Here is a 56460-nt window from a genome sequence, read left to right on the forward strand (position 1 = left end):
GCGGACGACTGCGCCTGGGTCTTCTGGGACTCCTCGGCCAAAGGCGCCCGCCGCTGGTGCACCATGCGCGTCTGCGGGAACCGCGCCAAAGTCCGTGCCTACGCCCAACGAAACCAGGCCACCGCCCCCCAAGGGTGAGCGGTGGCCTGGCGGTTCAGAGCGTCAGAAAGGTTGCCGGGTGGGTTGGCAGACCACGCCCGGCCGGGGGGCCTTGAGGTTGATCAGGTAGTCGGTGGTGATCGTGTCGGCGCAGACCGACCCGCCGAGAATGGTGTGCCCGAAGGAGTCCACGCTCAGCAGCCGGGCGTTGCCCAGTTCCCGCGCCATCCGCTGGGAGAACTTGTACTGGGTGGCCGGGTCGAAGAAGTTGCCGATCACCAGCACCGGGTTGGCGGTCGAGCGGTCCCACGGTCCGCGGTACGGATCGGGGTGCCGCAGCGGCCAGCTCGCGCAGTCCAGGGTGTCCTGGAAAGCCTGGTACCGCCCGAATGTCGGCGATTCCCGCTCCCACGACGACGCGATGAACGGCACCAGCTGCGGGACCCTGGGGAACGGCTTGTCCGTGCAGTTCACGCCCAAGTACGAGTCGTCGGACGTGTACGGGGTGTCGGCCCGCGAATCGCGTGTGGCAACCTTGTTCGTTTGGCTGAACACCTTCAGGCTGTCTACGGTATTCGCGGTCAGCGCCGAAGTCGGATGCAGGATGTTGTATACACCCTGCAGGGCCGCGGCGAGCGGCGCCAGCTGCGACGGGCTGTACAACGTGCCGGCGACCGTGCTGGTGAACGAGTCCAGCGTGATCTGGCCGCCGCCGGGCACCGCGATCGGCCCCTGCCGCAGGCGGTCGCGGATCTCGTCGAACTTCGCACGGGGGTTGCCCGCGCTGAACGCGCACTTCGGGCCTTCCACGGCGCACCGCTTCAGGTAGGCGTCCAGCGAGATCTCGAAGCCCTGGGCCCGTTCCCGGTCGTACTCCACGCCGTTGTTGGTGCGCAGCCGCGGGTCGACGTTGCCGTCGATCACGATCGCCCTGGCCGAGCGGGCGAACATGTTGGCGTAGGTGGCGCCGATCAGTGTGCCGTAGGAGAATCCGACGTAGTTGAGCTTCCGGTCGCCGACCGCGCGGCGCAGCAGGTCGAGGTCACGGACCACGTCCGCGGTCGACATGTGCGCCAGCAGGTCGCCCGCGTTGCGCGCGCAGAAGCCGGAGTAGTCGATGCTCGCCTGGACCGTGTCGGAGATCTGTTGGCGGGTCACGGGAACGACCGTGATCCGGCTGAGGACCGCGTTCGCCTCCTCGTTGGTCTTGAAGCACCGCAACGGCGTACTGCGGGCGACGCCGCGCGGGTCGAATCCGATCAGGTCGAACCGGTCGAGCACGGCCGGCTGGAAGATGAAGCCGCCGACCGTCGGCAGGTCGAAGCCGGGACCGCCGGGACCGCCCGGGTTCAGGAACAGCGACCCGATCCGCTGGCCGGCCTTGTTCGCCGTCCGGCGCATCAGCGCGAGCGAGATCGTCTCGCGCCTGGGGTGCTGGTAGTCCAGCGGCACCGTGTACGTGGCACAGCTGAACTGGGGGAGTTCCGCGGGGGGAACACCGTCGAGTGAGCCGGGCGGGCACGCACCCCACTGCACGGGTGCGGCCGCGGCGTCGGTGTCCGCGAGCGGGTCCGCGTTCGCCGGCACCGCGAGCCCCATGCCCGCGACCAGAATCCCGGCAACGACCGCGAACCGTGCCTTGACTGATCTTCGTGTCACGCCACCCCTCCTTGTCGCTTTCTTGGCGACGAAAGCAAAGGCCCAGCCTCACACTCCGGACCAGGCCCGGGTACCGGCGTTCGGATGGAGTAGACGGTGTGACGTTCGCATGCGGTGTTATGGCGCCGAAAGGCAGGAACAGTCAGCCAACCGGCCTATCCCGCCGTAGCCGCCGCACCGCTGGTACGGCCAGGACGGCCGAGGTGGCGACGAGCTGCCACCCGACGCCGACCGTGAGGACCGCCGAAATACTGGTGGCGTCCGAGATCGGCCCGGCCAGGGCGAGACCCACCGGCCCGACCGAGTAGGCGCCGAACGCGATGTACGACATCACCCTGGACAACGCCTCAGGCGGAACCCGTTGCTGGACTGTGGTCAGGTACAACGTGTTGAAGATCGCGCTCCCACATCCGGCGACCAGCGCGGCGACGCAGACAACGGCCAGCGGGGCCCGCAGAGCCAACGTCGCCGACGGCATGGCCAGGGCGTAGGTCGCGACGACGGCGACGATGAGTGGCCGCCGCGGCCGTCGGCCCATGAGGAGCAGGGATCCGATTACCGAGCCGCCGCCGTAGAGCGCCACGACCAGGCCCCACGCGCTGGCGCCGCCGTAGTGCCGGTCCGCCGAGGCCGGGCCGAGGACCAGGTACGGACCCCAGACGAGCAGGTTGAACAAGGTGAACTGCAGGGTGATCGTCCACAGCCACGGATACGAGCAGAAGGTCCGCCACCCCGTGCGCAGGTCCTTCAGCACCGACGAGCCGGACGTGACCGTCGAATCGATGCGCAGGTACAGCAGGATGACGATGCTCGGCACGTAGCTGATCGCGTCGATGAGCAGGATCGCGGCGGGGGAGAGGAAGACCAACAGGACACCGGCGAGCGCCGGGCCGGCGACGTTGGTGGTCGAGTTGGCCAGCCCCAGCAACGCGTTGGCCTCGGGTAACTGCGCCGCTGGGACGAGCGACGGCGCGAGACCGTCGTACGACGGGCGGAACACCGCCTCGCCGAGTCCGCCGAACGCGGCCAGGGTCATCATCAGCCAGAGCGTCGGGGTGCCGGCCATGAAGGCGAGCGCAAGGCCGCCCTGACTCAACGCCCGGACGCTGTCCGCGCTGAGCATGACGATGCGACGGGGGAACCGGTCGCCGAGCACACCGCCGAACAGAAGGAACAGGACCATCGGGACGATCCGCGCCGCCAGCACGAAACTGAGGTCCCGCAACGAGCCGGTGCCGTGCAGGACGGCGAACGACAACGCGACCCCGGCCATGGCCGTGCCGAGCGCGGACGTGGTGTAGCCGACCAGGAAGGACCGGAAGTTCGCGGCACGGAGAACGGCAAACCGGGTCATGAACCTACTCGCCGGACCCAGTCGGGTGAACCGTCCGGGCGGTCACCGCACGGAGCTTGTCCGGGTTGGCGACGTTGTGGATCTCGGTGACCCGGCCGTTGTCGTCCAGGTCCAGGGTGAGGGTGGCGATGATCCGGCCGGCGCCGGTGAACAGGATGCCCGGGGTGCCGTTGATCTCGACCAGTTCGACGCCCATCTCGGCGGGCAGGACGCCCTGGTACGGCCGGGTGCCGACACCCGCGAACCACGCGGCGACCCGCTCCGCGCCGCTGACCGGGCGCATCGCCTGGCGCACCTTGCCGCCGCCGTCCGTCCACAGTGTCACGTCCGGGGCGAGCAGCTGCATCAGGGTGTTGATGTCGCCGCCACCGGCCGCCGTCAGGAACCGCTCGGTGACTTCCCGCTGGCGGCCGCGGTCGGCGTGGAACCGGGGCCGTCGGGCCTGGACGTGACTCTGGGCGCGGTGCGCGGCCTGGCGGACCGCCTCCTCGGAGCGTTCGACCGCGTCGGCGATCTCGGGGTAGCTGAAGCCGAACGCCTCCTTCAGCACGAACACCGCCCGCTCGATCGGGCTCAACGACTCCAGCACGACCAGCAGCGCCATCGACACGGAGTCCGCGGCGGCCACATCCTCGGCGGTGTCGGTGCTGGTCAGGATGGGTTCCGGCAGCCACGGCCCGACGTACGTCTCCCGGCGGTTGCGGGCCGAGCGCAGCCGGTCCATGGCCACGTTGGACACGATCCGCACCAGGTACGCCTTGGGGTCGGCCACCTGGGACCGGTCCGCGGCCGACCACTTCACCCAGGCGTCCTGCACCGCGTCCTCGGCGTCGGCCGCGCTGCCCAGGACGCGGTAGGCCACCGAGAACAGCAGGTTGCGGTGTTCCCCGAAGACATCGGTCATCGGGTGTACCGACCGCCGCGACGCCACGCGAACGAACCCGCGGCCGGGTGCTTGATCAGCCGGCGGAACGCCGGCCAAGGCGCTGAGCTCACTGTTTCCTTGTACCAGACAGCCCGGCGCCCGGTCAGGCACAGCCGCTTGGGGCTGTCGTCCGGATGGGTGAACTGGATCACCGCGTCGTTTCGGCCCAGGCTCACCGGGACGTGGATGTAGCCGAACCGGAACGGCTTGGGCTGCTTCCCGCTCATCTCCCGCACGACGGACACCGCGGCGTGCACGGCCGTCGGCATGCTGCTCTGGCAGGTGCCGTGAATGAGACCGTACGTCTGCTGGACCGCCGCCGCGTCGCCGATGGCGTACACCTCGGGGTGCGACACCGACCGCAGCGCCGAGTCAGTGACGATGCGCCCGCGCTCGTCGACCTGGAGACCCGCGGCGGCCGCCAACGGCGACACACGCACGCCACTGGTCCACAGCACCGCGTCGGCCGCGACGCTCTCGCCGCCCGCCAACTCAACGCCGTCCGGCAACACCTTGATGATCTCGACGCCGCTGCGCACCTGAACACCGAGCCGTTCCAACGACGCGTGCATGTACGCCTTGGCCCGCGGCCCCATCACCGCGCCGGGCTCCTCCCGCCCGATCAGCACGACCCGAAGCGCCGGGTGCTGTTCAGCGATCTCGGCCGCCGCCTCCACACCGGTCAGCCCGCTGCCGCACACGGCAACGGTCGCGTCGCCGAGGCCGTCCAGCCGGCGCGCCAGCGTCTCGGCGTTGTGCGCGCTGTCCAAGGTGTACGCGTGGTCGTCGACACCAGGAACCGCGCTTGTGTCGGACACACTGCCCAGCGCGTACACGAGCGTGTCGTATTCCAGCACCCGCTCGTCGTCGACACGCACGTTGCGTGCGGCAGCGTCGACGCCGGTGACCCAGCCACACACGAACTCCGCTCCGGTACCCGTCAGCAGTTCCGGGATCCGCAGGTCGGCCAGGTCCTCCCCGGCGGCCGTCTGGTGCAGCCGCAGGCGTTCGGTGAACCGCTCAGCCGCGTTGACCACCGTGATCCGTACGTCGTCGCGCCGCTTGGTCCGTGCCGCCAGGCTCACCGCCGCCGCCAGTCCCGCGTATCCCGCACCGAGAACCACGATCTTCCGCATTGCCTTGTCCCTTCTCGCGTCCAGTGACGACCACCCAGACGAGCAGGGACCCGACGACCGTGACCTTATGTGACCGGCGTCATAGTCGATCCGGACAGGCGAGTGGGTTCGCGGCCGAGCTCCGCGTCCAGGAAACGGCGCATGAGGTCGGCTTTCAGGTCGGCGAAGTCGGGATCCTGGAACCTGTTGCGGCGCTCGTCCGGGTCCTCGGCGAGATCGAACAGGTCGCCGGTGCCGCCGCGGTGGACGGTCATCTTGTACCGGTCCTCGACGTAACTGCGCAGGTGGACCGCTGCCAGCTGGTTGCGGTGCTCCACGATCACGTGGTCACGCACCCGGTCCCGTTCGCCGCGCCACACCGGTAGCTGGCTCTCGCCCTGCATCTGGCCGGGCACCGCGATCTCCAGCGCGTCGAGCAACGTGGGCGCCAGGTCGACGTGGGCGTGCAACGCGTCCGTCCGCCTGCCCACCGGCACCCGACCGGGCCACCGCACCACGAGCGGCACCCGAAGCAGGTCCTCGCCGTGGACCGGCCCGGCGTCGGAGCGGGCGTGGCCGTGGTCGGAGGTGAACACCACCAGGGTGTCGCCGGCCACGGCCAAGGTGTCCAGCCGGGACAGAATCCGGCCGATCTGCCGGTCCAGCAACGTGATCGAGCCGTACTGCGCCGCGATGTCCTCGCGCGGCAGGTCGGCCGCGTCGTACACCGCCGCGTACGGCTCCGGCACCAGGTACGGCGGCTTCGGGTCGTGGAAGCTGGCCCAGCAGAAGAACGGCCTGCCGGCCCGGACGGACGCGTCGATCGCGGCGATGGTCCGCTCGGCGGTCCAGGCACTGTGATGCAGTTCGACCGGCAGGTCCCAGGTGTGCCCCTGCGGCCCGGGCCGGAAGTACCGCCGCCAGTCCGGCACGCCGCGTTCCTCCAGCCACAGCGCGTAGTGCTGGCCGGCGTCCACCTCGCCGGCGTGGCCACGGGACAGCTCGACGTGGTCGAACCCGTAGTACGGACCGGTCCACCCCCGCCAGAAGTCCAGGTCCAACAAGGTCGGCAGGGCCTCGACCGAGGTCTGCCCGGCGGCCGGCGCCAGCGGGGCGAAATGCGCCCGGCCGACCAGGCTGGTCGCGTAGCCCAGGTGGCTGAGCAGGCCGGACACGGTCGGCACGTCCTCGGGGAGTTTCACGCCGGTCATCCAGCAGCCGTGCCACGCGGGATACCAGCCGGTGAGGATCGTCGCCCGGGACGGTGAGCACGTCGGGTTGGTGCAGTACGCCCGGTCGAACGCCAGCCCCTCGGCCGCCAACCGGTCCAGGTTCGGCGTCCGCAGCACCGGGGTTCGGGTGCCCAGCGCCAGGTGGTGCTGCTGTTCGCTGGTGATCAGCAGGATGTTCATCAGCGCTGGGCGACCCGGACCCGCGTGCCCTGCTCGTCCCGCGACGGCTGACGGGGACTGGGCGGCAGCCCACCCCACCAGTCGGCGGCCCGGTCGGCCGAACTGTCGGCTTCACCGAGCAGCCAGGCCAGCCAGAACGAGCCATGCCGCACGACCGCGGCCAGGTTGCCCCACTCCGCGTCCAACCAGCGGGCCGCCTGAGCCGGCCCGTCGAACAAGGCGCCGAACCGGGCGCCGTTCAACCAGGCGATCGCCGCGCGGGCATGCCGCAGGTACCACTGGACGAGCCGCAACACGGCCGAGGCCCGTTCGATGGCGTCGTCGGATCGCACGGCCCGCTCGGTGGCGTAGTGGCGGACCAGCCGGTGCAGCCGGAACCGGTTCGGTGCGTACTCCTCGATCAGGTGCGCGCCGACGAGCTGGTCGAGCGACAACTCCGCCGCGGTCGGGTCCATTCCGGCCAGCGCGGCGGCCGCGACGGAGGTGATGTCAGCGCCGGGCACCAGCCCCAACAGCCGGAACAACCGCCGTGCCCGCGCGGGCAGGCCACGGTAAGAGGGTTCGAGCGCCGCGAGCACCAGATCCGGAACACCGCTCCGCATTTCCGTCACCAGGTCGGCCACGCGCCTGCCGTCGGTGAGCCGGCTCGCGGCGGCGTGCAACGCCAACGGAAGGTGGCCGCACATCGTCGCCAGGCGGGTCGTCGCCCGCGGCTCGGCGCGTACCCGGTCCTCGCCGAGGAGGAGTTCGAGACACGTGTGCGCGTCCACGGGTTCGAGGACGTCCACCGTCATCCGACGGGCGCCTTCGCGCGCTGACAGGCCGCTGAGCCGCTGCCGGCTGGTGACCAGCACAACGGTCCCAGGCGAGCCCGGCAGCAGCGGGCGCACCTGCCCGATCGACCGTGCGTTGTCCACCACGACGAGCACCCGCCGGCCGGCCAGTGCCGAGCGGTACAGCGCCGCCGCCTGGCCGAGGTCCGCCGGGACCTGCTCGGCGGGGTGGCCCAGGGCGCCCAAGAGCAGGCCGAGCGCCTCGATCGGCGGCAGCGGGGTGTGGTCGTCACCCCGCAGGTCGACGTGCAGCTGCCCGTCCGGGAACCACCTGGCGACCTGGTGCGCCCAGTGCAGCGCCAGCGTGGACTTGCCCACCCCGGCCATCCCGTCGATCGCCGTGATCGAGCCCGTCCGGTCGCCGAGCGCCGAGTCCAGCAGCCGCAGCTCCTTGTCGCGTCCGGTGAACGGGACCGGCGCGGCCGGCAGTTCGTGCGGCACGGGCGGGTCGGGCCGGACCCAGTCGTCCGGTCCGAACGGGCTCAGCGGCTCGGCCCGTTCGTCGCGCAGGACGGCCTCATGTAATCGGGCCAGCGACGGGCTGGGTTCGATGCCGAGCTGCTCGGTGAACACCGTCCGCGTGTCCCGGTAGACCGCCAGCGCCTCGGCCTGCCTGCCGGACCGGGCCAGCGCGACCATCAGCAGGCCCCGCAGGTCCTCCTGGTACGGGTGGTCGCCCACCAGCCCGGTCAGCTCGCCGAGGAGTTCGGCGTGCCGGTCCAGGGCGAGTTCCAGGGTGATGCGCTGCTTCAGCGCCCGGATCCGGCGCTCCTCCAACTGGTGCGCGGCCGCCACGATGGGTGGCGTGGTCAGACCGGCCAACGCCGGCCCGTTCCATAACGCGAGCGCGGCGGTGAGTTCGCCGACGGCGTCAGTGATGTCGCCCGCGGCGCTGAGTTCTTCGGCTCGGGCCACCCGGCGGTCGAACAGATCGAGGTCGAGCACGCCGTCGCCGACCTGGAACACGTATCCCGACCCGACCGTGGTGATCAGCTCCGGGCTCAGTCCGGCGACCCGGAAAACGCGCCGCACCACCGAAATCCGGTTCTGCACGAGCACCCGGGCCCCGGCGGGCGGCGCGGTCGCCCAAGCGGCGCCGACCAACTGGTCGACGGAGGTCACCTTGCCCGCGTTCAGCATCAACGCGGCGAGCACACATTGGGCCCGCACACCGCCTAACGCGACCGTACCGGCGTCGTTTCGAACGCTCAGCGGACCGAGCAGCGTGAACCGTCCATGCGTGGCCCCCTTGGCCAACCCCCGCATTCAGTTACTCCGTTTTTTGTTTTGTCACCAAACGTGCTTGTGGGTCAACGGAAAGGTACAACGCTTTATACGGTCCGGTGGTTCGATACGTCGATGTTGTGGGCACTTTCGGCGCAACCCGGTGAATGTCCGTCACCAGCGAGGACGACCCGAGGGTGAGTTTTGATGATCGTCTGGTGATCACCTGAGATCGCGGGGGTCGGTCATTTGGCCGCTGGGCATACGGACGGTGACCGGGCAGGATCGTTCGGTGGCCGGACGAGCCGGTCGGCGCGCTGGGTGTCAGGGAAGGGTGACGGATGGAGTTCCAGCTCCTCGGACCCGTGGAGGCCCGGGGTGAGCGGGGTCCGGTGCCGCTGGGTGGCGCCCTGTCCCGGTCGATCCTGGCCGCGTTGCTGCTCCAACCCAACCGGGCGGTTCCGACGAAGCAGCTGGTCGACGCCGCGTGGGGGGAGAACCCGCCGGCCGGGGCGCGGACGCTGGTGCAGAACCGGGTGTCGATGCTGCGTCGTGCGCTGCGGGAGCCGCGGGCGGACGGCGGACTGATCGCCACGACCGGCTCGGGGTACCTGATCCACGTCGAGCCGGAACAACTCGACGTCGAGCAGTTCACCCACCGGGTCGCGCGGGCCGGGCACCTCGCCGAGTCCGGCGAACGCGCGGCCGCCGTGACCGAGCTCGTGGGCGCTCTCACACTCTGGCAGGGGACTGCGCTCGACGGCCTGACCACCCCGTATCTCAAAGCTGCGGCGCAGCGGCTGGAGGAGCAGCGGCTGCGGGCGTGGGAGCGGCGGATCCGGTTGGACATCTCACTCGGCCGGCACGCCGACCTGGTGGCCGAACTGACCGGGCTGGCCGACACCTACTCGTACCACGAGTCGTTCCACGCCCTGCTGATGCTGGTGCTGTACTGGACCGGCCGGCACGCCGACGCCCTCGCCGCGTACCGCAGGGCCCGCGCCACCCTCTCCGGCCAGCTCGGACTTGAGCCCAGCGCGCTGCTGCAACACATGCACGACGCGATCCTGCGCGCGGACACCTGGGTGGTACAGACCATCGCCGAGCAACTGGGATGCGCTCCCGCGTCGGCCGGCATGGCCGACCCGAGCCGGCGGATCACCCGACTGGAACTGGACTCCGGCGCCCCGGTGCCGCGCACCCTGCCCGCCGACGACGCCGCGTTCGCCGGCCGCGCCGAAGAGCTGGCGAAACTCGACGAGACCCTGACGAGTTCCACACCGGCCACCATCTGGACGATCACCGGCATGGCCGGGGTCGGCAAGTCCGCACTGGCCGTCCATTGGGCGCACCGGGTCGCCGACTGGTTCCCGGACGGCCAGCTCTATCTTGACCTCGGCGGCCACGCCGGCCGGCAACTGACCCCGGCCGAGGCACTGGACGCGTTGCTCGGGGCGCTCGGGTCACGGCCGGACCGACTCCCGGCCGCGGTGGAAGACCTGGCCACCCACTACCGTTCGGCCGTGGCCGGCCGACGCCTGCTGGTCCTGCTGGACAACGCTTGTTCGTGTGATCAAATCCGACAGTTGCTGCCGGGCGGCCCCGAGTGCGTCGTGCTGATCACCAGCCGCGACCGTCTCAGCCCACTCGTCGCCCGCGAGGGCGCGCACAGGTTGAGCCTTGAGCTGTTCCGGTCCGAGGAGGCGTACGCGTTGCTGGCGCGGATGCTCGGCGAAGAACGGGTACGCGCCGAGCCCGTCGCCGCCCACGACCTGGCGCGCGCCTGCGCTTATCTCCCGTTGGCCTTGCGGATCGCCGCGACTCAACTGGTGGATCGGCCGCATCGGCGGATCGCGGACCAGGTCGCGCGGTTGGCCAACGGCAACCGGCTCAACGCGCTCGCCATCGACGGTGACGGGGATGTAGCGGTGCGTTCCGCGTTCGACTTGTCCTACGGGTCTGTGCCGCCGGATGCCCAGCGGCTGTTCCGGCGGCTCGGTCAGGTGCCTGATCCTGACCTCACCGCTCCGGTGGCGGCGGAGATCGCCGGTGTGGCGGTTCCCGAGGCTGAGCGGCTGCTTGACCGGCTCGCCGCTGAGAACCTCATCTATGAACGCGATTCTGGGCGGTACCAGCTTCATGAGCTGGTTCGCAGCTATGCGCGGGAACGGGCTTTGGGGGAGCTGCCTTGATGTCTCCAGGTTGAAAGGAATGCCCTCGCCGGGCGGCTGATCGACCGGGAGACAGGGGAAGGGACTGCGTCCTGTCTCCCGCCCGACCTGCCCGAAGGGAACCATGGGCGTCAAGGGGTGCGTATGGCTCCCGCTCGACTCGCGCCGCGTAGGCGCACCCCTTGACCCCCATGGTTTGCAAAGCACAGGTCGGCCGGGAGACAGAACGAAGCATCGGTCTGGTGCGCGGGCACGCGCCAGAGGCGAGGAATGCCCTCCAGCGGGGCTGGGTGGCCGATGTCTGTCCACAAGGCCGCTAGAGTACTTGATTTCAGCGATCGCAGACTCCGCCCACCACTGCCTGCCCGGGCTTACCTTGCTTCGGTGGCACCGCCGCGTCCCCAGATCAGGACTCGCTTTTCGATGGTGACGAACAGCCAGTTCAGCAGGTTGCCGAGGATGCCGAGCAGGACTATCCAGGCCCAGGTGATGGTCAGGTCGAAGGAGTGGATGGCGACCTGGAACTGGTAGCCGATGCCGTCGGTGGCGCCGACCAGTTCCGAGATCACCATCAGGACCAGGGACAGTGCCAGGCTGATTCGCAGGCCGGAGAAGATCTTCGGCAGGGCGGCCGGCAGGACCACGCCGAAGATCCAGCGGGGCCGGGAGATCCGGAAGGCGCGGGCGGTGTCGACCTGGACCTGGTCGATGGACTGGGCGCCGTGGATCGTGTTCAGCAGGACCGGCCACACCACGCCGAAGGCGATCGTCGCGAGTTGGACGGGTGGGCCGAGTTTGAACAGCACCAGGAACAACGGCAGGAGGGCGGGGGCGGGCAGGGCGCGGCCGAAGGAGATCAGTGGCCCGACGTAGTCCATTCCCGTCCTGGAGCGGCCGAGGAACATGCCGAGCAGGATGCCGATCGCGCCGCCGGCCGCCCAGCCGGCCAGTAGGCGGCCGACGCTGGGCAGGATGTTGTGTACCGCGAGGTCGGTGAGGAAGAGGTGTTCGGCCGGGCCGGCGAACCAGAGGTGGTACATGGTCCGCACGATCGTCAGCGGGGTCGGGAAGTAGGTGTCCTTGGCGATGCTGGTGGCGACCTGCCAGATGATCACGCACAGGATGAACACGGTCCAGCGTTGCAGGAAGCCGGTGACCAGGCGGGCCGGCAACTGGTCCGCTGTGGACGCTCTGGGCATCAGGACTCTCCCGGTGACCACACGACGAAGTGTTTCTGCAGTGCGGCGAGCAGGCCGTTGCCGAGGTAGCCGAGCAGGCCGACGAGCACGGCGGTGGCGAGCACGATGTCCATCCGGCCGCTTTCCTCGCCGTAGCTGATCACGTACGTGCCCAACCCGGGGACGCCGCCGAAGACCAGTTCCGTGCTGACCGTGACCAGCAGCGCGAACGTCACCGAGATCCGGATCCCGGTCAGCGCGAAGGGAAGCATGTCCGGCAGTCGGACGAACAGGGCGATCCGCAGCCGGCTCAGCCCGAAGGAGCGGGCCGTTTCGACGAACTGCCGGTCGATCTCGCCGAGCGCGTAGATGATGTTGAACAGGATCGGCCACACCGAGGCGTAGACCGCCAGCGTGATCTTGGTCTGCGGGCCGCCGCCGAGGATCACGAACACCAGTGGCCACCAGGCGATGGCCGGGATGGGCCGGAGGAACTCGATGATCGCGCCGGCGGCCAGCCGCAGCAGCCGGACGTTGCCCAGGACCAGCCCGGCCGGGACGGCGACGGCCACCGATATCCCGACGCCGATGGCCCAGGCGAGCAGGGTGGCCACCAGGTGCCGGCCGAACTCCGGGTTCACCAGCAGCCGGGCCAGCGTGGCCAGGACCGTGGACGGCGGCGGGAAGTACTTCTGCGGCAACACGCCGGAGCGGCCGAAGACCTCCCACACCGAGAGGAAGCCGGCCACTCCGACGAGATTGCGGACGAGGGTGCGTGGCATCAGGTCAGGGCACAGGCGCCTGGTAGATCATCGGGCCCACGTCGAACTTCTCGGTGAGGATGCCGTAGGTCTGCATGAGGTCGGCGACCCGCTGCAGCCTGGTCCGGTCGATCGAGGTCGGGAAGAACCCGATCACCACCAGCTTGACGATGTTCTGGTCGACTCCGCCGTAGGACAGCAGGGTGCTCTCCAGCGTCTGGCGGTCCGCCACGTCACCCTGTCCTTTGGCCATCGCCCGCTGGAACGCCGCGACGGTCCGGGGATTGGCCTTGGCGAACTTGGCCGAGGTGGCGTAGCCGGCGATCGGGAAGTCGGCCACCGGCCCGGTGGCCCGGTCGGCCACCACGACCACGCCCAGGGTCTGCTTGGCCACGGTCAGGTTGGGCTCCTGCAGCGACATCACCGGGATCTGCTTGGTCTGCAACGCGTTCAGGGCGTTGCTCGTCGGGATGACCTTGAACTGCACCGAATTGGGGTCCACGTCGTTGGCCTGCAGCACCGCCCGGGTGGTCAGCTCCACGTTGCTCTTCAGCGCGTTGACCCCGATCGCCTTGCCGGCCAGGTCCTTCGGCGTCCTGATGCCGGAGTCCGGCAGTGCGCACAGCGCGGTCATGCCCTCCTTGGCCTGCTGGGCGTCGATCACCAGCACCAGATCGGCGGCCTTGTGCGCCTGTGCCTCGATGAACGTCGTCCAGTTGCCGAACGCGAAGTCCAGCTGGTCGCTCTTGAACTGCGGTACGGCGTCGGTCGCGCTCTTGATCGCCACCTCGTCGATCTCGAGCCCTTCGTTCTTGAAGTAGCCCGCGGACTTCGCCCGCTCGTAGCCGACGATGTCGATCAGCTGCGGGATGATGGCGACCTTCACCTTGGACTTCTCGACCTGGGCGTTTCCACCGCTGGAGCTGTCCGAGCCGCCGAGGGCGCTGCAGCCGGCCATGACGGTGACCGCCAGCGCGGCGGCCACCAGACGGCCGATCCGCACGGCACCGAGAGAACGTCTCATATTGAGGACTCCGTAACCTGGGATGAACGCCAGGAAGGCTATGAGCCGCCGACCTCAGTCGATCACCAGTTGATCACCGAAGCCAGCCGGTCCAGTGTAGACGGTTGGGTCCGGCCGGGCCGCCTCGGGCCCGATGATCGAACAGTGAGAGAACGCTGACGGAGGTCCCTACCATTCGCGCTTGGTGTCAAGGCGTCCCGCGCGCCTTGACGAACAACTCTCCACAGCCGTGGGGATCTCTGTCACCGGCCGCGGGGGAGCGTGCGCCAATGCCAGGGAAGCCGCCGAACTCAGCCGAGGCGCGATCCCGTCGGACACCCCTGGGCGCGGGGCGGCGAAACAGCCGGTACCGCCTGCGGAACTGGCCGTTGCGGTCGAAACAGCTCGTCGTGATCCTGGTGCCGACGTTGACCGCGCTGCTCCTCGGCTATCTGCGGATCAGCACCGAAGTGGACAAGGCGGACGAGTTCAGTCGGACGGTGAGCCAGGTCGACCTGAGCGCGACCGTCGCCGAGGTGGTCCACGAGCTGCAGGGTGAACGGGACCTGGTGGTCGGCCGGGTGGCGTCCGGCAAGGCCGACGACCGCAGCGCGGTGACCGCCCAGATCAACCGGGTGGACAGCGCGGTCACCGACCTGCGCGGCCAGGCCGGGTCGATCACCGACCTGGACCAGGCCGTCCGGACCCGGTACGACAAGGTCGTCGCCGGCCTGGACGCGCTGGTCGCGGTCCGTACGCTGGCCGAGCAGACCAAGTACCCGGCCGGCGACATCCTGTTCGCCTACCAGGGTGTCATCGGCGACCTGCTGCAACTGGCCGGGGAGATCACCCGGGTCTCCAACGAGCGGACCATCACCGAGCAGGCGGCGCGGTTCGACGCGATCGCCAACGCCAAGGAGCAGATGGCGATCCAGGACTCGATCCTGCGCGCCGCGGCGCTGGCCGACGAGTTCGGTCCGGGCCAGCTCGACCGGCTGCGGTCCGCCCAGGCCGAGTTCAACGCCCAGCTGACCGCGTTCCGGGAGGCCGCCGACCCGGCCGCGTCGGCCAGGTACTCCAACACGGTGGCCGGGTTCGACGTGGACAACCGGCTGCGGCTGATCCAGATCGCGCTGAACCGGGGCGAGGCGGGCGCTGCGATCAACATCAGCGTGAGCCAGCTGGACCTGTTCACGAGCGGCACCCTGAGCAAGATCAGGAACGTCGAGATCGCGTCGCTGGAGGACCTGCGCACCACGGCCCTCGGCCTGATCACCACCGCCAGGAGCAACGCGTTGCGGGACGCGGCCTTCATCCTCGTCGCGCTGGTGATCGCATTGCTGCTGATGCTCATGGTGGCCTGGTCGCTGCTCAAACCGTTGCGGGTGCTGCGCCGGGACGCGCTGGACGCGGCCAGCAGGCGGCTGCCCGCGACCGTGCAACGTATCCTCGCCGACCCCAACCCGTTGGAGGCGTCGAAGGACGCGGTGGACCCGGTGCCGGTGTTCACCACCGAGGAGGTCGGCCAGGTCGCCCGATCCTTCGACGCCGTGCAGCACCAGGCCGTGCGGATGGCGACCGAGCAGGCGATCCTGCGGGACAACATCAACTCGATCTTCGTGAACCTGTCCCGGCGCAGCCAGACCCTGGTCGAGCGCCAGCTCGCGCTCATCGACCTGCTCGAACGGGACGAGACCGACCCCGACCAGCTCAGCCACCTGTTCAAGCTGGACCACCTGGCCACCCGGATGCGCCGCAACTCCGAGAGCCTGCTGGTGCTGTCCGGCACCGGCCTGTCCCGGCAGATGAACCGGGCGGTGCCGGTGGACGAGGTGATCGGCGCGGCGGTCTCCGAGGTCGAGCAGTACAAGCGGATCGTCGTGCAGTCCGCGCCGCCGGTGCAGGTGCTCGGCAAGGCCGTGTCCGACCTGGTGCACCTGATCGCCGAGCTGCTGGACAACGCCACCTTCTTCTCCGGGCCGGAGCAGCAGGTCCGGGTGCGGATGGTGGCGACCAGGGCACGGGACCTGGTCGTACAGATCACCGACAACGGCGTCGGCATGACCCAGGCCGAGATCGAGGTCGCCAACCAGCGGCTGGGCGACCCGCCGGACCTGGACGTCGCGGTGACCCGCCGGATGGGTCTCTACGTGGTGGCGCGGCTGGCGCAGAAGCACAACATCACCGTGCGGCTGCGGGAGAACGAGGACCTCGAAGGCGGCCTGATCACCCGGGTGACCGTGCCGGCCGAGCTGATCTCGTACATCCGGTCGACCGGGACCCAGCCCGTGGTCTCCAGCGGCTCGTTCGAACGACCGGTCGCCGGCCCGCCGTCCTTCCCGGCCACGCTGTTCGACGACCCACGGCCGTCGCCCGGCGTGTTCGACGCGACGTCCACGATGGACAGACAGTCGACCCAGCCGGACGACTCCGCCACCCAGCGCCTGCCGATCTACGAAGAGGTGCTGTCCCAGTGGTTCGTGTCCGACCCGGAGCCGCGCGACGAACCGGCCGAGGCAGACGCCGACGCTTCGTCGTCCTGGGTGTCGCCTGGGGACGAGGGCTGGCTGGCCGCGCGCACGATGCTCAGCAACGGCGGTGAGCACCTCCTGAACGAGAACGGCCTGCCCAAACGGATTCCCAAGGCGCGCCTGATTCCCGGCTCAGCCCCGGCCCACCGCGAACGGGACGACAGCGCGGCGGAACCGAGCCCGGGGACTCGGGTGACGCTGCCGAGACGGTCCGCGCAGCTGACCCGTGGCCGGATGGACAGCCTTCAGCGGGGTTTGCAGCGCGCACGGACCGAGGTCACCGGCGGCCAGGAGGTCGTCGGCGACGAGCAGCACGGGCTGCCGCAGTGACGCCGGAACCCCGCGACAACACGGAATCACGCGGCCCATTGGAACACATGGTGACGCCGGCCATCCGAACCGACGGGTTGCTGAGGTAACACAATGTCAAGATCAGCTGCTGACCTGTCCGCCGCCGAGGAGACTTCGGGCTCCGCGCCGGATTCCCCTTGTCCCGACTCCTGTTTCTACCTCGACACCCTGCTGAGTGCCTTTCACCGCAACGCCGACCGCGTCGCGGTGGTCCACGACGGTGGGTCGCTCACCTACGCCGACCTGCTCGACGAGATGTACCGGCTGGCCCGCGCGCTGGAAGGCGTCGGCCTGGGCCGCGGCGACGGGGTGGCGGCGTTCCAGGACAACACACCGGGAACCCTGCTGGTCTGGATGGCGAGCCGGTTGCTGGGCTGCTACTTCGTCGGGATCCCCACGTACTCGTCGGCGTCGGAACAAGCCAAGATGCTCGAGTTCATGGAAGTCTCGGTGCTGGTGTACGAACCGGGGCCGGCCGCGGAGCGGGCCGCCGCTCTGGCCGGGCAGCACGGGGTCCCGACGATGTTGTCGCTCGGTCCCGGCCCGGTCGGCACCGACCTGCTGGCGTTGGCCGCCGATCAGCCCCGCACGCCGTTCCCGCCGCGGGCGCGGGAGGACGACATCGCCGACGTGCTGCTCACCAGCGGCAGCACCGGCGGCAGGCTGAAAGCGGCGGCCTACACGTTCCAGCGGCTGGGCGAACTGGTCAAGGCCTGGCTGGCGTTCGACACCCAGGACGTGGCCGGGGCCGCCGCGTACCGGGCCCCCGGCTGCAGCCTGCTCCGGTTCATCGCGATGACCATGTCGCACGGCGTCGCCGCGCTGCCGGCGATGCTCAACGGCGCCACGTTCGTGTTGCAGCAGAGCCTGGACCCGGGCGTCGCGCTGCGGGCGATCGAGGAGCAGCGCATCTCCGTGCTCACGACGTTCCCGTCGCACACCTACCAGCTGATCGACCACCCGGACGTCACCAGGACCGACTTCGCCAGCCTGCGCCTGCTGGTCTACTACGGCGCGCCGATGTCGCCGGCCCGGCTGAAGCGGGCGATGGCGGTGTTCGGGCCGGTGTTGTGCCAGATCTACGGGCAGACCGAGACCCGGCTGGTGTGCTGGCTGTCGCCCGAGGACCATGCCGCGGACCGGCCGGAGTTGCTGCGCTCGATCGGCCGGCCGCTGCCGGGAGTCGAGGTGCAGGTGCGGACCGGCACCGCGGTCGCCGCGGTGGGGGAGATCGGCGAGATCTGCGTGCGTACGGCGTACCAGATGAACCACTACTGGCGGCAGCCGGAGCTCACCGCGGAGACGATCGTCGACGGCTGGATCCGGACCGGGGATCTCGGCTACCTGGACGCCGAGGGCTACGTCTACCTGGTCGACCGGTTGCGGGACATCGTGCTGGTGAACGCGATCAACTGCTACACCGTGGACATCGAGAACGTGCTCGCCGGGCATCCGGCGGTCCGCGAGGCGGTGGCGGTGGGCCTGCCCGATCCGCACACCGGGGAGGCGGTGCACGCGGCCGTGGTCCGGCACCCCGACGCCGAGGTGTCCGAAGCGGAACTGCGTGCGCTCGTCCGGGTCGAACTGAGCGAGCTTGACGAGCCGAGGACCGTGCTCTTCCTGGACGCGATCCCGGTGACCCGGGCGGGGAAACGGGACAAGAACGCCGTTCGTGAGCTGGTGGCCCAGCGGATCGGCTCAGCCGGGCGATCGGGATGACACCAGAGGGGCCACTGCCGCGCCGGAGTCTCGGGGACCTGGCCGTCTCCGCGCAAGGTCTCGGCTGCATGGGGATGAGCGAGTTCCGTGGCCCGGTCGACGACCACGAGTCGATCCGCGCCGTCCACCGCGCGCTCGACCTCGGTGTGGTCATGCTCGACACGGCCGACATCTACGGCTCCGGCCACAACGAACGCCTGGTGGGCTGGGCCATCCGGGGCCGGCGGGACCAGGTCGTGCTCTCCACCAAGGTCGGCATCATCCGGACCGCCGACCCACGGGAGCGGCTGCTCTGCGGCCAGCGCGACCACATCCGCCGGGGCTGCGAGGAGTCGCTGCGCCGGCTGGGCGTCGACCACATCGACATCTACTACCAGCACCGGCTGGATCCGGCGACGCCGGTCGAGGAGACGATGCAGGCGATGGCGGAGCTCGTCGCCGACGGCAAGATCCGCCATGTCGGCCTGTCGGAGGCCAGTGCGGCCGACATCCGCCGCGCGCACGCCGTGCATCCGGTGACGGCCGTGCAGAGCGAGTGGAGCCTGTTCACGCGCGGCATCGAGGCCGACGTGGTGCCGACGTGCCGGGAACTCGGCGTCGGCCTGGTCGCGAGCTCCCCGCTGGCCAGAGGCCTGTTGTCGGACCGGATCCGGGAGGTGGACCAGCTGACGCGGTCCGACGACCGGCGAAGCAATCCCCGGTTCGCGGCCGGGAACTTCGAACGGAACATGCGGCTGGTCGCCGCCCTGCGGGAGTTCGCGGCGAGCCGCCAGCTCAGCGTCTGCCAGCTGGCACTGGCGTGGGTGCAGCACCGCGGCGAGGACGTCGTACCGATCCCGGGGGCCGAGTGCCGCCGGCACGTCGACGAGAACGTCCACGCGGTGGACGTCGATCTGTCGGCCGACGAGCTGAGGCAGGTCGAGCTGCTGTGTCCGGCGGAGGCCGTGGTGGGCCACCGGCTGGACGCGCGGCGGGCGCGGATGCTGGATCCCGCGGTCGTTCTCTGACCCGACACAGGAGGGACGCGCATGCGCAGACTGTGGTGGATCTTCCCGGACCGCAGCTCGATCCGCCAGCGGCAGCGGATGAACGAGCTGGTCTGGGATCACTACCAGGCCGCGGCCGACCGTTGCGGGATCGACTTCGCGCGGCATGACGCCGGTTCGGTGGTCGTGGACGGCATCGGCGGCCCACGGCCCGAGGTGTTCGTCGACGGGGTGCCGGTGACTCCGGCCGACACGGTGTTCGTGACGTCGCTGTGGACGTTCCCGCACCAGGTCGGCGACACGTTCAAGCAGGTCACCGTGTTCACCGTGCTCGACCAGTTGAGGTTCTACCTCCCGGTGCCGCCACGGCTGACGCTCATCGGGACCGACAAGATGGCGACCGCGCTGTACCTGGCCGACTGCCCGATCCCGCCGATCCCGACGTTCCGGTTCGGCACCGGGCGCGACGACCCGGTCACCGGTGCGGCGTCCCTGGCCGCGCTGCCGTACCCCGTCGTGGTCAAACCCACCGGCTGGGGCGGCGGGCTCGGCGTCCTGCTCGCCGAGGACGAGCGCCACCTGCGGACGATCGCGTCGTTGGCGGCGGGCTCGGACTGTCCGCTGGTCTGCCAGCGCTATCTGGGCGACGGAACCACGGACTACCGACTGTACATCGTGGACGGACGGGCGCATTCCGTGCTGCACCGCGTGCCGCGACCGGGTGAGGTGGCGTCGAACGCCAGCCGGGGCGGCAGCACCGAACTCGTCGACGTCCCGGCGCGGCTGCTGGACGCGGTCGGGTATCTGGCCGAGAAGTTCCCGGTCCCGTACTTCTGCGCGGATTTTCTCTTTGACGGCCGCGACTTCCACCTGTCCGAGATCGAGCTGGACGGTGTGTACACACCGGACCAGAAGGGCCGGGACACGGGTGTGCTCGAGGCGCGGTTCGCCGCGTACGAACGGCATCACCGGCAGTTCCTCGAACAGTCGGCTCAGTTCGCGTAGGAGCTGCTCATTCGGCGCGCAGGGCGAGAAAGAAGTCGACCCGGCTTTCCAATGTGGACAGTGAGCGGCCGGTGAGGTCCTCGATGCGTTGGATCCGGTAGCGGAGGGTGTTGATGTGCAGGTGGAGCTGTTCCGCGCATTGGGTCCACGAGCCGGAGCAGTCCAGGAACGCCTTCAGGGTGGGCACCAGGTCGGTGTGGTGGGTGCGGTCGTAGTCGAGCACCGGGCCGAGGACCCGGAGCCGGAACGTGTGCCGGATGTCCAGGGGGACCGTGGTCAGCAGCAGGGTGTGCGAGTCGATCTCGTCGGTCGCGACCATGGAGATGCGGCCGGGTCGCTTTTCCGCCAGCAGCCGGGCTTGCCGCGCTTCGTGCAGCGCGCCCGGCAGGCCGTCGGGGCCGGCGGCGGGCAGGCTCACGCCCAAAGTGAGCCGGTTCCGGAGCAGGCCGGTTTCCAGGAGCTGGGCCTGACTCTGCAGGTCGACGGCCGCGCCGGGGACCAGAGCGACGGCCTCGTCGCCGAGCGCGGCCGTCCTGGCCGGATCAGGCAATGTGGCCAGCAGTTCCTCCAGGACCGCGCAGGCGACTGAGCCGTCCGGTTCGTCGGTCATGGTCGCCGTGACCGCCGTGTAGTGCCCGTCCGGGAGGCCGCCTTCGGCGAACGCCGACTTCAGGTCTGTCGGGTTGGGATGGTCGGACTGGGTCAGCCGGACGAGCCGTTCGACCGGCGCGCGTTGCGCGCGTCGGGCGTCCAGGAAACGCTCCCGTTCCAGGGCCACCAAGGACACCAGCTCGGTCACGGTGTCGTGCAGCATCCGCGGCCAGTGTCGGTGATCGCCCTCGAACGCCAGGAACCATCCGGTGACGCGGGGTCCGCCGCCGACCTGGAACAGCGAGTACGTCGTGGGGACCACGCCGTGGGTGATGTGGATGACGTGCGGCAGCCGCGTAGCGCCGAGGAACTGGGCCGCCAGCCGTCGCGAACGGGGGTTGCTGAGCGCTGACGGAAGTTGCGCCGGGGCGCGGCCGGTGGCGGTCAGCAGCCAACACGGCACCTCGGCGTCCGTGGCGGACAGGCGGAGCAGGGCGTCGAGCCCGGCGCGGTCGGCCACGGCGGTGAGCAGGCGACGTTGCCGGCCGAGCTGGTTGGCGAGGTCGATGTGCCGGTCGGCCATCAGGGCCTGGATCACCTGCTCGGTGATCGTCCCGAACGACACGTCGACGGGCACCTCGAGCAGCGGGATGTCGTGCTCGCGGCAGGCCGCCACAAGGTCGTCGGGGACTGAGCCGTACGCGGCGTCACCAGCGGCCAGGCAGGCGATGTGCCCGGCCGCCGCGGCCGCGGCGAACGCCGCCGAGTCCGCCGGGCCACGCCGCCACATCAGGCCGGTCAGCAGCAGTTCGCCGCCGGACAGGTAGCGGCGCGGGTCCGGCAGGTCGGTGGTGAACACCCACCGGATCGGCCGGTCCAGGCCGGTGTCCCCGGTCAACGGCACCAGCCGCAGCTCGGTCAGGCCGAGGAGATCACGAACCCGCATGCTTTCACCTCCACCTGGAAGACGTCGTCCGTGCAGCGTAACTTTTCCCACCCCGGGCGGATCCTCCAAAACACGGTAACCCGCCCGCCGCCGGTTTCGTAGGTCTTGTGGCTGGTCGCCCCCTCGCTTTGGTTGATTTACTCACTGACCACGCTGGGTTATGGAGAAGGGAGTGTGCGGTGGCTGGAAAGTTCTCGCTGCTGCTCAAGGATTGCCAACTGGTGAATGTGTGTTCCGGCGAGATCTATCCGACCGACATCGCGATCGACGGCGAGAAGATCGTGTCGATCGATCGGGCGAACCACGCGGACGCCGCCGAGGTGGTGGACTGCGCCGGGCTGTACGCGATGCCGGGGCTGATCGACCCGCACATGCACGTCGACACGACCTCGCTGTGGCCGGGCGAGCTCGCCCGGGTGCTGGTGCCGCTGGGCACGACCACGGTGTTCGTGGACATGTCCAACGTGATCACGACCGGCGGGCCGGCCGCGGTCCGCGGGCTGATCGACAGTTTCGAAGGGCTGCCACTGCGGGCGTTCTTCGCGATGGCCTCGTATTCGCCGCTCGACCCGACCCGCGAGACGGTGGCGTACGAGCTGAAGCTGGACGACCTGGCCACGATGCTGTCCTGGCCGGAGTCGGTGAGCATCGGCGAGACGGTCTCGTCGAAGATCCTCGCCGGCGACGAGGAATACCTCTCGCGGATCGCGTTGTGCCTGCGGCACGGCCACCGGGTCAGCGGGCACGGCGGCGATCTGCCGCCCGGCCAGGAATCGGCGTTCGACGCGTACGTCGCCGCCGGAATTCGCGACGACCATTGCGTGATGCGGCCCCGGGACATTCCGCCGCGACTGCGTCGTGGATTGTCACTTTTCACCGTGGAATCGTCCGGCCGGGAGAACCTGACCAACGGACTCGCGGCATACGTCCGGGACGCCGGAATTCCGACCAGGCACCTGCATTTCTGTATCGACAACATCACGGTGATGAGCATGGTCGGCGACGGTTTCGGATATCTCGACCGCTCGGTCCGGGTGGCCATGGACGCCGGCCTGCCGCCGGTGGACGTGATCCGGATGGGCACGTTGAACACCGCCGAGCACTACCGCAAGTCGCACCTGATCGGCAGCGTCACCCCCGGCCGGCTGGCCGACGTGCTGTTGGTCCGCGAACTGGACCAGTTCCCGCCGGAGATCGTGGTCACCGGCGGCCGGGTGGTGGCCCGCAAGGGGGAGCTGGTCGTCGACGTCCCGAAGCCCCGGTTCCCGCGGGCGTACCGGGAAAGTATCCGGCTGCACGAGTCGGTGAGCGCGGCACGGCTCGCCCTGCCCGCCCCGCCCGGCGCGGCCGAGGTCGACGTCCGCGTGATCCAGGTCAACGACCAGGACGCCGCGCTCAACAAATCCGCCGGCGCGACCCTGCCGGTCGTCGGCGGGCTCGTGCGGCCGGACCCGGCCCAGGACGTGCTGAAGTTCTGTGTTGTCGAGCGGTACGACCGCAACGGCAACGTGGCCGTCGGCTTCGCCAAGGGCTTCGGCCTGAAGCGGGGCGCCATCGCCACCTCGGTGTCGGTGCCGTCGAACAACATCGTCGCGGTCGGCACCACCGACGAGGAGATCTGGGCCGCGATCCGGCACGTCACCGCGATCCAGGGCGGGTACGCCGTGGTCGCCGGCGGTGACGTGCTGGCCGAGGTGCGGCTGCCGGTCGGCGGGATCATCTCCGAGGAGCCGTTCGAGGACGTGGTGGCCGCGATCCGGGACGCCGAACGGATCGCCGGCCAGGCGCTGGACTGCGCCCTGCTCAACCCGCTGCGGGCGCTCACCGCGACCGTCCTGCCCACCCTGCCCGACTACGGCATGACCGACCTCGGCCTGGTCGACGTGGCCGCGCGGCGGTTCGTGCCGGTGCTGGAGAGTGCCCGATGAGCCACCTGGTGGGATTGTCCGAGGAGGTCGCGCGGCTGCGGAGGCGGGTCCGGGCCGCGCTCGGCGAGGAGCCGGCCGACCTCGTGCTGCGCGACTGCCGCGTGGTCAACACGTACTCCGAGGAGATCCACGCCGCCGACATCGCGGTGCTCGACGGCAGGATCGTCGCGGTCCGTGACCGGTTCGACGGCGAGAGCCTCCAGGAGTACGACTGCGGCGGCCGGTTCGCCCTGCCGGGGCTGGTCGAGCCGCAGTTCTACCCGATGCTCGTCGGGATCGAGGCCGCCCGGGAGGCGCTCGCGAACGGCACCACGTCGGTCGTCGGCTGGGGTCCCGGCCACAACTCAGCGTCCCCGGACGAACTGGGGAACGTTCCCTGGCGGGTCTACGGCGTGGCCGAGTCGGGCCTGCCGACGGGACTGCGGTTCACCCCGGTGTCGCTGACCGAAGGACTGTCCTTCGCGGACGGCCAGGACCTGTTGACGCCGCTGCGGCACGGCCGCACGCTGATGCTGACCGACACCGGGAACGCGCTTCCGTTGCTGGACATGCTCGCTGACATCGTCGCGCGCGCCCTGGACACCCGGCACATCTGCCTGGGGGAGACGGAAAGCAAGGTGTACCGGCCGTTTCTCGCCGCGCTCGCGGCCGGCGTGCCGTTGCTGCGCGCGGTTCAGATGGCCGGGCTCAACGCGGCCACGCACTACGGCATCAACCACGAGATCGGCAGCCTGTCGCCGGGCCGGTGGGCGGACATCGTGCTGCTGGCGGAGTTGGACCGGTTCCCGCCCGACCGGGTGTACGTCGGCGGCACGCTCGTCGCCTCGGCCGGGACACCTCGATGGTAGAGCCGCTGCTCGACGTCCGCGACCTGGCCGTCGAGTTCCCCGGCAAGGCACCGGTCCGGGCGGTCAACGGCGTCTCGCTGACGCTGCGGCCCGGCCAGGTGCTGGGTGTGCTGGGCGAGTCGGGATCTGGCAAGAGCATGCTGCTGCGCACGATCCTCGGCATCCAGCCGGCGAAGGCCCGGGTGACCGGCCAGGTGTGGATGCGCGGCCAGGACCTCCTGGACATGCCGGAGACCAAACGAGCCAAAACTCGCGGCTCGTGGCTGTCGATGGTGTTCCAGAACCCGATGACCGCGCTGGACCCGGTGTTCACTGTGGAGGATCAGATCGTCCAGCCGCTCATGCGGCACACCGGCCGCACCCGCCCACAAGCTCGCGCCCGCGCGCTCGAACTGCTGAAGCTCGTGCAGATCTCGTCGCCGGAACGGCGGTTGAAGGCGTATCCGTTCGAGCTGAGCGGCGGCATGCGGCAACGCGTGGCGATCGCGGCCGCGCTGGCGTGCGACACGAGCCTCCTGCTCGCCGACGAGCCGACGACCGCGCTCGACGTGACCGTGCAGGCCCGGATCCTCAGTCTGCTCCGCTCGTTGCAGGCCGAGCTGGGGATGAGCGTGATCGTCGTGACGCACGACGTGGGGGTGGCGGCGGAGATCGCCGAAGAGGTGGTCGTGATGTACGCGGGCCGCGTCGTCGAACACGGCTCGGTACGGGACGTCCTGCGTGACCCGCAGCACCCGTACACCCAGGGCCTGCTGGCCGCGAACGTGCGGCCCGGCCAGCACGAACGCCCGGTCGCCATCCCCGGCTCGCCACCGAACCCGGCCCACCTGCCGCCGGGATGCGTGTTCGAGCCGCGCTGCGCGTTCGCCAGGGACGAGTGCGGACAGCGCGTACCGGACCTGGTGTCGGTTACGGGGAGTCACGAAGCGAGATGTGTGCTGGTAACAGGGGTCAGCGAAGGAGTTGGTGAGGATGCGAGGCACTAGAGCAGCGTTGCTCGGTGTCTGTGCGCTGGTGGTCGTCGCGTGCGGTACGACCACGCAGGCCCCGGCAGGTGGTGACGCGTCGGCCGACCGCAGTGGGTCGGGCGGCACGCTGGTGATCGGCATGTCGGGCGCGAACGTGCCCATCGCGAACACCCCACCGAGTGACGGCGCCGAAGGCGTGCGCTGGGTCGGGAACTCGGTGTACGACGCGTTGACCGCGTTCGATCTCGACCAGTCGGACAAGGCGCCCACGCCTGGTCCGTGGCTCGCGGAGAGCTGGACGTTGTCCCCGGACAAGCTCGCCTGGACGTTCAAACTGCGCAAAGGCGTGAAGTTCCAGGACGGCACCGACTTCAACGCCGACGCCGTGGTGTTCCAGCTCGACCGGATCACCAAGAAGGACTCGCCGTACTTCGACCAGGCCGTGTACATCAACAACAAGTTCTACACCCAGTACATCGCCTCGTACCGCGCGGTCGACCCGACCACGGTTGAGATCCGGACCGCGGCGCCGTATTCGTTGCTGCTGTGGGACCTGACGTCGATCTACTTCCCGAGCCCGGCGGCCGTGAAGCAGTACGGCAACAGGGACTACCCGATGCACGCGGTCGGCACCGGGCCGTTCAAGATGACCAGGTACGTCCAGGGGTCGGAGATGGAACTGGACGCGTTCGACGGTTATTGGGGCGGTCGGGCGAAACTGGACAAGATCCGGCTGCGGGTGATGCCGGACGCGGCCACCCGGCTCGCCGCGCTGCAGTCCGGCGACATCAACTGGGCCGAGGTGCCGCCGCCGGACTCGGTGCCCCAGCTGAAAACCCAGGGCTTCAACGTCCTTTTGCGACCGTACCCGCACACGATGGCGTTCTACCTCAACAATCTGCGGGCGCCGTTCAACAATCCCAAGGTCCGCGAGGCACTGCAGTACGCGATTAACCGGGAAGCGATGTGCAACAACCTGTTGAGCGGCCTGTGCACGCCGGCGACCCAGACCGCGTACGAGGGGCATCCGTGGTTCGATCCGGTGCTGGGCAACAAGTACCACTACGATCCGGCCAAGGCGAAGCAGTTGCTGGCCGAGGGTGGGTACGCCAAGGGTCTGACGATGACGGTCGCGGCGCCGACCGGCGGCTCCGGGAACATGTGGCCGGGCCCGATGCTGGAGTTCATCCAGTCGAACCTGAAGGACGTCGGCGTGGACATGAAGATCGTCCCGCTGGAGTGGAACCTGGTCGTGGCGATCGGTCGCGCAGGGTTCGCCGCGCAGGGCAACGACAAGTACGACGCGATCTACAACTCGATCTCGTGGGGCGCGCCCTTCTTGGCGGACCGCTACTCCACGGCCCGGATCCCGCCTGGCGGCTGCTGCAACACGATGGGGTACAGCAACCCTGAGGTGGACAAGGCGTTCCAGGCCGTGCAGTCGGAGTTCGACCCGAAGAAGGCGGACGCGCTGATGGCCAAGGCGCTCGGCCTGGCCGCGGCCGACTCGCCCGCCACGTACATCGTCCATGACCTGAACCTGCGGGTGCTCTCGCCTAAAGTCCGTGGCTTCGTCCAACCTCAGGCCTGGTATGTGGACCTGCGGAAGGTCTGGGTCAAAGTGTCATGAACGCCGTGCTGAAACGCCTCGCGATGGCTGTTCCGGCGCTGCTTGGCGTGTCCGTGGTGAGCTTCCTGCTGCTGAACGTGCTGCCCGGCGACCCGCTCGCCGGGCTCACCGGCCCGGCCACCACCCAGGCCGACCGGGACGCGCTCGCCCATGACCTCGGCCTGGACCGGTCGGTGTTCGTTCAGTACTGGCTGTGGCTGACGAGATTGCTGAGCGGTGACATGGGTTTCTCGTTGCCGCGCGGCCGTCCGGTGGCCGAGCTGATCGGGACCGCGTTGCCCAACACGGTCGTGCTGGCCGCCGCGGCCGCTGTGTTGGGTCTCGCGGCCGGCATCCTGCTCGGTTCGTTGGCCGCGCTGTGGGTCGGGCGGTGGCCGGACCGGCTCATTTCGGGCTCGTCCGTGCTCGGGTTGAGCATCCCGAACTACTGGCTGTCCATCCTGCTGATCATTGTGTTCGCCACGGGTTTGAAGGTGCTCCCGGCCGGCGGCATGCACGGCCCGGACGGCGGGTTCGGCGACCTGCTGGCCCATCTGGTGCTGCCCGCGATCGCCGCGTCCGGCGTCACCGCCGGGCTGACCGCGCGGATGACCAGGGCCAGCCTGCTGGAGACGCTCGGCGAGGACTTCGTGCTGACGCTCCGGGCCCAAGGCCTGAGCAAGCGTCAGGTGTTCGGGCACGTGGCCAAAAACGCGGCGCCGCCGATCTTCGCGGTCGGCGGCCTGCAGATCGGGTACCTGTTGGGCGGCTCGGTGCTCGTCGAGACGATCTTCTCCTGGCCCGGCCTGGGACAGCTGATGTACCAGGCGATCGCCGAACGGGACCTGCGCGTCGTGCAGGGCGCGGTGTTGGTGATCGCGGTGACGTTCGTCGTGGTGAACCTGGTGGTCGACCTCCTGCAGGCGGTCGTCAACCCACGGCTGAGGCGAGGTGTGTGACGTGACCGACCTTGTAGCTGTGCGGTCCTACAACACAGAGGTCCGTGGCCGGCTGTTCCGCGACCCGGCCGCGGTGGTGTGCCTGCTGATTCTCGCCGCGCTGGTGTTCGCCGCGATCGCCGCACCCCTGCTGACGTCGTACGACCCGTTGCAGGTGTCGGTGACATCGCGGCTGCTGCCCGTCGGGTCGTCAGGGCACGTCCTCGGCACCGACGAGCTGGGCCGGGACGTGCTCAGCCGGCTGCTGCACGGCGGACGACTGTCGTTGCTGACTGGGATCGTGCCCATCCTTGTGGCGACGGTGGTGGGCACGTTGCTCGGCGCCGTGATCGCGTACGTCGGCGGTCCGCTGTCCTCGGCGCTCGCCCGAGCCTTGGACATGTCGTACGCGTTCCCGGCGATCCTGATCGGCATCGCGGTCACCGCGTCGCTCGGTCCCGGCACGGCGAACTCGATCATCGCGCTGAGCATCGCGTTCATCCCGCCGATCGCCCGGGTCGCGGAGTCGGCCACCCGCCAAGTCGTCGTGCAGGAGTACATCGAGGCCGCCCGGCTGTCCGGGGCGCGGTGGCACCGGATCATCCTCAGCCAGATCCTGCCGAACGTGTTCGGGCCGGTGTTCGTGTACGCGTCCGGGATGGTGGGGCTGAGCATCAGCGTCGGCGCCGGGCTGAGCTTCCTCGGCCTCGGCACCCCGCCGCCGACCCCGGAGTGGGGCTCGATGCTCAACAGCCTCCGCGCGTCGATCTACGTGCAGCCGCTGGTGGTCGCGTTGCCCGGGTTGTTCATCTTCCTCGCGTCGGTGGCGTTCAACGTGTTGAGCGACAGCCTGCGCGACGCGCTCGACGTCCGGGAGGGCTGATGGAACCGTTGTTGCGGGTATCCGATGTGTCCAAGCGGTTCAAGGTCCGGGGCGGGCACGTGTCCGCTGTCGACGATGTGTCCTTCTACGTGCAGGCCGGCGACACCGTCGGGATCGTCGGCGAGTCGGGGTCGGGCAAGTCCACTTTGGCCCGGCTGGTGCTGCGGCTGATCGAGCCGGACACCGGTGAGGTCGTGTTCGACGGCAAGAACGTCGCCGAGGCGCGCGGTGCCGGTCTGAAGGAACTGCGGCGCGGCATGCAGATGGTGTTCCAGGACCCGTACTCGTCGGTCAACCCGCGGATGCCGATCGGCGGCAACATCGGGTTCCCGATGAAGGTGCAGGGCTTCGGGAAACGCGAGATCCGGGACCGTACCGCGGATCTCCTGGACCAGGTTGGCCTGCACCCGAACCACGCGTCGTACTATCCGCACCAGCTCAGCGGCGGCCAGTTGCAACGGGTGAACATCGCCCGCGCGCTGACCATGGAGCCGAAGCTGGTGGTCTGCGACGAGCCACTGTCCGCTTTGGACAAGTCGATCCAGGCCCAGGTGCTCAACCTGTTGCGGGACCTGCGCGAGCGGCTCGGCCTGACCTATCTGTTCATCAGCCACGACCTGAACGTGGTCGAGTACTTCAGCGACCACGTGCTGGTGGTGTACCTCGGTCACGTCGTGGAGTCGTGCCCGGCCAAGGACCTGTACCGCGAGCCGCTGCACCCGTACACCAAGGTGCTGCTGTCCGCGATCCCGAGCGTCGACCCGGACACCCGGACCGAGGCGCAGGCGTTGGGCGGCGAACCGCCCAGCCCGCTCGACCCGCCGTCCGGCTGCCGGTTCCGCACCCGGTGCCCGCTCGCCATGGACATCTGCGCCAGGGAGAAACCGGCGCTGCGCGAGGCGGCCACCGGCCACAGCGTCGCCTGTCACCTATTCGAGGAGCGAGTCTGACCCATGTCCAGGATTGCCATCCGCAACGCCACGATCGTCACGATGAACCCCGGCAGGCAGGTCCTCCGCGACCGGGTGCTGGTGGTGGCCGGTGACCGAATCGCCGGCCTCGAACCCGCCGCCACGTGGGTGCCCTCGCCAGGCGACGAGATCCTCGACGCCCGCGGCCGGATCGTGCTGCCCGGTTTCGTGAACACCCACGCGCACACCGCGCAGCAGCTCGGCCGTGGCCTCGCTGACGACGTGGACCTGATGACCCTGCTGCACGACCGGGTGTTCCCATACGAGAGCAGCATGGCCCCGGACGACAGTTACGTCAGCACGCTGCTGTTCGGCATCGAGCAGATCGCCAACGGCACCACGACGTTCGCGGACGCCGGCATCCAGCACGCCTCGCCGACTGTCCAGGGCATCACCGAACTGGGCATCCGGGCGGCGTTCTGCTACTCCGTCACGGACGCGGGGGAGGGGTTGCCGTCCGGGTGGAAGCTGTCCGCCGACGAGTCCATCGCCCGCCAGGAGGAGGCGTACGCGCGGTACCACGGCGCCGCGAACGGCCGGATCCGCTGGTGGTTCGGGCTGCGGACGTTGTTCAACAACTCCGACCAGGTGGTGGAGCTGACTGCTGAGGCCGCGCGCCGCCTGAACACGCACGTGCACATGCACCTCGCGCAGTCGCCCGGTGAGGTGAAGTACTGCCAGGACGCCCGCGGCGCCAGCCCGATCCGGCTGCTGGCCAAACTCGGCCTGCTCGGGCCGAACCTGCTGGCCGTGCACTGCCTGTATACGGACGACGAAGAGATCGACCTGATGGCCGAGCACGGCGTCAAGCTGTCGCACAACCCGGCCGCGGGCCTGAAGATCATGGGAGTTCCCCGGATCATCCCGTTCCGCGAGCGCGGTGTGGTGACCGCGTTGGGGACCGACTCGGGCGCGTCAAACAACCGCAACAGCATGCCGGACGAGATGTGGCTGACCACGTTGCTGCAGAAGGGAGCGCACGGCGACCCGGCGGTGATGACCGCGCAGGAGGTGCTGGAGATGGCGACCATCGACGGCGCCCGCGCGTTGGGCTGGGACGACGAGATCGGGTCGCTGGAGGTCGGCAAGAAGGCGGACCTGGTGGTGGTCGACCCGGGCACGTCGAACATGCAGCCGCTGCACGACCCGATCGCGAACCTGGTGTTCTGTATGAAGACAGACAATATCCAGTATACAATGTGCGACGGTGTCTGGTTGATGAAAGACCGTCGGATCGGGCACGTCGACGTCCCGGCCGTGCTGCGTGCGGTGCACGAGCATGCCGGTCAGGTCCGTGAACGGTCCGGAATCCAACTGCCCGCGCGGTTCCCCGGGGCATGACGGCTCTCTGGGCACCGGATCGTCGTGCCGCGACCGTCGGCATCGTGCTGCTGGTGACGCTGACCGCGTTCGAGCGGATGGGCGTCACCACGGCGATGCCACGGCTCGTGGCCGAACTGCACGGCGAGGAGCTGTACGCGTGGCCGTTTCTGTCCTTTTTGGTCGCCAGCGTGGTCGCGACCGTGTTGGCCGGGCAGCTCTGCGACCGGTACGGCCCGGCCCGGGTGGTCATGGCCGGGCCGGCGTTGTTCCTGGTCGGGCTGCTGGTGGCCGGGTTCGCGCCGTCGATACCGGTGTTGCTGGCCGGCCGGGTGCTGCAGGGGTTGGGCGCGGGCACGCAGACCGTGGTGTCCACTGTCCTGATCGGACTGGTGTATCCGGAACGGGACCGGCCGGCCGCGTTCGGCGCGGTGTCGGCGGCGTGGGTGCTGCCCGCGCTGATCGGGCCGGCCGTGTCCGGTGTGGTGACCGAGCGGATCGGCTGGCGCTTCGTGTTCCTCGGTCTGGTGCCGCTCGTGGTGGTGGCGGCGTTGCTGCTGGTTCCTGTGCTTCGGCGGCTGCCGGAGCACGACGGCGCCCCGCCCCGGCAAGGTCGACTGCTCGCCGCGGTCGGGGCGGCCGCCGGTGTCGCCGGACTGAGTTGGGCCGCGCAGCACCCGTCGGCGGTCATGGTGGCGCTTGGGCTGGCTTCGTTGGCGGTTCTCTATGTGGCGCAACGGTCTTTGCTGCCCGCGGGGACACTGCTGGCTCGTCGTGGCCTGCCGGTGACGATTCTGGCCCGTGGGTTGCTGGCAGGGGCATATTTTTCTTGTGTCGCTTATGTTCCGTTGACGTTAACGGTCGTTCACGGGTTTGATCCGCTGCTCGCCGGCCTGCCGCTGACGGTCGGCTCGTTGGGGTGGGCCAGCGCCTCGGCTTGGCAGGGGAGGCACCGCGACCTGGCCCGGCCCGTGCTGCTGCGTTGGGGGTTCGTGTTCGTCGCGGCCGGGGTCGCGACGCTTTCGCTCGTGGCCCCGGCGTGGGGTGTGCCGTGGGTGGCGTTGCCCGCGATGGCGTTGGCGGGCGCGGGGATGGGGCTCGGTGTGTCCAGCGTCAGCGTGCTCACGCTGGCCGCGTCCACGCCGTCGGACCGTGGGTTCAACTCGTCCGCCATGTGGCTCGCCGACCAGCTCGGCTCGGCCGTGCTGGTCGGCATCGGCGGGATTCTCGTCCCGGCGGCGGGCGCCGGGACGTTGAACCTGCTCATGGCCGGTGTCGCCGTGGTGGGCGCGGTCGTCACCGGACCCAGGGTTACTTCGCCTGGACCGGGAGGTCACCGACCGGGCAGTCGGCCACCCCGACGGTCGGCCGGGTGATGCTCTCGACCTGTTCCTGCGCCTTCTGCGGGTCGTTGACCCACAGCTTGTAGAAGTCGAACGGGCACTCCGCGACGCCCTTGTCGCCGTCACCGGCGGCGTGTACCCCGGAGTAGCCCCGGTGCAGCAGCTTGAACAGGTGGTTCTGCGACTGGTCGTGCTCCCGCGCGTCCCGGATCGCCGACAGGGACAGCTGGGCGAACTGGATGCCGTACTCCTCCTCGCCGGTCTCACCGAGCGTGCGCCCGTCGAAGCCGATGATCGAGGAGTGGCCGAAGTACGAGTAGACGCCGTCGAACCCGGCCGCGTTGGCCACCGCGACATAGCAGTTGTTCGACCACGCCATCGCCTTGGCCATCAACACCTGCTGGTCCTTGGCCGGGTACATGTAGCCCTGACAGCGCACGATCAGCTCCGCGCCCTTCATCGCGCAGTCCCGCCAGATCTCCGGGTAGTTGCCGTCGTCGCAGATGATCAGCGAGATCTTCATCCCTTTGGGACCGTCGGTGACGTACGTGCTGTCGCCGGGGTACCACCCCTCGATCGGGCACCACGGCAGGATCTTGCGGTACTTCTGCACGATGTCGCCGCTGTCGTTGATGAGCACCAACGTGTTGTACGGCGGCTTGTTCGGGTGGTCCTCGTGCCGTTCGCCGGTGAGCGAGAACACGCCCCAGGTGTGCGCCTCCCGGCAGGCGGCGGCGAAGATCTCGGTCTCCGGACCGGGAATCGACGACGCCGTCTCGAACATCTCGGCGGTGTCGTACATGATCCCGTGCGTGGAGTACTCCGGGAAGACCACCAGGTCCATGCCCGGCAGGCCCCTTTTCATGCCGACCAGCATGTCGGCGATGGCCTTGGCGTTGTCCAGCACCTCGGCCCGGGTGTGCAGCCGCGGCATCTTGTAGTTGACGACCGCGACGCCGACGGTGTCGGGGCTGGCGGAGATGTCACCGTGTCGCATCAGTTCTCCTTGGTTGGGTTATGCCGGAACAGGTTCGGTGACGCGTTTCATGCTGAGCAGTCGGGCGAGCGCGACCAGGACGATGACGATGCCGGCGGACAGCAGCCCGGTGGCGGTGTCCGAGCGCATCCCGCCGGTCATCCCCAGGAACGCCGGAACCGCGCACGTCGGCAAGCTGAGCAACGTGACGGTCCAGCCGGTGAACGTGGTGAACTGCTGCTTCCCCAACCCGAGCACCAGGAAGAACAGTGCCCACAGCAACGCCCACGCCAGCCAGATCACGCCGAACACCGGATCTCCGTTGCGCCAGAACGAAATCCCCGAGTAAACCACGGCGGCCCCGGCCACGAACAACGAAAACCACCCGATCCCCGCCGGATCCAACCCGGCCAACCCGGCGATGCCCACATACAGGTAGGTGATGCCGAACAGGTACACCCCGGAAGCGGCCAGGATCGCGTTGGCGTCCCCGCCCGCCTGAATGATCAACACGGTCGGCGTAACACACTGCAACCCACCCACGAACAGGTTCAGCGGAGCGGCCGACCTGGCCGACACCCGCCCGAGCAACGCCAGCCCGTTGACCAGCAACACCGCCCCGACATAGAGCAGGCCCACGTTTCCCATGACCGCCTCCGCCCGGTTGATACCAGATGGAATAGTTTCAGATGAAAATAAGAGACGACGGGGGCGCCGTCAAGGTGTATCGACAGCGACCACAGGTCGGCGTGGACGACAGCCCGCCGGCACAGCTCTAGCCGAGCAGCGCCATGGCCTGCTCGGTGGTGGTGCCGGGGTTGGTCAGCGTGGACCAGTTCTGCCACACCTTCTCGCGGGCGCCCGGCGTGGCCAGCAACCGCCGGGCACAGTCGGCCTCGGCGGGTCCGTATCCGGGACCCAGCAGGGTCTCCCGCGTGGCGATGTCGCTCCCGACGGCCGTGTACGGCCCGATGTCCACCGACATCGGCGCCGGATCGGGAACGGCGCCGGCCGTCTGCGCGAGCAGCCACAGGGCGACGACCGTGCGCGCCTGCCCTCGGGCGTCGCGTTCCGCAGCGATCCCCGTTACCTGTGCCGCGACGTCGCCGGCAAGCGCGTTCCGGTAGGTCGCCTCGGCCGCGCCTCGGGGCCAGACCAGCCATACGCCGTCGCCCTGCCGGATTTCGGGTAGCCGGTCGCGGGCGACGGGTGGCACGGCGCCCGCGACCGGTCCGACCGCTGCCGCCCAGTGCGGAATCCACGAGGCGTACGCGGGATAGGCGCAGTACGTCACCGTGTCCCGCTGTTCGCAATGCCACGCGTCCGGCTCCGCGACACGTGCGTCGCGTTCCCTGGCCGTCGCGTTGGGGTCGGCCGCCATCGCGACGGCTCCCGCCGGCACCGCCACGGCCACCGCCAGCAGCGCGACGCCAAGCCGGACTACCCGGATCCGATGCCGGAGCAGGGCGAGGCTCCCGAACAACGCCACGCAGGCGATCAGGTACCCGAGATGGGTCCCGGCCGGACGCTCCGGCCAGCCGGGACCGTTGTGCAGCACCAGCGGCAGGAACCAGCCGCCGTACCCGCCCAGGTTGCGGTTCATCAGGGTGGCGAGCACGAGCAGGACCAGGACCACCGGCCCGGCCACGAGACCGGGGAACCAGCGGCCCACGGCCACTCCGAGTGCGGCGGTCGCGGCCACCGCCGCGATGCCGGTGAGCACCTCCAGGACGTCGAGCCGGCCGGCCACCGGTCCCTGGGCGACCCTGATCACCAGGTATCCGACGATGGGCACGGCGGCGATGGCGGCGCCCACGACGGCCGCGGCGGCAGCGACCGACCAGGTCCGCTCGGCGGCCCGTCCCGGCAACGCCGCCATCCCGTCGAAGCCGCCGTGCCGTCGGTCGCGCGACGCAGCCAGGTTCGCGACCAGCAGCACCGCGGCGGCGACCAGCAGCGCGTGGCCGGTCATCGACACCGTGTCGACCGTGAGATCAGGCGCCCAGTCCCAGCTCTCGGCCAGCTGCCAGGCCAACGCGACGGCGGCCGCGGCCCACAGGAACGGGTTGCGGAGCAGGCGGCGGACCTCGAAACGGACCAGCTCTCGCCTCACCCGGCCGCCCCGAGGCACCGCAGATATCCGTCCTCAATGGACGGTTCGGCCGGCTCAGCGGCCGGCGGCCGCTGGTCCAGAACTCGGTAACGGCCGTCCGCCGTACGCCAGAACAGCCCGCCGGACGGCCGGGACGCGGTGATCCACACGTGTCCGGCGGCGACCGCCGCCAGCTCGGCCGGGGTTCCGTCGAAAGCCACCCGCCCACCGGCCAGCACGACGACCCGCTCGCACAGGGCGGCGACGTCCTCGGTCTGGTGGGTGGACAGCAGCACGGTACGGCTCTCGCCGAGCCGGGACACCAAGGCACGGAACCGCATCCGCTGCTCGGGATCAAGGCCGACCGTCGGCTCGTCGAGGACGAGCAGCTCGGGCGCGCCGAGCAGGGCCTGGGCCAGCGCCAGCCGGCGGCGCATCCCGCCGGACAGCCGCCGCACCCTGGTCGCGGCCCGGTCGGTCAGGTCGACCTCGGCCAGCACGCGACGAACCTCGCGATGCCGCGACCGCCGATCGGTCATGTCCTTCAGGATCGCGACGTAGTCCACCAGGTCGAAGGCGGTGAAATGCGGGTACGGGCCGGGTTCCTGGGGCAGGTAGCCGAGCCGCCTGCGCAGCTCGGTCCGCTCGTCCCGGCGGGCCGGGTCGAGCCCCAGGGCCCGGATCGAGCCCGTGTCCGGCGCGAGCGTCGTCGCCAGGCATCGCAGCAGTGTCGACTTGCCGGCGCCGTTCGGCCCGAGCAGGCCGGTGACGCCGGTGCCGATCGACAGGTCCAGCCCGTCGAGCACGAGCCGGCGACCGTGCCGCTTGACGAGCCCGGTCACCCGGACGGACGTCGTCATGGCGCCGGCTCGACTGCCGGGCAGTGCGTTCCCGGTGCCGGGGTCCGGCCGGTCACCAGGTACCGATCGGCCGCCTCGACCACGCACGCGCTGCCCTTCCAGTAAACGCCGTGCCCCCAGCCGTCGTAGGTGAGCAGGACGGCGCCACTCTGCCGGGCCGCGGCACCCGCCCACTCAAGCGGGGTGGACGGGTCGTACCGGCTGTTGACCATCAGGATCGGCGGCGCACCCCGCACCACCAGCCGGTGCTGCGGGTTGCGGACCCGGTCCGACAGCCCGACGCACCGGAGCGTGACGTCCCAGGCGACGGGGGACCGCCGGATGTCCGGCGCCGCCCAGCTCGACGCCAACCGGTACACCGCCAGCTCGGCCGCGCCGCTCACCAGCAGGCTCAGGTCCTGGCAGGCGATCGCGCCGACCGGGTCCCGCCAGGTGCCCGGCGGATCGTCCGGGCCGGGGCCGGCCGGCGGGCGGAAGTCCGGGATCGGGATCGTGGTGCCGTCCCGGAGCGCGACCAGCAGCCTCGCCAGCAGGTCCCACTGCGGCCCGTACGACGTGTAGTTGGTGAAGAACAGCAGGTTCTGCTCGGTGACCTGGGTGGGCGCCGCCGGTGGCTGCCGGTGCGCGTAGAGCTGCCCACGGTCGGCCTTGTCGCGCAGGTCGGCCACCAGCCGTCGCACGTTTTGGCCGTGCAGGGCGCATCCGGTGGTCCGCGCGCACCAGGCGACGAACTGCTCGAAGCTCTCCTGGGCCGCCGTCGCCTCGGTGCGCAGGAAACGCCACGTGGTGGGCAGGCTGTGGTCCCAGTTGCCGTCCAACGCCATCGTGCGGATGCGGTCCGGGTACCGCTCGGCGTACTGCTGGCCCAGCAGTGTTCCGTACGAGTGCCCGTAGTAGTTGAGTTTTCCCTCGCCGACGGCGGCGCGGATCGCCTCCAGGTCCTGGACACCGCTGGCGGTGTCCAGGAAGTCGTACACCGGACCGGTGAGCCGGCGGCACGCGTCGGTGTAGGCCCGGTTGGCCGCGACCCGCCGGGCGAAGTCGGCCTGGGTCCGCGGCTCGGCCGGCACCGGGTCGCCGGTCCACGGACAGCGCACCGGGTTGCTGGCGCCGACCCCGCGAGGATCGAGGCTCAGCACGTCGAACCGCCGGTGCGTCTCCGGTGACAACAACGTCCCCCGCTTGACCGCGGCCACCCCGCTGCCGCCCGGCCCGCCCGGGCCGAAGACCAGGGTGCCGAGCCGGGCGGTCGGGTCGGTCGCCCGGCGGCGGGCCACCGCGATCCCGATCCTCGGTCCGTCCGGCCGCGACCAGTCGACCGGCACGGGCACCGTGCCGCAGTCCACTTCGGACACATCGGGGCAGGGCGTCCACCCGATTCCGGCCGCGGGTTCGGCGCCGGCCGGCCCGGCCGTCACCGCGCCGGCGATCAACCCGACTACCAGGAAACGCAAGGCATTCACATCCGTTCTCCAGGATCAAGGCGCCTGCGGCGCGCGTACAGGACAGCCCCGCAGACAACCGCGGCGGCGCCGTAGCCGAGTTGGACCACCGGCTGGAAAAGCAGGAACCGGCCGAGGCTCTGGGTCGCGAGCACGGCACCGACCCAGAGCGCGGCAAGGCCGGCGGCGGCGACCGGGATCGGCACCCGGGTCCCGGCGGCGAGCGAGGCGACGGTCAGCATCAACGCCGGGAGCAGCCAAGCGGCACTGAGCCCGAGCGGCCCGGCCAGGAACGGCGCCGCCACACCGGTCAGCAGGGTCGCCGCGACGAGCACCGCGCCCGCCCGGACCAGCAGCAGCCGGACACCGGCCAGCGGGGTGGCGGCATGCAACTCGTACGCGGTGTCCACGGCCGGTCCGTACGCCACCGAGATGCCGCCGAGCGGCAACACCGGTGCGATCACCAGGAAGAGCAGCAGCGCGACCGGGCTGCCGTCGGAAAGCCGGGCCGCGGCCACCGCGAAGGCCAGCACCAGGACCACGGCCAGCAGCCACGCGCGGCTCAACGCCGGGGTGGCCAGCAGCAGCCGGGCCACGTGTTCGGGCACGACCCGGCCGAGCAGACGCTCCACAGGCGACCTCCGCGGCGGGGCGACCCGCTCCTGGACACCGTCCCAGGACGCGGCGAGCCACGACTCGTCCACCGGCACGGCCGCCCGGCACTGCACACAGCCGACCAGATGTGCCTCCACCGACATCGCCCGCGGCGGGTCGATCCGTCCTTCGAGATAGCCCCGGAGCAGGTCGTCCGGAACATGCCAGCCGGTCACGCCAACGCCCTCCGAAGCTTGGCCCTGGCCCGCATGGCCCGGGTCTTGACGGTGCCCTCGGGGATCCCGAGCAGGCGGGCGGCCTCCCGGGTGGTGAGACCGTCGAGCACGGTGGCCTGGATCACGGCCCGCAGTTCGGGCGAGAGGCTGCCCATGGCCGCGCCGAGGTCGCCGTGTTCCACCCCGAGCAGGACCCGGTCCTCGGCGGACTCGGTGATCGCGTGCGCCTCGTCCAACTCCTCGTGTGCCGCGCGGGACGTCCGCAGCGACGAGATCAGCCGCCGCACCCCGATCGTCCAGATCCACGCCGCCACCTCGCCCGCGCCGGGATCGAACCGGCCGGCTCCCCGCCACACCGCCACGAACGTGTCCTGAATCGCGTCGTCGACGACATCGCCGTTGGCACACCGCCGCGCCAACCGGGCCCGCAGCCAGGGCGCGTGCCGCCGGTGCAACAGCCGCAACGCCGCCACCTGCCCTGTGGCCGCCGCGGCGACCAGGTCCACATCGGAGCTGTCATCGTCGACCACGACGGGATCACGCCGCCGCCATCGGGAAACCGAACGCACAACCCGACTATCGCAGTCCACCCACCGACCGGTTCATGATCATCTCCGGGCCTTGGGCGCCAAGCGAACGCCGGAGAAGCGGACACCTTCTGGCCGCAATCCATGCGAAGGTGATCACATGACGGTCTTGGACACCCGGGCACTCAACCGCGCGACACTCGCCCGGCAGTTGCTGCTCGACCGCGCCGACATGCCGGCCGTCGACGCGGTCAAGCACCTGTGCGGCATGCAGGCGCAGGAGCCGCAGGAACCGTTCGTCGGTCTCTGGTCGCGGCTGCGCGCGTTCGACCCGGCGGAGCTCTCGGACATGCTGGTCGGACGTCGCGTGGTCCGAACCCATCTCATGCGACGCACCATGCACTTGCTCACCGCCGAGGACGCACTGGCGTGGCGGGCCCGCCACGATGCCATGCTGCGCCAACGGGTTCTCGGGACCTACCGCCAGGAACTCGACGGAGTGGATCTCGACCAGCTCGCGGCAGCGGGCCGGGCGGTGATGGCCGACGACGAACCGCGCTCGACGCGCGAGCTCGCGCGGGCAGTTGCTGACCGCTGGCCCACGCCGGGACCGCAGATACTGGGGGAGATGTTGGGTGCCCTGCTCCCGATGGCGCAACTGCCACCGCGCGGGCTGTGGCGCACGAAGGCCGGTGTGCGGCACGTGCTGCTCGCCTCGTGGCTGGGGCGGCAGGTCGACCCGCCGGCCGCGAACGGCACCGATCCGGTCGGCGAGGCGTTGGTGCGGCGGTATCTGGCCGCGTACGGGCCTGCGACCGTGGCCGACCTGCGAGCCTGGTCCGGCCTGGCCGGCCTGCCGGCGGCGGTCGCGGCGGTCCGCGACGAACTGGTCACCTTCCGTGACGAAAGCGGCCGGGAACTCGTCGACCTGCCGGACGCGCCCGTCCGGACCCGGACCCGGACACGCCCGCGCCGGTGCGGTTCCTGCCGGCGTTCGACAACGCGATCCTCGGCTACCACGACCGTAGCCGGATCATCGACCACGCCCATCGTCTCCTGTCGGTCGCCGGCGAGCGCGTCGTGCTCGTCGACGGCCGCGTCGCCGCGACCTGGACCGTCGACGCGGACACGGTCGTGGTCACTCCGCTGCGCCGTTTCACCCGAGCCGACCGAGCTGACGTCGCCGAGCATGGGCGGGAACTGGCGTTGTTCCTCTCCGACAACGAAAGCGGGCGGGTCCGGGTCGCTAAAGCCGGGCGATGATGTCGAAGTCGTAGCCGTCCGCGACGGCCAGGTGGACGTGTTGGGCGGCTTGCTGGCCGTGGAACTCGACCGTTCCTCTTGGCCCGTGGTAGGCGAAGCCGTCGACGACGGCGGCCATCTCGGGCAGCCGGGCCGAGCCCGCCCGCTCGGCCAGCATCGCGAGGGTGTGCAGGCCTTCGTAGCAGGATTCCGCCGCGTTGTTCAGCGGTGGGGCGTCCGGGCCGTGCAGGCCGACGTACCGGTCGAGCAGGTCCATCGCGTCGGCGTTGACCAGGGAGCGGAAGTACGCGGCCGCGACGAAGAGGTTCCTCGTCGCCTGGCATCCGCTCGCCAGCAGCATGTTCTCCTCCATCAACGGGCTGAACCGCAGCATCCGCTCGTGCAGGCCGCGGCGGGCGAACTGGCGGTTGAACTCCACCGCGTCCTGCCCGACAAGCAGCATGAGCACGCCGTCGCAGCGGGCCGCGTCGACTTTCGCGACCAGTTCGGCCATGTCGCCGCCAAGTTCGGCATACGCCTCGCCGGCCACGTGCAGCCCCAGTTCCCGGGCGAACTGCCGGACCGCGGCGCCTGACTCGCGCGGCCACACGTAGTCGTCGCCGGCCACGAACCAGCGCCGCGCACCCATGTTGGTACGCAGCCACGCCAACGCGGGCGCGATCTGCAGCCGGGGGATCTCGCCGGAGCAGAAGATGCCCGGCCGGCGTTCGCCACCCTCGTACAGCGGGGTGTACGCGTACGGGATGCGGCCGGCGACCACGGGCGCGAGCGCGTTGCGGACCGACGAGATGTGCCACCCGCTCACCGCGTCCACCTGCCCGGCCGTGATCAGCTCGGTCAGGCGGGTGGCGACGATGCCCGGCGGGGCGCCGCCGTCCACGATCTCCAGCGTGACCTCACGGCCGAGCACGCCACTCTCGGCGTTCAGCTCGTGCGCCGCGAGCTCGGCGATCGCCTCACAGGACGGCCCGAACAGCCCGGCCGGGCCGTGCAGTGGGATGACCATCGCGACCCGCCAGGCGTCCCGGTGATCCCTGACGGTCCCGCCCACTGCCATGAGAGCTCCGCACTCGGATATACTTTCATCTGGAAGTCTTCCAATTGACACCGATTTCCGCAAGCAGTGAGGACGAACCGACGATGTCTGACCGCGGCACCACGAACCGGCCAGGCACGACCGTGACGGATCCGCTCACCCAACTGCTCACCCGCGCGGTCCGCACGGTGACCACCCAGGTGGAGAACGTGCTGAAGCCCGAGGGTCTCACCCTGGACCAGTGGCTGGTCATCGAGGCGCTGACCGGCCGGCGCGGCCTGACCATGGCCGAGCTCGCCGACCGCACCACAGCGACCGGGCCGACCCTGACCAGGGTGGTCGACCGCCTGGTCACCACCGCGGCCGTCTACCGCGAAGTGGACCCGAACGACCGCCGTAAAGTCCGGGTCTACCTGAGCCCCCGCGGCCGGTCCACACACAAACGGATCGCGGTGAAAGTGCGCGAAATCGAACGCGCCCTGCTTGACCGCACAGGAGATCCGGCAGCGGCCCTCGAAGCGCTCGCCCACTGGACCCACTAGTTGCCGCGGTGTTCGCCGGCCACCTCTGAGCTGGGTAACCCCCGCCGCTAGGCTCTGGCCATGGTGGTCGTCGCTGCGCTTCAGATGGGTTCGTCCCCGGAGGGAACCGCGGCCACGCTGGAGCGGGTTCTCGGCTTCGAGGCCGCGATCCGAGCCGCCAACGTCGCGGTAGTCGTTCTGCCTGAGGCGATTCTCGGCGGTTACCCGGAGTCTCGCATGTCAGACGAGCAGTACGCCCGGTACTTCAGCCAGGCTGTTGAGATCCCCGGTCCGGAGATCGAGGCGTTGGCTGGGCTGGCGGCTTCGACCGGTGCGTCGTTGGTAGTCGGCGTGATCGAGCGGTGCGGCTCGACTCTGTACTGCACGGTGGTGTTCCTGGATCCGGTGCGCGGCTTGACCGCGTCGCACCGAAAGCTGGTACCGACCGGGCGGGAACGCGTGGTCTGGGGGCGGGGCGACGGCTCGACCTTGCCGGTTGTGCCGACCGCCGCTGGTCTCGCGGGCGCGGCGATATGCTGGGAGAACCTGATGCCGTTGTTGCGGGCCGCGATGTACGCGAAGGGGATCGAGCTGTGGTGTGCGCCGACTGTGGACGACGGAGACGCCTGGTTGGCGACGGCGCGCCATATCGCCTGCGAGGGCCGATGTTTCGTAGTCAGTGCGTGTCAGCATGGGACTTCTGAGGCATTCACTGGCGGTAGCGTGATCGTCGGCCCCCGCGGAGATGTCCTCGCGGGACCATTGCGCGACGGCGAAGGACTGCTGACCGCGGAGATCGACCCCGCCCAGGTGGTCACGGCCCGGCGTGATCTCGATGTGTCCGGTCACTACGCTCGACCGGACGTTTTCGCGTTGACAGTCGACGAGACAGCAAGGCCCGGTGTCAGTTACCGCACAGACGCCTGACTTGTCGTTCAAGCGGTTCGGCGACCTCGGTGCACGCGGTCGTTAGGATACCGACCATGTCTCTACGGCTTGAGTCGTCGCACCCGTCGCCGTCTCCCTGGCCGAGGCACACACCCAGCCCGCAGTCAGTCGCCGAACGAGTCCTCGACGGTAGACCCTGACACTTCAAGGTCGATCGCAGCTTGGTCCGTCGAGCGCGGAGTGCAGGATGGCCAGCGCTGACTGGCGCATGACCTCGGCCGCTCGCTTCCGGGACAGCCCGGCGATGTCGACGAGCCAGATCAACGACTCGATGCCCGTGGCCGAGCGGATCGCGATGGCCAACTGGCGGACGTCGACGTCAGGGTGGGTTTCGCGCAGCGGTGCGATCGCGTCCTCGATCCAGTCGATCGCGCGCCCTCCGCGCATCGGTGGTTGTTCGGCCCCTGGTTCCAGGGACAGCCGCAATTGGGCGCGTAGCTGAGGTTCCCAGTCCAGTGTGAGCCGGGTGAAGGCACGCATTGTGAGATCCAGGCGGGCGACCGGATCGGCCGGCGGATCCGACGGCAGCAGCGACCGGTTCTCGATCTCCGGGTACGCGGCCAGCAGCAACGCGCGCTGGTTCGGGTAGTAGCGGTAGGCCGTGGTGCGGGAGATCCCGGCCTCGGCGGCGGCGTCCTCCACCCGCGGCGACATCCCGCGCGCCAACAACGCCCGGGCGGCGGCGACCAACGCGGCCTGGGTGCGTTCCTTCTGCCGGACCCGACCCGTGGACGTATATGGGACAGCCATGCCATCATGGTACTCCAGTACCACGAAAGGCGGACACCATGCGGGACAACGATCCGTTGGTCACCAACCCCGAGCTCTACACCCTGATCTTCGAGAACGACCGAGTCCGAGTCCTGCGGTACCTGGACCACCCCGGGGACCGAACCGCGCCGCACAGCCATCCGGACAGCGTGATGGTCACCCTGAGCGACTTCACTCGGCGGATCACCGCGGGGGAGCGGGAAGTCGAGGTCGACCTGCCCGCCGGCCAAGCCCGCTGGGTGGCCGCCCAACAACACGCCGGCGAGAACATCGGCACCAGCCGAACCCACTCGATCTTCATCGAACTGAAGGAACCCCAACCAGCCCACCTGACCACACCCATCGACACCATCGGCCCCACGTCCCACTGACCGCGAACTCCCTTGTCGGAGGGCGAGGGCCGAGAAGCGCTGAGACTGCCTTCATGACTACGTCAACAGTGAATAACGTTGTGACGAAAAATAACACCGCAACGGAAGCCAACGGGATGGGCTTCACTGTGGCGGCAGACGGTAGTTGTCACATACGACCGGTAGTTGTCACTGTTGGAACCGGCGGCGAGAGCTGGTGTGTGACTGAGAGCTTCAGTGGGCCGGCGGCACGGCTCAGCTGCCGATGGTGAGAAGCATCGGGGAGTGCTGTCATTGGGTGTACTTGTCTCCGGCGAAGGCGGCGAGCGCCTGGCGGACGTGTTCGTTGACTGGCTGGTACGGGCCTCGCCCAAAGAGCGCGGCGGGTTGTAGCAGCACGTAGCTGTCGTATGGTCCGCGCCGCGTCGGCTTCGGCGGCGTGATGCCGGGTTGGTACCAGACGATGATGCGCGCCCCGATGCCACTGCCGGTCAGCCGCACGCGCTGGACGGAGTCCCATCGGATCCCACGGTCGTGTCCGCCCGTGTTCCAACGGATTCCGTCGGCGTCGATAACCAACGGACCACTCGCGTGGTAACTGCGCCGGCTCAAAATCACGATAAGGAGGATCGTCCCCAGCACGACATCGCCGAGCACCAATCCCCCGCCGGCGGTCAGTCCCCTGCCGTGATCGGGCCCGGTCAAGACCCCACAACTGCCATGACGCAGAGGCCCAACGTGAGTGCGATCAGGGCGGGCCAGGGGGAGCGTCGTTCGATCCGCACGGCGGTGGGAGCGGCCCGCGTCGTGTGGTGCGCCAAGGGCGTGCCGGGTGGTGGGGCCGGTGCTGGCGGGGCGCTGGGCTTCACGGCGTGGTTGCGCGCGAACGCCAGTTGCTCGGCGGTGTCCACGACCAGGGTGCTCGGCTCCGGCCGGATCTGGCCGTCGGGGAGTTCCAGGCCCAGGAACCGGGCGGCGACCTGCTGGTGGATGTCCTTGAGGCTCAGCTCGGCACCTTTGCCGGGGATGCCCTCCAACACCACCTCGGTGAAGAACCTGGTGAAGTAGGCCCAGTGCTTGGGTAGCTACACCCAAGGGCAAACCTACTGATCGGTAATGAGGGCGGCGTTCTGGACGTTGATCTAGCGCTACCGTCTGCGGCGTCTGGCCCATAGGGGCGTGGGCCGAATGGAGCCCGGAGGCGAGTGATGGCGCGACGCTGGGTGCGTTTCGAGATGCCGGTCATGGTGTGCGTCGAGGTGGACGAGCAGGTCGAGGACGCTCGGGTGGTCACCGTGGTGGCGGGCACGGACGAGCAGGACATCACCTTGGACCGCGATCTGCGGCGGGAGGTGCTGGTCTACGACGAGTCGATGGAGCGGGTGGCGGCGAGTGAACCGTTGGCGGCCGAGGCGATTGCGGTGGCCGAGGACCGGGGTGACTGGCCGGCGCTGACCGCGTGGGAGTTCGGGCCGGACGCGTTCCGCGATCCGTGGCTGTACGTCGATAACGAGGACGACCCGGAGGGGGCCGGCGGCGGGGCCGAACTGGCCGGTGACGAGCAGTCGGTGTCGGCCCGACACGACCACCGGTAGGCGGGGTCGTGGGGTGCGCCGGGAGTGGGATGTTGACGCGCTGATCGAGTCCTGGACGCTGTATGACGCGGATCGGGAGTTGATCGGGCAGAAGTACGGGGCGACGAAACTCGGGTTTTGCCTGCTGTTGAAGTACTTCGAGATCGAGGGCCGGTTCCCGCGCCGCGCCGGCGATATCCCTGCGGCCGCGGTGGAGTTTGTGTCCAGTCAGGTGCGGGTGGATCCGGCGGAGTTCTCTGGCTATGACTGGGCGGGCCGGACGATCAAGAACCACCGAGCGCAGATCCGTGCCACGCTGGGGTTTCGGGAAACCTCGGTCGGGGATCGGGACAAGCTGGCCGGCTGGCTGGCCGAGCAGGTGTGCCCGAGTGAGCTGAACACCGATCGGCAGCGGGAGGCGTTGCTGGCGCGGTGCCGGGTGGTAAGGCTGAAGCCGCCGTCCCGGCTGGTGTGTGACCGGATCATCGGCGCGGCGAACCGGATGGCCGACGAGCGGTTTTGTACGGCCACGCTGGCCCGGTTGTCGCCGGAGGTGATCGCCGCGCTGGATGCGCTGGTGGCCGAGGATCCCACCGACGACGGCGAGGATGCCGGTGGCACGGCGGGGTTTTTCACTGAGCTGAAGGCCGATCCGCGGCAGTTGGGGTTGGAAACCTTGTTGGCGGAGATCCGCAAGCTGGGCCGGGCGCGGGCGATCGGGTTGCCGACCGATCTGTTCACCGATATCGCGGACAAGCGGCTGGCGACCTGGCGGGCCCGCGCGGTGGCGGAGTACCCGTCGACGCTGCGGCGGGATCATCCGCGCTTGGTGCGGCTGCCCCTGTTGGCGGTGTTGTGCTGGTGCCGGTTGACCGAGATCACCGACTCGCTGGTGGATCTGTTCATCCAGCTGGTGCACCGGATCAACACCCGTGCGCAGCGGCGGGTGGAGAAGGAGATGATCGCGGAGTTCCGGCGGGTCGGGGGCAAGGAGGATCTGCTGTTCCGCGTGGCGGAGGCGACCGTGGACGCCGGGGACCGGCTGGTGTGGGACACGGTGTTCCCGGTCGCGCCGCGGGCGGTGCTGCGGGATCTGGTGGCCGAGTCGAAGGCCACGCAGGCCGCGCGGCGGGCGCGGGTGCGCACCGTACTGGAGGGCTCCTACTCGCACCACTACCGCACGATGCTGCCCAAGCTGCTGGACGCGCTTGCGTTCCGGTGCAACAACACCGCGCACCGACCGGTGATGGACGCGGTGGAGTTGTTGCACCGCTACAAGGACCGCGACGGCCGCGCCACGCACTACGACCCGACCGAGCGGGTACCGCTGGACGGGGTGGTGCGCCCCGACTGGCGCGAAGCCGTGGTCGACGGGCGCGGCCGGGTCGAACGCATCCCCTACGAGCTGTCCACGCTGGGGGGCGCTGCGGGACGCGATCCGGCGGCGGGAGATCTGGGTGGTCGGCGCCGGGAAGTGGCGCAACCCCGAGACTGATCTTCCGCAGGATTTCGATCTGCACCGGGATGTGCACTACGAGTCCATCCGGCAGCCGTTGGACGCCACCGCGTTCGTTGAGGGCCTGAAAGCCCGGATGGACACCGCGCTGGGCCGGTTGTCCACGGCTCTGCGCACCGGTACGGCGGGTGGGGTGAAGGTCGGTACCCGCAAGGGCCAGGTGTGGATCACCGTGCCCAAGCAGACCAAGCAGCCGGAACCGACACAGCTGGCCGCGCTGAAAGACGAGGTGATCGACCGGTGGGGCATGGTCAGCCTGCTCGATGTGCTCAAGGAAGCCGACTGGCTCACGAGTTTTCACCGCGAGTTCGCCACAGTCGCCACCCGCGAGCACATTACCGCCGACGAATTACGCCGTAGAATCTTGCTTGTCCTGTTCGGCCTGGGGACCAATATCGGGATTCGTCGCATCGTCACCTCCGGGGACCACGGGGTGACCGAGGCGCAGTTGTGCCGGCTGCGCCGTAATTACCTCAACCGGGACGGGCTGCGCCGCGCGATCGCCGCGGTCGTGGGTGAAACTCTGCGCTGCCGCAACGAAACCTGGTGGGGCACCGGGACCGCCTGCGCCTCGGACAGCAAGAAGTTCGGGTCGTGGTCGTCGAATCTGATGACCGAATGGCATGCCCGTTATGGAGGGCCGGGTGTCATGATTTACTGGCACATCGAACGGAAAAGCGTGTGCGTGTACAGCCAACTGAAAACGTGTTCGTCGTCGGAGGTCGCGACGATGATGGAAGGGCTGATCCGGCACGCCGCGGACATCGACTCGAACATTGAGGCGAACTACACAGATACGCATGGCGCCTCGATCGTCGGGTTTGCCTTCACGCACTTGTTGGGCTACCGGCTGCTGCCGCGATTGAAGAACATCGGCGCCGCTCGGCTGTACCGGCCCAGCGACGCCGCCGGCTACCCGGGGCTGGACACCGTGCTGTCCCGCCCGATCAACTGGGCGCTGATCGAGCAGCAGTACGACCAGATGATCAAGTACGCGACCGCGTTGCGGCTCGGCACGGCCGAGTCCGAGCAGATCCTGCGCCGGTTCTCCGGCAAGGGCCCGAAACACCCCACCTACCAAGCCATCGAGGAACTTGGCCGTGCGGTCCGGACCGCGTTTATCGCCGACTATCTGGCGGATCCAGCGCTGCGCCGGGAGATCCACGAGGGCCTGCAGGTGGTCGAGCAGTGGAACTCGGCCAACGGCGCGATCTTCTACGGCCGCGACGCCGAGCTCACGGGCGCCGACCGGGAAGATCAGGAAATCTCCATGCTGGCCCTCCATCTCTTGCAGTCCGCATTGGTGCTGATCAACACCCGGCTGGTCGACCGGGTCCTCGACGAACCCGAGTGGACGCGGCGCATGGACACCGTGCACCGGCGCGGCCTGACCCCGTTGTTCTGGTCCAACATCGCCCTGCATGGCCGGTTCGACCTCGATATGGAGGAGCACCTGGACTTCGGCCGCGGTCCCCGGCCACCCGATCCGCAGCCGCCACCGTCCGAACCCGAACCCAGCGCGGTGGCCGCGTAAGCCCTCGTCGGGACTGGACATCACACATCGGCATAGCGGAATCTCCCGGAGGAAGGGTTCACGCGAACCGACACGCGGGTGATCTACTCGACGCAGAGTATTTCAAGTCACACGCTGGACGAACCCGGCCGGTTTCTTCCAGTCCCACGGGGTGCCGCGTTCACTATGTTGCCGCCGGGGCTTTACGACCGCCCGCCGGGCGGCCACGGCTCAGGAGAGCCGAACCGGTCATGCCATTTCTGTATTATCGATACTTTCTGGTCGAACTCCCGATCCCCCAGCACCCGGCTATCCATCGGAACCGGGGATATCATGGATTTATTGCTGAGCACGAACCTTACGCGGCGCCCATGGTTCTCAGTGTCCTCGACCAGTACTGCCTTGATCTCACTCCACCGAATGAACGTAGACTTCCCCCATCTGATACGGACGCCGTCCTGCGTCAGGATCAGCTGCGTGTTCGAGTTTGCCCCGAGCGCCATTATCCCCGTGACAAACAATACCGCCGGGGCAAGGATGTTGTCGGCCGGTGAGCGGCTGGACCAAAGAGAATTCCCGATCACGACCACAATGGCTATAGCTAGAAAAGTGATCGCAATAGATCGTACGAAAGCTCTCTGCCTCGAGCTTTGCCGCAATACGTCAGGATGGACCAGTCGCGGTTCCGTCGGCCGTGGGGGCTGGCTCCTGCGGTGTTCCCCTGGTGGGGTGGCGTTGCGGGCGAACACGAACGCGGCCGCGCAGTCGTCGTTGCGCTGGTTGGGGCGGGGTAGCCCTTTGGCTTCCAGCCGCCGCCGCAGGTGGGGGTAGATCGCCCCGAGGCTTAGGCTCGGCGGGCCGCCCGGGATCCCGTCGAAGGTGAGCAGGGCCAGCAGTTCGCCGGTGAACGCGGTGCGCGGGATGCCCTGGTTGTCGGCCCAGGACTCCCGGGCCCAGGACTTGTCGGGCGGCACGTGGGCGGGCCCGTCGGCGGCGGTGAGGGTGTAGGCGCCCGCGCTGTTGCTCAGCTGGGCCAGTTGCGTACCGCCGTCGTCGGCGGCACCGAGCTGCCCGAGGATTATCCCGGCGTAGCAGCAGTCCAGGATCGCGATCCTGGTGGTGGCGGGGGTGCCACTGTGCAGCATCCGCCTGATCTTGGAGTACTCCAGGCCGGTCGTGTCCGGGTTGGCGTGGTCGGTGTCGGTGATGGCTAGGCACAACTCGCCGGTGTGCTCGCTGGGCTCGCCGTGGCCGACGAAGTACAGCAGCAGCACCCCGGTGGTCTCGGCCGCCAGCCGGCGCAGCCGGCCCAGGAGCTGACCGTCGTTGGTGGGGTTGACGATCCTGGTGACCTGGTCGCTTCGCCAGCCGCAGAGCCCAGACTCGACCAGCAGGTGGTACATGCCGTCGACGCTGTTGCCGACGGCGGTGTACGACAGGTACTTGGGATCCTGGTAGTGGGGGACGCCGATGAGGATCGCCCGGGAGCCGTCGGGGATGTGCGGGTCACCGTTCATCGGTGTCGTCATTGGTGTCGCGCAGGATCTCGCCGAGCAATCGCATGGCCTCGGCGTTGGCGTCGCGGGCCCGGAGTTTCACGGTGCGGCGTTTCGGAGTGACAGTGACCGTGGCGACCAGGTCGGCAGACCGAGTCTCCAGCCACTTGTTCACTAAGTTGGTCAGGGTGATGCCGAGCCCGCCGGAGCCAACCGCGACCGTGAGCATCTCCATCCAGTCCCCGCCCAACGCGCCGTCCACAGGCGGGCCGGTCACCTGGCGGACCCGGCCGCGGAAGTCGCGGTCGCCGTTCAGCCAGTTGGCCAGCGCGACGTAGTCCTTCACCGCGCCCCCCTCGACACGGATCTGCACATCCACCGCACGTCCCCCTTCCCCTGTTGGACGCGGCGGCCGCAGGTCCGACTGTGGACCGGCGGCCCAACTGGGACCTACCCTGGCGAGGATCGTTTCAGGAAACAGCCCTTCCGTGAAGGGAATCCGGCATGTCGATCACCGACTCCTCGGCCGACACCGGCGACGATCCCCGCGAATTCGCTTCACGAAAGGTGATCGGTGTCCTCGGCGTGCCCGCCGGCGACGCCGACACGATCGAGTACTGGATCGCCGCCTACCGTGCGGCCGCGGTCGAGGGGTCCGCTCCGCGGAAGTCGCCACGAAGATCGCCCGGCACCTGGACCGGTTCCGGGATTGGTTCACCGACGGCTACGGGCACGACCGGATCGCGGCGGTCACCCCGCGCGAGATCACCGGCTGGCGCGACCACCTGGCCGCCACCACCGTCCGCGTGCTCGCCGAGGGCCGAGCACAGACGATGGCGCCAGCTACGGTGAACAACCACCTCGCGCACCTCTCGGCGCTGTTCTCCTGGACCATCGCGCATGCCCCGGCCGAGGCACTGCCGCATGGGGATCCGACCAAAGGGGTGGAGTTGCTCCCCTTGCCCGCGCCGACGCCCCGCGCGTTGTCGGAGGCGCAGGTCCGCACGGTCAAGAACGTGCTCGACCGACTGGAGGGATTCCACCGCCTCAAGGGCCGCCGCCACCACGGCCGCCGCCAGCCGCCAGCCACGCACCGGCACGCCCGGCCACGCCGGGACCGAGCCATGGTCGAGCTGCTGCTGGGCACTGGCCTGCGCCGCGCGGAACTGGTCGGCCTGGACCTGCACCAAGTCCAGCCCAACACACCGGCGGAACTTCGGCGAGTCAAGAAAGCGAAGCTGGTCGAGGTGCACGGCAAGGGCCGCACCCAGCGCACCGTGTTCCTCGGCCTGGACAGCCGGCTCGCTCTGGCGACTACCTCGAACACGAACGCCCCACCGATGCCGACCCACACTCGATCGCGCTGTTTCTCGCCGCGATCACGATCAAGACCCGACGCCAGGGTGGCCGCCTGTCGCCGCGCACCGTCAACACGATCGTCAGCGAGGTCGGTCGCATCCACGACCTGGAAGTCCACGGAACCGACCGCCAGCTCGGCCGGCTGCGCCCGCACGACGCCCGCCACACCTACGGCTACCGGCTGTCTGCCGAGTCCGGGCACAACCGCGCCGAACTCGAACGCCGCCTCGGCCACGCCAACGACCGCTACCTGCGGATCTACACCAACCCACCCGAAGACATCGCCGCCGGCTGGGCAGAACACCTGTAAATCGGACCTCGCAACAGATTCAGTCGGGTCGGCACAATAGATCGGCGCCACGCCGAGGGCCAGCCCGTTCACTACTGATCAGTAGGTTTGCCCTTGGGTGTAGCTACCCAAGCACTGGGCCAAGTAGGTGAGTCCGTGCTCGTCCTGCTCGTGGCGGGCTTCCTGGGACGCTCTGGACGCGGTCAGCGTGTAGGCGCCCTCGATCCTCGTGGCCACCTGGATTTCGTCGGCCAGACCGACACCTTGGGTGTACCTGGTCGCCAGTCCGGAGAAGCAGCAGTCGAGCAGGACCACCTTGACCCGTGCCGAGCAGCGGTACGTCAACTCCTCGCGCAGGTCGTTGAACCGCCAGGACGTCGAGGACCGCATCCTCGGATCGTGTTCCGTGTCGACCAGGGCCATGCCCAGGTCCTCGCCGTCCAGTAGCTGCCCGTGGCCGACGTAGTAGAACAGCAGCACGTCCTTGACGTCGTGGATCAGCGCGGCGGTCTGCCGTTGGACGCCCCCGCCTTCCACTTCGTTCTCGAACGGCTTGACTCGGTCTTCAGGCCAGCCGCATCGGGGCCCGACCAGGAGGTCGCGCATCGCGTGGAGGCTGTTGACGGCCTGGGGCATCGCGGGCAAGCCGTGGGTGTAGGTGCCGGTGCCGACCAGGATGGCCCGGGACCGGGCGAAGTCGATGCCGGTCACGAGCCGCCCTGGACCGCTTTGCCGGACGCCTCCACCAGCCGCGCCAACGCCTCGGCATCAGGCCCGCGCAGGACGACTTCGACATCGCCGATCTTCACTCGGGCGTGGGTGACCTTGGACTCGATCCAGATCGCCAGCGCGCGCAAGGCGACGGCCGCGGCTCCGCCACTGCCGCACAGCACGCTCAGGAACTCCCAGGCGTCGCCCTGCTCTGCTGGGCCTGACGGGCTGGGCACCGGCTCCGTGCTGACATCCGGAACGTCGCCCAGCCACCTGCCCAACAAGTCGATGTCGGTGTTGTCGGCGAGGTAGACCCGAATCGCGACGCTCATCCACGCGACTCACCCATCGGTTGGTTGGATGGCGGTGTGGCTGAGGCAGTTGAGTGGATCGATCGTCGGGTGGTGGACGGTGGTGTCGTCGAGCGGTCGTTTCGCCTTGCCCGGTTGGTGGGGGCTGTGCCGGGCGTGCTGTGGTTGCCGCCGTCTCCCGGCTTGTCACTCGGCCTGATCCTGTTGGGGCACGGGGGGAGCGGGCACAAGAGGAGCGCGCGCATTGTCGGTCTGGCTCGCTGGTTCGCCTGCCATGCCGGCCTCGCGGCAGTCGCGATTGACGGGCCGTACCACGGCGATCGGGTTCCCTCTCCGCTGGCAGCCGCGGAGTATCAGGCGCGCATCTCGGAAGTGGGGATCGACGTCGTTCTCGACCGGATGGCGGACGACTGGCACGCGACCATCGACGCTCTCGGGGCGCAGGGCGTCGTGGACACCGAGCGCTTGGGGTACCTCGGTATGTCCATGGGGACCCGGTTCGGCCTGCCGCTGGCGGCCGCTCTGGGCGACCGGCTCCGCGCGGTGGTCATCGGCAAGTTCGGGCTGCGGCAAGGGCCGGCCATGCATCAAGGAATGGACGCACCGCAGCGCATCGCCCGAGACGCGAGGCAGGTCACTGCCCCAGTCCTTTTCCACATCCAGTGGCATGACGAGGTCTTTCCCACGGACGGCCAACTCGCCCTTTTCGACCAACTGGGCGCACCGGACAAGCAATTGAGCGGCCACCCGGGCGCCCACGCCGACACCACGCTGGCAGCTGTCGCCCATTGGCGCGATTTCATCGCTCGCCGCCTATCTGGGATCCCAAGCCCTGATCGCCGCGGCGATTCCGCTGGCGCTGACGGTGCCGGTATTTTCAAACGCCGATGATCTGGACCAGGATGGTGCCGTCCTGGCTGGTCAGTCCGCCGGGTGCCAGGCACTGCAGTGTGTTGACGAGTGGATATGCGTAGGTGATTGTCGCGGCGGCGCCGGTGAACTCGCCCGCGGTGACGGTGCCGACGGCGATGTTCTGCACGATGCCGCCGGTGGCGGTCAGCTCGTTGACGAGGCCGGTGAGGGTGGAGGTCTGGCCGTTGTTCCAGTGCACGGTCAAGCTGCCGCCGCCGACGGGGATGACCATGGCGTAGTTGCAGCCGGCGTTCGCGACGGGGTACGAGTAGGGGCCGGCGGTGATGACGCTGGTCAGGGTGGAGTCGGTGGAGGTGCAGTTCGGGACCGTGTCGGTCTCGGTCACGGTGATGGTCTGGGGAGTGAGAGTCAGGCCGGGGTTGTAGGCGGCGTGGCTGCTGCCGGTACAGGTGACCGAGCCGACCGCGGCCTGCGCGGCCGGCGCCGGGAGCAGGGCGCCTAGCGCGATCAGCGGCGCGACCACGCTCGCCTTGGCCATCGCTCCGCGCCTGCGCGGGCTGGGGTTCAGGGTGGTGTTCATCAGAATCCTCCGTTTCGTGATACCCCTGTCTTTTCTCATGACGGGAATGGCGGCCAGGGCGCCCACCTGGTCAGGCCGATATTCCATGGGCACAATCGACGGCAACTCAATGGTGTCGTTGCCCACTAATGGCGGATGACCTCATCAAATTATCCGCGACGGGCTGCGAACCAAAGCGTTCTGTGGCACTGTTATCCGGATCGTGACGTTTTCGGTGTCGCCGATCGCGAGCGCAGTGCCGCGAACGTTGGTGAATAATAATCAAATTGGCCGATGATGATGTGTGTCAATGCGCGGTTTGTGCTAGTGGCTCGTCACGCATCCTTGGGTGTTGCGCCGTCGGATGTAGGCGCTGATCGCGGTGTTCTGCTTGCCCGTCGCCAGGTCCAGTGCGGCCAGCGTGTGGGGCGGAGTGATCGTCGCGGCTGTGGGTCGGTCGGGTCAGTTCCAGTGGCCTGCGGCGGCGGTCTCGGCGGCGTAGGCCTCGAACGGCCTGGCCGGTCGGCCGAGGGCTCGTTCTACGCCGTCGGCGGTCTCGGCGGCCAAGCCGTCACGGATGGTCACGAGGATGCCGGTGAGCAGCCGCGCGATGTCGGGTGGGACGTCGTTGGCGACCTGGCGCTCGACGTGGACCTCGGGGGCGAGGTCGACGTGACGAATCGTGCGCCCGGTGGCCTTGCTGATGAGGTCGGCCGCCTCGCCGAAGCTTATCGCCCGCGGGCCGGTCAGCTGGTAGATCTGGCCGCTGTGGCGGTCGTCGGTGAGCGCCGACGCGGCGACCTCGGCGATGTCCTCAGCGTCGATGAACGGCGTGCGCCCGTCACCGGTGGGCAGGGAGAGGGTCCCGTCGAGGATTCCTGGCAGCCAGGGGCCCTCGCTGAAGTTCTGCGAGAACCAGTCCGGTCGCAGGATGGTCCAGTCGACGCCGGAGCCGCGCACGGCCTGCTCGGGGGCCTTGAGGGGATGACTGTCGTCGGCCTCCCCGACGCCGCCGGCTGACAGCAGCACCAGCCGACGCGCGCCGGCGGCGACCGCTTCGGCCACGAACCTGGGGATGCGGTCCGCGCTCGCCTGCAGGCTGGGCTCCACGATGTAGGCGGCGGTGACACCGTCGAGCGCGGGCGCCCAGGTTGTTGGGTTGCCTAGGTCGAAGCGGACGTCGCCGCTGGTGCGGGACGCATGGTGTGCCAGACCGGGGGCGGCGCTCCCTGCCTGGCACCGGGCGCTGGCCGATCCCGCTATCGGCGACGCGCTGCGCCTGCTGCACGAGGATCCCGCCCACCGGTGGACGGTCGCCGCACTGGCCGCCAAGGTCGGAATGTCCCGCGCCGCGTTCGCCGCACGCTTCACCAGCCTCGTCGGCCAGCCCCCGCTCACCTACCTCACCGGCTGGCGGATGACCCTGGGGGCGGACCTGCTCCGGGACACCGAGGCCACCGTCGCCCGCACGGTCGGATACGAGGACGCCTTCGCCTTCAGCGTCGCGTTCAAACGCGCCCGCGGCGTCAGCCCCTCGGTCTGGCGCCGCCAGTGCGCTGACCCCGGCGCTACGGAGCGGGGGACGGCCGCGGAAGATCGGTGAGTATCTGCGGGATTTCGTGGCAGACCACCACGACCTGGAAGACGTCTACCGATCCGGACGTCATCGGCAAGACGCGCCGGATCCTTGATCTTACGACCATCCGCCCGCCGATGGCCGGGTGGTCTGTGTGGACGAGTTCGGTCCGTTGAACCTCTCAACCGGGCCGTGTCACGCGGGTTCGGTGGTCCTTGGCGAGGCCGTGCAACGGGCATGGCTGCTTGGGCTCCCGTGGGCACAGGATCCACAGGTCCGACACCGTCGCGCGGTAAAGGCGGTACGGCGCCGGTCCGGTCACATCCTCGAGGGTGCAGGGTGCGCCACCGCGGCTTTCAGACCCGGGATAGACATTGAGGCCGCGGTCGAGTTCGC

Annotated in this window: 51 protein-coding genes and 4 pseudogenes (2 of these 55 only partly in view); 26 read left to right on the forward strand and 29 right to left on the reverse strand. The window is 69.4% G+C overall.

The features are described from left to right. On the forward strand, window positions 1-138 hold the 3' portion of the coding sequence (locus tag EV192_RS15795) for a CGNR zinc finger domain-containing protein (protein ID WP_207926071.1). It extends 432 nt beyond the left edge of the window; the window shows 138 of its 570 coding nt (coding positions 433-570); its start codon lies beyond the left edge, outside the window; its stop codon occupies window positions 136-138. Between the two features lie 24 nt (window positions 139-162). Here the strand turns inward: EV192_RS15795 and EV192_RS15800 are convergent, their stop codons facing one another. From EV192_RS15800 to EV192_RS15825, 6 genes are all read right to left on the reverse strand, one after another. Further along, complete coding sequence (locus EV192_RS15800; RefSeq protein WP_132116774.1) at window positions 163-1698, reverse strand: alpha/beta hydrolase; 1536 nt, start codon at window positions 1696-1698, stop codon at window positions 163-165. Window positions 1699-1900: 202 nt separating this feature from the next. Then, the gene (locus EV192_RS15805) at window positions 1901-3112 is read right to left on the reverse strand and encodes an MFS transporter (RefSeq protein ID WP_132115899.1); all 1212 of its coding nucleotides are present in this window, start codon (window positions 3110-3112) and stop codon (window positions 1901-1903) included. A gap of 4 nt (window positions 3113-3116) precedes the next feature. Further along, window positions 3117-4016, reverse strand: a complete 900-nt coding sequence (locus tag EV192_RS15810; RefSeq protein ID WP_132115901.1) for an RNA polymerase sigma-70 factor — start codon at window positions 4014-4016, stop codon at window positions 3117-3119. Then, on the reverse strand, window positions 4013-5173 hold the full coding sequence (locus EV192_RS15815; RefSeq protein ID WP_207926072.1) for an NAD(P)/FAD-dependent oxidoreductase: 1161 nt from the start codon (window positions 5171-5173) through the stop codon (window positions 4013-4015). Before EV192_RS15815 ends, EV192_RS15810 begins: the two co-directional genes overlap by 4 nt. 65 nt (window positions 5174-5238) lie before the next feature. After that, window positions 5239-6564 carry a sulfatase family protein gene (locus EV192_RS15820; protein ID WP_132115903.1) on the reverse strand — a complete coding sequence of 442 codons (1326 nt, stop codon included), beginning with the start codon at window positions 6562-6564 and terminating at the stop codon, window positions 5239-5241. Beyond that, on the reverse strand, window positions 6564-8663 hold the full coding sequence (locus EV192_RS15825; RefSeq protein ID WP_132115905.1) for an AfsR/SARP family transcriptional regulator: 2100 nt from the start codon (window positions 8661-8663) through the stop codon (window positions 6564-6566). Before EV192_RS15825 ends, EV192_RS15820 begins: the two co-directional genes overlap by 1 nt. A gap of 299 nt (window positions 8664-8962) precedes the next feature. Between EV192_RS15825 and EV192_RS15830 the strand changes: the two genes are divergently transcribed. Next, window positions 8963-10813 (forward strand): AfsR/SARP family transcriptional regulator, encoded by a 1851-nt coding sequence (locus EV192_RS15830; protein WP_132115907.1) that lies wholly within the window; start codon window positions 8963-8965, stop codon window positions 10811-10813. Window positions 10814-11163: 350 nt separating this feature from the next. Here EV192_RS15830 and EV192_RS15835 read toward each other — a convergent pair whose 3' ends face one another. Genes EV192_RS15835 through EV192_RS15845 form a run of 3 tightly spaced genes read right to left on the reverse strand, consistent with a single transcriptional unit; the run spans window position 11164 to window position 13755 of the window. After that, a complete protein-coding gene (locus EV192_RS15835; protein ID WP_132115909.1) occupies window positions 11164-11991 on the reverse strand; it encodes an ABC transporter permease in 828 nt (275 codons plus the stop codon). Beyond that, window positions 11991-12752 carry an ABC transporter permease gene (locus EV192_RS15840; protein WP_132115911.1) on the reverse strand — a complete coding sequence of 254 codons (762 nt, stop codon included), beginning with the start codon at window positions 12750-12752 and terminating at the stop codon, window positions 11991-11993. The genes EV192_RS15835 and EV192_RS15840 overlap by 1 nt, the downstream gene beginning before the upstream one ends. 4 nt (window positions 12753-12756) lie before the next feature. Next, window positions 12757-13755 (reverse strand): ABC transporter substrate-binding protein, encoded by a 999-nt coding sequence (locus EV192_RS15845; RefSeq protein WP_132115913.1) that lies wholly within the window; start codon window positions 13753-13755, stop codon window positions 12757-12759. A gap of 269 nt (window positions 13756-14024) precedes the next feature. Between EV192_RS15845 and EV192_RS15850 the strand changes: the two genes are divergently transcribed. The 4 genes from EV192_RS15850 to EV192_RS15865 all read left to right on the forward strand — a co-directional run bounded on the left by EV192_RS15850 (window position 14025) and on the right by EV192_RS15865 (window position 20326). Further along, entirely contained in the window at window positions 14025-16595 is a 2571-nt protein-coding gene (locus EV192_RS15850; RefSeq protein ID WP_132115915.1) for a nitrate- and nitrite sensing domain-containing protein, read from the forward strand. Window positions 16596-16688: 93 nt separating this feature from the next. Next, window positions 16689-18335, forward strand: coding sequence for an AMP-binding protein (locus tag EV192_RS15855; RefSeq protein ID WP_132115917.1), 1647 nt, complete (start codon window positions 16689-16691; stop codon window positions 18333-18335). Continuing rightward, on the forward strand, window positions 18332-19342 hold the full coding sequence (locus EV192_RS15860) for an aldo/keto reductase (protein ID WP_132115919.1): 1011 nt from the start codon (window positions 18332-18334) through the stop codon (window positions 19340-19342). The genes EV192_RS15855 and EV192_RS15860 overlap by 4 nt, the downstream gene beginning before the upstream one ends. 21 nt (window positions 19343-19363) lie before the next feature. Further along, on the forward strand, window positions 19364-20326 hold the full coding sequence (locus EV192_RS15865) for an ATP-grasp domain-containing protein (protein ID WP_132115921.1): 963 nt from the start codon (window positions 19364-19366) through the stop codon (window positions 20324-20326). 7 nt (window positions 20327-20333) lie between these two features. On the opposite strand, the gene EV192_RS15870 is transcribed toward EV192_RS15865, so the two are convergent. Beyond that, window positions 20334-21863: a PucR family transcriptional regulator gene (locus EV192_RS15870; RefSeq protein WP_132115923.1), complete on the reverse strand. Its 1530-nt coding sequence runs from the start codon at window positions 21861-21863 to the stop codon at window positions 20334-20336. 179 nt (window positions 21864-22042) lie between these two features. Between EV192_RS15870 and EV192_RS15875 the strand changes: the two genes are divergently transcribed. Genes EV192_RS15875 through EV192_RS15915 form a run of 9 tightly spaced genes read left to right on the forward strand, consistent with a single transcriptional unit; the run spans window position 22043 to window position 32704 of the window. Next, the gene (locus tag EV192_RS15875; RefSeq protein ID WP_132115925.1) at window positions 22043-23791 is read left to right on the forward strand and encodes an adenine deaminase C-terminal domain-containing protein; all 1749 of its coding nucleotides are present in this window, start codon (window positions 22043-22045) and stop codon (window positions 23789-23791) included. Continuing rightward, window positions 23788-24639 (forward strand): amidohydrolase family protein, encoded by an 852-nt coding sequence (locus EV192_RS15880; protein WP_132115927.1) that lies wholly within the window; start codon window positions 23788-23790, stop codon window positions 24637-24639. The genes EV192_RS15875 and EV192_RS15880 overlap by 4 nt, the downstream gene beginning before the upstream one ends. Further along, the gene (locus EV192_RS15885; RefSeq protein ID WP_132115929.1) at window positions 24633-25625 is read left to right on the forward strand and encodes an ABC transporter ATP-binding protein; all 993 of its coding nucleotides are present in this window, start codon (window positions 24633-24635) and stop codon (window positions 25623-25625) included. Before EV192_RS15880 ends, EV192_RS15885 begins: the two co-directional genes overlap by 7 nt. Continuing rightward, window positions 25612-27237, forward strand: coding sequence for an ABC transporter substrate-binding protein (locus EV192_RS15890; protein WP_132115931.1), 1626 nt, complete (start codon window positions 25612-25614; stop codon window positions 27235-27237). The genes EV192_RS15885 and EV192_RS15890 overlap by 14 nt, the downstream gene beginning before the upstream one ends. Then, window positions 27234-28175, forward strand: a complete 942-nt coding sequence (locus tag EV192_RS15895; protein WP_132115933.1) for an ABC transporter permease — start codon at window positions 27234-27236, stop codon at window positions 28173-28175. Before EV192_RS15890 ends, EV192_RS15895 begins: the two co-directional genes overlap by 4 nt. Before the next feature lies 1 nt (window position 28176). Then, window positions 28177-29037, forward strand: a complete 861-nt coding sequence (locus EV192_RS15900) for an ABC transporter permease (protein WP_207926073.1) — start codon at window positions 28177-28179, stop codon at window positions 29035-29037. Next, a complete protein-coding gene (locus EV192_RS15905; RefSeq protein WP_132116778.1) occupies window positions 29034-29987 on the forward strand; it encodes an ABC transporter ATP-binding protein in 954 nt (317 codons plus the stop codon). The genes EV192_RS15900 and EV192_RS15905 overlap by 4 nt, the downstream gene beginning before the upstream one ends. A 3-nt stretch (window positions 29988-29990) precedes the next feature. Next, window positions 29991-31349, forward strand: a complete 1359-nt coding sequence (locus tag EV192_RS15910; protein WP_132115937.1) for an amidohydrolase family protein — start codon at window positions 29991-29993, stop codon at window positions 31347-31349. Further along, window positions 31346-32704 carry an MFS transporter gene (locus tag EV192_RS15915; protein WP_132115939.1) on the forward strand — a complete coding sequence of 453 codons (1359 nt, stop codon included), beginning with the start codon at window positions 31346-31348 and terminating at the stop codon, window positions 32702-32704. The genes EV192_RS15910 and EV192_RS15915 overlap by 4 nt, the downstream gene beginning before the upstream one ends. Here the strand turns inward: EV192_RS15915 and EV192_RS15920 are convergent. From EV192_RS15920 to EV192_RS15950, 7 genes are all read right to left on the reverse strand, one after another. Then, complete coding sequence (locus EV192_RS15920; protein ID WP_132115941.1) at window positions 32640-33668, reverse strand: aliphatic amidase; 1029 nt, start codon at window positions 33666-33668, stop codon at window positions 32640-32642. The two genes, EV192_RS15915 and EV192_RS15920, sit on opposite strands and share 65 nt — an antisense overlap. 18 nt (window positions 33669-33686) lie before the next feature. After that, complete coding sequence (locus tag EV192_RS15925; RefSeq protein ID WP_132115943.1) at window positions 33687-34295, reverse strand: AmiS/UreI family transporter; 609 nt, start codon at window positions 34293-34295, stop codon at window positions 33687-33689. Window positions 34296-34422: 127 nt separating this feature from the next. Continuing rightward, window positions 34423-35760, reverse strand: a complete 1338-nt coding sequence (locus EV192_RS15930) for a hypothetical protein (RefSeq protein ID WP_132115945.1) — start codon at window positions 35758-35760, stop codon at window positions 34423-34425. After that, complete coding sequence (locus tag EV192_RS15935) at window positions 35757-36599, reverse strand: ATP-binding cassette domain-containing protein (RefSeq protein WP_132115947.1); 843 nt, start codon at window positions 36597-36599, stop codon at window positions 35757-35759. Before EV192_RS15935 ends, EV192_RS15930 begins: the two co-directional genes overlap by 4 nt. Then, the gene (locus tag EV192_RS15940) at window positions 36596-38053 is read right to left on the reverse strand and encodes an alpha/beta hydrolase (protein WP_165960399.1); all 1458 of its coding nucleotides are present in this window, start codon (window positions 38051-38053) and stop codon (window positions 36596-36598) included. Before EV192_RS15940 ends, EV192_RS15935 begins: the two co-directional genes overlap by 4 nt. Window positions 38054-38058: 5 nt before the next feature. Further along, window positions 38059-38871, reverse strand: a complete 813-nt coding sequence (locus EV192_RS15945; protein ID WP_132115951.1) for a zf-HC2 domain-containing protein — start codon at window positions 38869-38871, stop codon at window positions 38059-38061. Continuing rightward, window positions 38868-39440, reverse strand: a complete 573-nt coding sequence (locus EV192_RS15950; protein WP_132115953.1) for an RNA polymerase sigma factor — start codon at window positions 39438-39440, stop codon at window positions 38868-38870. The genes EV192_RS15945 and EV192_RS15950 overlap by 4 nt, the downstream gene beginning before the upstream one ends. A 118-nt stretch (window positions 39441-39558) precedes the next feature. Between EV192_RS15950 and EV192_RS15955 the strand changes: the two are divergent. After that, window positions 39559-40661, forward strand: a pseudogene (locus EV192_RS15955) (winged helix DNA-binding domain-containing protein). Here EV192_RS15955 and EV192_RS15960 read toward each other — a convergent pair. Beyond that, window positions 40645-41718, reverse strand: a complete 1074-nt coding sequence (locus EV192_RS15960) for a substrate-binding domain-containing protein (protein WP_243726866.1) — start codon at window positions 41716-41718, stop codon at window positions 40645-40647. The pseudogene EV192_RS15955 and the gene EV192_RS15960 overlap by 17 nt on opposite strands. Window positions 41719-41801: 83 nt before the next feature. On the opposite strand from EV192_RS15960, the gene EV192_RS15965 reads away from it, so the two are divergent. Then, window positions 41802-42239, forward strand: a complete 438-nt coding sequence (locus tag EV192_RS15965; protein ID WP_132115955.1) for a MarR family transcriptional regulator — start codon at window positions 41802-41804, stop codon at window positions 42237-42239. Window positions 42240-42299: 60 nt separating this feature from the next. Beyond that, entirely contained in the window at window positions 42300-43145 is an 846-nt protein-coding gene (locus tag EV192_RS15970; protein WP_207926074.1) for a carbon-nitrogen hydrolase family protein, read from the forward strand. A gap of 165 nt (window positions 43146-43310) precedes the next feature. On the opposite strand, the gene EV192_RS15975 is transcribed toward EV192_RS15970, so the two are convergent. Continuing rightward, window positions 43311-43916 (reverse strand): TetR/AcrR family transcriptional regulator, encoded by a 606-nt coding sequence (locus tag EV192_RS15975; RefSeq protein ID WP_132115959.1) that lies wholly within the window; start codon window positions 43914-43916, stop codon window positions 43311-43313. 38 nt (window positions 43917-43954) lie between these two features. On the opposite strand from EV192_RS15975, the gene EV192_RS15980 reads away from it, so the two are divergent. Then, window positions 43955-44308: a cupin domain-containing protein gene (locus EV192_RS15980; RefSeq protein ID WP_132115961.1), complete on the forward strand. Its 354-nt coding sequence runs from the start codon at window positions 43955-43957 to the stop codon at window positions 44306-44308. Window positions 44309-44578: 270 nt separating this feature from the next. Here the strand turns inward: EV192_RS15980 and EV192_RS15985 are convergent, their stop codons facing one another. After that, on the reverse strand, window positions 44579-44992 hold the full coding sequence (locus EV192_RS15985; RefSeq protein ID WP_132115963.1) for a hypothetical protein: 414 nt from the start codon (window positions 44990-44992) through the stop codon (window positions 44579-44581). Then, window positions 44989-45330, reverse strand: coding sequence for a hypothetical protein (locus EV192_RS15990; protein ID WP_165960400.1), 342 nt, complete (start codon window positions 45328-45330; stop codon window positions 44989-44991). Before EV192_RS15990 ends, EV192_RS15985 begins: the two co-directional genes overlap by 4 nt. 165 nt (window positions 45331-45495) lie before the next feature. On the opposite strand from EV192_RS15990, the gene EV192_RS15995 reads away from it, so the two are divergent. The 3 genes from EV192_RS15995 to EV192_RS54740 are packed head-to-tail and all read left to right on the forward strand — an operon-like array spanning window position 45496 to window position 48911. Beyond that, window positions 45496-45882 (forward strand): hypothetical protein, encoded by a 387-nt coding sequence (locus EV192_RS15995; RefSeq protein ID WP_132115967.1) that lies wholly within the window; start codon window positions 45496-45498, stop codon window positions 45880-45882. 13 nt (window positions 45883-45895) lie between these two features. Beyond that, window positions 45896-47356: a DUF4158 domain-containing protein gene (locus EV192_RS54735; protein ID WP_207926075.1), complete on the forward strand. Its 1461-nt coding sequence runs from the start codon at window positions 45896-45898 to the stop codon at window positions 47354-47356. Beyond that, window positions 47319-48911, forward strand: coding sequence for a Tn3 family transposase (locus tag EV192_RS54740; protein WP_207926076.1), 1593 nt, complete (start codon window positions 47319-47321; stop codon window positions 48909-48911). The genes EV192_RS54735 and EV192_RS54740 overlap by 38 nt, the downstream gene beginning before the upstream one ends. A 182-nt stretch (window positions 48912-49093) precedes the next feature. On the opposite strand, the gene EV192_RS16005 is transcribed toward EV192_RS54740, so the two are convergent. From EV192_RS16005 to EV192_RS55760, 3 genes are all read right to left on the reverse strand, one after another. Next, the gene (locus EV192_RS16005) at window positions 49094-50407 is read right to left on the reverse strand and encodes a caspase family protein (RefSeq protein WP_165960401.1); all 1314 of its coding nucleotides are present in this window, start codon (window positions 50405-50407) and stop codon (window positions 49094-49096) included. Next, window positions 50397-50765 (reverse strand): effector-associated constant component EACC1, encoded by a 369-nt coding sequence (locus EV192_RS16010; protein WP_132115971.1) that lies wholly within the window; start codon window positions 50763-50765, stop codon window positions 50397-50399. Before EV192_RS16010 ends, EV192_RS16005 begins: the two co-directional genes overlap by 11 nt. A 250-nt stretch (window positions 50766-51015) precedes the next feature. Then, a complete protein-coding gene (locus EV192_RS55760; RefSeq protein ID WP_243726920.1) occupies window positions 51016-51573 on the reverse strand; it encodes a hypothetical protein in 558 nt (185 codons plus the stop codon). Between EV192_RS55760 and EV192_RS57370 the strand changes: the two are divergent. Together EV192_RS57370 and EV192_RS57375 are read left to right on the forward strand one after the other, a co-directional pair. Next, a pseudogene (locus EV192_RS57370) lies at window positions 51511-51657 on the forward strand (hypothetical protein); the annotation flags it as partial. The gene EV192_RS55760 and the pseudogene EV192_RS57370 overlap by 63 nt on opposite strands. Before the next feature lie 80 nt (window positions 51658-51737). Then, window positions 51738-52055 (forward strand): annotated as a pseudogene (locus tag EV192_RS57375) (tyrosine-type recombinase/integrase); the annotation flags it as partial. Window positions 52056-52133: 78 nt separating this feature from the next. Here the strand turns inward: EV192_RS57375 and EV192_RS16025 are convergent. Then, window positions 52134-52745: a caspase, EACC1-associated type gene (locus EV192_RS16025; protein ID WP_243726867.1), complete on the reverse strand. Its 612-nt coding sequence runs from the start codon at window positions 52743-52745 to the stop codon at window positions 52134-52136. Further along, window positions 52742-53077, reverse strand: a complete 336-nt coding sequence (locus tag EV192_RS16030) for an effector-associated constant component EACC1 (RefSeq protein WP_132115977.1) — start codon at window positions 53075-53077, stop codon at window positions 52742-52744. Before EV192_RS16030 ends, EV192_RS16025 begins: the two co-directional genes overlap by 4 nt. Window positions 53078-53113: 36 nt before the next feature. On the opposite strand from EV192_RS16030, the gene EV192_RS16035 reads away from it, so the two are divergent. Beyond that, entirely contained in the window at window positions 53114-53947 is an 834-nt protein-coding gene (locus EV192_RS16035; RefSeq protein WP_165960403.1) for a dienelactone hydrolase family protein, read from the forward strand. Here the strand turns inward: EV192_RS16035 and EV192_RS16040 are convergent. Further along, on the reverse strand, window positions 53934-54509 hold the full coding sequence (locus EV192_RS16040; protein ID WP_132115981.1) for a hypothetical protein: 576 nt from the start codon (window positions 54507-54509) through the stop codon (window positions 53934-53936). The genes EV192_RS16035 and EV192_RS16040 overlap by 14 nt on opposite strands. A 441-nt stretch (window positions 54510-54950) precedes the next feature. Beyond that, window positions 54951-55751: an NAD(P)H-binding protein gene (locus tag EV192_RS16045; protein ID WP_132116784.1), complete on the reverse strand. Its 801-nt coding sequence runs from the start codon at window positions 55749-55751 to the stop codon at window positions 54951-54953. On the opposite strand from EV192_RS16045, the pseudogene EV192_RS16050 reads away from it, so the two are divergent. After that, window positions 55690-56091 (forward strand): annotated as a pseudogene (locus EV192_RS16050) (helix-turn-helix transcriptional regulator); the annotation flags it as partial. The gene EV192_RS16045 and the pseudogene EV192_RS16050 sit on opposite strands and share 62 nt — an antisense overlap. 154 nt (window positions 56092-56245) lie before the next feature. Here EV192_RS16050 and EV192_RS16060 read toward each other — a convergent pair. Beyond that, window positions 56246-56460: the final stretch of a pyridoxamine 5'-phosphate oxidase family protein gene (locus EV192_RS16060; protein WP_132115984.1), read on the reverse strand. 286 nt of this gene lie beyond the right edge of the window; the window shows 215 of its 501 coding nt (coding positions 287-501); its start codon lies beyond the right edge, outside the window; its stop codon occupies window positions 56246-56248.

The organism is Actinocrispum wychmicini, assembly GCF_004345645.1.
Taxonomy (GTDB): Bacteria; Actinomycetota; Actinomycetes; order Mycobacteriales; family Pseudonocardiaceae; genus Kibdelosporangium; species Kibdelosporangium wychmicini.

What these genes read in the sequence shown, in the direction of transcription:
- EV192_RS15800 (WP_132116774.1), bottom strand. Translation starts at nt 1,698, where the DNA reads ATGGGGCTCGCGGTGCCGGCGAACGCGGACCCGCTCGCGGACACCGAC.
- EV192_RS15805 (WP_132115899.1), bottom strand. Translation starts at nt 3,112, where the DNA reads ATGACCCGGTTTGCCGTTCTCCGTGCCGCGAACTTCCGGTCCTTCCTG.
- EV192_RS15810 (WP_132115901.1), bottom strand. Translation starts at nt 4,016, where the DNA reads ATGACCGATGTCTTCGGGGAACACCGCAACCTGCTGTTCTCGGTGGCC.
- EV192_RS15815 (WP_207926072.1), bottom strand. Translation starts at nt 5,173, where the DNA reads ATGCGGAAGATCGTGGTTCTCGGTGCGGGATACGCGGGACTGGCGGCG.
- EV192_RS15820 (WP_132115903.1), bottom strand. Translation starts at nt 6,564, where the DNA reads ATGAACATCCTGCTGATCACCAGCGAACAGCAGCACCACCTGGCGCTG.
- EV192_RS15825 (WP_132115905.1), bottom strand. Translation starts at nt 8,663, where the DNA reads ATGCGGGGGTTGGCCAAGGGGGCCACGCATGGACGGTTCACGCTGCTC.
- EV192_RS15830 (WP_132115907.1), top strand. Translation starts at nt 8,963, where the DNA reads ATGGAGTTCCAGCTCCTCGGACCCGTGGAGGCCCGGGGTGAGCGGGGT.
- EV192_RS15835 (WP_132115909.1), bottom strand. Translation starts at nt 11,991, where the DNA reads ATGCCCAGAGCGTCCACAGCGGACCAGTTGCCGGCCCGCCTGGTCACC.
- EV192_RS15840 (WP_132115911.1), bottom strand. Translation starts at nt 12,752, where the DNA reads ATGCCACGCACCCTCGTCCGCAATCTCGTCGGAGTGGCCGGCTTCCTC.
- EV192_RS15845 (WP_132115913.1), bottom strand. Translation starts at nt 13,755, where the DNA reads ATGAGACGTTCTCTCGGTGCCGTGCGGATCGGCCGTCTGGTGGCCGCC.
- EV192_RS15850 (WP_132115915.1), top strand. Translation starts at nt 14,025, where the DNA reads ATGCCAGGGAAGCCGCCGAACTCAGCCGAGGCGCGATCCCGTCGGACA.
- EV192_RS15855 (WP_132115917.1), top strand. Translation starts at nt 16,689, where the DNA reads ATGTCAAGATCAGCTGCTGACCTGTCCGCCGCCGAGGAGACTTCGGGC.
- EV192_RS15860 (WP_132115919.1), top strand. Translation starts at nt 18,332, where the DNA reads ATGACACCAGAGGGGCCACTGCCGCGCCGGAGTCTCGGGGACCTGGCC.
- EV192_RS15865 (WP_132115921.1), top strand. Translation starts at nt 19,364, where the DNA reads ATGCGCAGACTGTGGTGGATCTTCCCGGACCGCAGCTCGATCCGCCAG.
- EV192_RS15870 (WP_132115923.1), bottom strand. Translation starts at nt 21,863, where the DNA reads ATGCGGGTTCGTGATCTCCTCGGCCTGACCGAGCTGCGGCTGGTGCCG.
- EV192_RS15880 (WP_132115927.1), top strand. Translation starts at nt 23,788, where the DNA reads ATGAGCCACCTGGTGGGATTGTCCGAGGAGGTCGCGCGGCTGCGGAGG.
- EV192_RS15885 (WP_132115929.1), top strand. Translation starts at nt 24,633, where the DNA reads ATGGTAGAGCCGCTGCTCGACGTCCGCGACCTGGCCGTCGAGTTCCCC.
- EV192_RS15890 (WP_132115931.1), top strand. Translation starts at nt 25,612, where the DNA reads ATGCGAGGCACTAGAGCAGCGTTGCTCGGTGTCTGTGCGCTGGTGGTC.
- EV192_RS15895 (WP_132115933.1), top strand. Translation starts at nt 27,234, where the DNA reads ATGAACGCCGTGCTGAAACGCCTCGCGATGGCTGTTCCGGCGCTGCTT.
- EV192_RS15910 (WP_132115937.1), top strand. Translation starts at nt 29,991, where the DNA reads ATGTCCAGGATTGCCATCCGCAACGCCACGATCGTCACGATGAACCCC.
- EV192_RS15915 (WP_132115939.1), top strand. Translation starts at nt 31,346, where the DNA reads ATGACGGCTCTCTGGGCACCGGATCGTCGTGCCGCGACCGTCGGCATC.
- EV192_RS15920 (WP_132115941.1), bottom strand. Translation starts at nt 33,668, where the DNA reads ATGCGACACGGTGACATCTCCGCCAGCCCCGACACCGTCGGCGTCGCG.
- EV192_RS15925 (WP_132115943.1), bottom strand. Translation starts at nt 34,295, where the DNA reads ATGGGAAACGTGGGCCTGCTCTATGTCGGGGCGGTGTTGCTGGTCAAC.
- EV192_RS15935 (WP_132115947.1), bottom strand. Translation starts at nt 36,599, where the DNA reads ATGACGACGTCCGTCCGGGTGACCGGGCTCGTCAAGCGGCACGGTCGC.
- EV192_RS15960 (WP_243726866.1), bottom strand. Translation starts at nt 41,718, where the DNA reads ATGGCAGTGGGCGGGACCGTCAGGGATCACCGGGACGCCTGGCGGGTC.
- EV192_RS15965 (WP_132115955.1), top strand. Translation starts at nt 41,802, where the DNA reads ATGTCTGACCGCGGCACCACGAACCGGCCAGGCACGACCGTGACGGAT.
- EV192_RS15970 (WP_207926074.1), top strand. Translation starts at nt 42,300, where the DNA reads ATGGTGGTCGTCGCTGCGCTTCAGATGGGTTCGTCCCCGGAGGGAACC.
- EV192_RS15975 (WP_132115959.1), bottom strand. Translation starts at nt 43,916, where the DNA reads ATGGCTGTCCCATATACGTCCACGGGTCGGGTCCGGCAGAAGGAACGC.
- EV192_RS15980 (WP_132115961.1), top strand. Translation starts at nt 43,955, where the DNA reads ATGCGGGACAACGATCCGTTGGTCACCAACCCCGAGCTCTACACCCTG.
- EV192_RS15995 (WP_132115967.1), top strand. Translation starts at nt 45,496, where the DNA reads ATGGCGCGACGCTGGGTGCGTTTCGAGATGCCGGTCATGGTGTGCGTC.
- EV192_RS16005 (WP_165960401.1), bottom strand. Translation starts at nt 50,407, where the DNA reads ATGAACGGTGACCCGCACATCCCCGACGGCTCCCGGGCGATCCTCATC.
- EV192_RS16030 (WP_132115977.1), bottom strand. Translation starts at nt 53,077, where the DNA reads ATGAGCGTCGCGATTCGGGTCTACCTCGCCGACAACACCGACATCGAC.
- EV192_RS16040 (WP_132115981.1), bottom strand. Translation starts at nt 54,509, where the DNA reads ATGAACACCACCCTGAACCCCAGCCCGCGCAGGCGCGGAGCGATGGCC.